Source organism: Glutamicibacter sp. NPDC087583 (assembly GCF_044743685.1).
Taxonomy (GTDB): domain Bacteria; phylum Actinomycetota; class Actinomycetes; order Actinomycetales; family Micrococcaceae; genus Glutamicibacter.
In genome coordinates, this window is the sequence record NZ_JBIUWY010000001.1 from 1,020,988 (window position 1) to 1,077,640 (window position 56,653).

57 protein-coding genes (2 of these 57 running past the window's edge) are annotated in these 56,653 nt (G+C 59.3%); 25 read left to right on the forward strand and 32 right to left on the reverse strand.

The annotated features are described in order from the left end of the window. The 5 genes from era to ACIOU9_RS04865 all read left to right on the forward strand — a co-directional run. On the forward strand, positions 1–672 hold the 3' portion of the coding sequence (gene era / locus ACIOU9_RS04845; protein WP_105658337.1) for a GTPase Era. Its footprint begins 291 nt before the window's first position; only the last 672 of its 963 coding nucleotides appear in the window; its start codon lies beyond the left edge, outside the window; its stop codon occupies positions 670–672. Between the two features lie 477 nt (positions 673–1,149). Beyond that, positions 1,150–2,889, forward strand: coding sequence for a 2-isopropylmalate synthase (gene leuA, locus ACIOU9_RS04850; RefSeq protein ID WP_105661283.1), 1,740 nt, complete (start codon positions 1,150–1,152; stop codon positions 2,887–2,889). Between the two features lie 233 nt (positions 2,890–3,122). Further along, positions 3,123–3,611: a serine O-acetyltransferase gene (locus tag ACIOU9_RS04855; RefSeq protein WP_402696322.1), complete on the forward strand. Its 489-nt coding sequence runs from the start codon at positions 3,123–3,125 to the stop codon at positions 3,609–3,611. Between the two features lie 49 nt (positions 3,612–3,660). After that, complete coding sequence (gene recO, locus ACIOU9_RS04860) at positions 3,661–4,410, forward strand: DNA repair protein RecO (protein ID WP_105661281.1); 750 nt, start codon at positions 3,661–3,663, stop codon at positions 4,408–4,410. After that, on the forward strand, positions 4,407–5,213 hold the full coding sequence (locus tag ACIOU9_RS04865) for an isoprenyl transferase (protein WP_105661280.1): 807 nt from the start codon (positions 4,407–4,409) through the stop codon (positions 5,211–5,213). Before recO ends, ACIOU9_RS04865 begins: the two co-directional genes overlap by 4 nt. On the opposite strand, the gene ACIOU9_RS04870 is transcribed toward ACIOU9_RS04865, so the two are convergent. Next, positions 5,210–6,274 carry an alpha/beta hydrolase gene (locus ACIOU9_RS04870; RefSeq protein WP_105661279.1) on the reverse strand — a complete coding sequence of 355 codons (1,065 nt, stop codon included), beginning with the start codon at positions 6,272–6,274 and terminating at the stop codon, positions 5,210–5,212. The genes ACIOU9_RS04865 and ACIOU9_RS04870 overlap by 4 nt on opposite strands. Before the next feature lie 42 nt (positions 6,275–6,316). On the opposite strand from ACIOU9_RS04870, the gene ACIOU9_RS04875 reads away from it, so the two are divergent. Beyond that, positions 6,317–7,381, forward strand: coding sequence for a quinone-dependent dihydroorotate dehydrogenase (locus ACIOU9_RS04875; protein WP_105661278.1), 1,065 nt, complete (start codon positions 6,317–6,319; stop codon positions 7,379–7,381). A gap of 403 nt (positions 7,382–7,784) precedes the next feature. On the opposite strand, the gene ACIOU9_RS04880 is transcribed toward ACIOU9_RS04875, so the two are convergent. Then, positions 7,785–8,378, reverse strand: coding sequence for a DUF3043 domain-containing protein (locus ACIOU9_RS04880; RefSeq protein WP_105658342.1), 594 nt, complete (start codon positions 8,376–8,378; stop codon positions 7,785–7,787). Between the two features lie 69 nt (positions 8,379–8,447). On the opposite strand from ACIOU9_RS04880, the gene ACIOU9_RS04885 reads away from it, so the two are divergent. From ACIOU9_RS04885 to ACIOU9_RS04910, 6 genes are all read left to right on the forward strand, one after another. Beyond that, positions 8,448–9,857: a dipeptidase gene (locus ACIOU9_RS04885; RefSeq protein WP_105661277.1), complete on the forward strand. Its 1,410-nt coding sequence runs from the start codon at positions 8,448–8,450 to the stop codon at positions 9,855–9,857. 134 nt (positions 9,858–9,991) lie between these two features. Further along, a complete protein-coding gene (locus ACIOU9_RS04890) occupies positions 9,992–10,366 on the forward strand; it encodes an iron-sulfur cluster assembly accessory protein (protein WP_105658344.1) in 375 nt (124 codons plus the stop codon). 172 nt (positions 10,367–10,538) lie between these two features. Continuing rightward, the gene (coxB, locus tag ACIOU9_RS04895; protein ID WP_286134304.1) at positions 10,539–11,462 is read left to right on the forward strand and encodes a cytochrome c oxidase subunit II; all 924 of its coding nucleotides are present in this window, start codon (positions 10,539–10,541) and stop codon (positions 11,460–11,462) included. A 2-nt stretch (positions 11,463–11,464) separates the two neighbouring features. Further along, the gene (gene ctaD, locus ACIOU9_RS04900; protein WP_105658346.1) at positions 11,465–13,183 is read left to right on the forward strand and encodes a cytochrome c oxidase subunit I; all 1,719 of its coding nucleotides are present in this window, start codon (positions 11,465–11,467) and stop codon (positions 13,181–13,183) included. A gap of 2 nt (positions 13,184–13,185) precedes the next feature. Further along, positions 13,186–13,587 (forward strand): cytochrome c oxidase subunit 4, encoded by a 402-nt coding sequence (locus ACIOU9_RS04905; RefSeq protein WP_105658347.1) that lies wholly within the window; start codon positions 13,186–13,188, stop codon positions 13,585–13,587. A gap of 113 nt (positions 13,588–13,700) precedes the next feature. Further along, the gene (locus tag ACIOU9_RS04910) at positions 13,701–14,483 is read left to right on the forward strand and encodes a GntR family transcriptional regulator (RefSeq protein WP_105658348.1); all 783 of its coding nucleotides are present in this window, start codon (positions 13,701–13,703) and stop codon (positions 14,481–14,483) included. 1,058 nt (positions 14,484–15,541) lie between these two features. Here the strand turns inward: ACIOU9_RS04910 and ACIOU9_RS04915 are convergent. The 4 genes from ACIOU9_RS04915 to ACIOU9_RS04930 all read right to left on the reverse strand — a co-directional run bounded on the left by ACIOU9_RS04915 (position 15,542) and on the right by ACIOU9_RS04930 (position 19,845). Continuing rightward, the gene (locus ACIOU9_RS04915; RefSeq protein WP_105658350.1) at positions 15,542–17,212 is read right to left on the reverse strand and encodes a ubiquinol-cytochrome c reductase cytochrome b subunit; all 1,671 of its coding nucleotides are present in this window, start codon (positions 17,210–17,212) and stop codon (positions 15,542–15,544) included. Between the two features lie 2 nt (positions 17,213–17,214). Then, on the reverse strand, positions 17,215–18,264 hold the full coding sequence (locus tag ACIOU9_RS04920) for a ubiquinol-cytochrome c reductase iron-sulfur subunit (RefSeq protein WP_105658351.1): 1,050 nt from the start codon (positions 18,262–18,264) through the stop codon (positions 17,215–17,217). Between the two features lie 71 nt (positions 18,265–18,335). Next, positions 18,336–19,130, reverse strand: coding sequence for a cytochrome c (locus ACIOU9_RS04925; protein ID WP_105658352.1), 795 nt, complete (start codon positions 19,128–19,130; stop codon positions 18,336–18,338). 76 nt (positions 19,131–19,206) lie between these two features. Then, positions 19,207–19,845 carry a heme-copper oxidase subunit III gene (locus ACIOU9_RS04930; protein WP_105658353.1) on the reverse strand — a complete coding sequence of 213 codons (639 nt, stop codon included), beginning with the start codon at positions 19,843–19,845 and terminating at the stop codon, positions 19,207–19,209. A 286-nt stretch (positions 19,846–20,131) separates the two neighbouring features. Here ACIOU9_RS04930 and trpD point away from each other — a divergent pair, with 286 nt between their 5' ends. Further along, a complete protein-coding gene (gene trpD, locus ACIOU9_RS04935; RefSeq protein WP_105661275.1) occupies positions 20,132–21,199 on the forward strand; it encodes an anthranilate phosphoribosyltransferase in 1,068 nt (355 codons plus the stop codon). An 85-nt stretch (positions 21,200–21,284) separates the two neighbouring features. On the opposite strand, the gene ACIOU9_RS04940 is transcribed toward trpD, so the two are convergent. Next, on the reverse strand, positions 21,285–21,566 hold the full coding sequence (locus tag ACIOU9_RS04940) for an Lrp/AsnC family transcriptional regulator (protein ID WP_105658354.1): 282 nt from the start codon (positions 21,564–21,566) through the stop codon (positions 21,285–21,287). Positions 21,567–21,730: 164 nt separating this feature from the next. Between ACIOU9_RS04940 and ACIOU9_RS04945 the strand changes: the two genes are divergently transcribed. Both ACIOU9_RS04945 and ACIOU9_RS04950 read left to right on the forward strand, forming a co-directional pair. Then, positions 21,731–22,327 (forward strand): sigma factor-like helix-turn-helix DNA-binding protein, encoded by a 597-nt coding sequence (locus ACIOU9_RS04945; protein ID WP_105661274.1) that lies wholly within the window; start codon positions 21,731–21,733, stop codon positions 22,325–22,327. Further along, positions 22,328–22,870 (forward strand): hypothetical protein, encoded by a 543-nt coding sequence (locus tag ACIOU9_RS04950; protein ID WP_402696173.1) that lies wholly within the window; start codon positions 22,328–22,330, stop codon positions 22,868–22,870. It abuts the gene before it with no gap. On the opposite strand, the gene ACIOU9_RS04955 is transcribed toward ACIOU9_RS04950, so the two are convergent. Continuing rightward, positions 22,859–23,233 carry a DUF3054 domain-containing protein gene (locus ACIOU9_RS04955; RefSeq protein WP_105658356.1) on the reverse strand — a complete coding sequence of 125 codons (375 nt, stop codon included), beginning with the start codon at positions 23,231–23,233 and terminating at the stop codon, positions 22,859–22,861. The two genes, ACIOU9_RS04950 and ACIOU9_RS04955, sit on opposite strands and share 12 nt — an antisense overlap. A 148-nt stretch (positions 23,234–23,381) precedes the next feature. Between ACIOU9_RS04955 and ACIOU9_RS04960 the strand changes: the two genes are divergently transcribed. Then, on the forward strand, positions 23,382–24,350 hold the full coding sequence (locus tag ACIOU9_RS04960; protein WP_105661273.1) for an arsenic resistance protein: 969 nt from the start codon (positions 23,382–23,384) through the stop codon (positions 24,348–24,350). 149 nt (positions 24,351–24,499) lie between these two features. Here the strand turns inward: ACIOU9_RS04960 and ACIOU9_RS04965 are convergent, their stop codons facing one another. Further along, a complete protein-coding gene (locus ACIOU9_RS04965; RefSeq protein ID WP_105661272.1) occupies positions 24,500–24,961 on the reverse strand; it encodes a DUF3817 domain-containing protein in 462 nt (153 codons plus the stop codon). A 226-nt stretch (positions 24,962–25,187) separates the two neighbouring features. Here ACIOU9_RS04965 and ACIOU9_RS04970 point away from each other — a divergent pair, with 226 nt between their 5' ends. Then, positions 25,188–25,775 carry an HAD family hydrolase gene (locus ACIOU9_RS04970; RefSeq protein ID WP_105661271.1) on the forward strand — a complete coding sequence of 196 codons (588 nt, stop codon included), beginning with the start codon at positions 25,188–25,190 and terminating at the stop codon, positions 25,773–25,775. Positions 25,776–25,830: 55 nt separating this feature from the next. On the opposite strand, the gene ACIOU9_RS04975 is transcribed toward ACIOU9_RS04970, so the two are convergent. Then, a complete protein-coding gene (locus tag ACIOU9_RS04975; protein ID WP_105661270.1) occupies positions 25,831–26,298 on the reverse strand; it encodes an SRPBCC domain-containing protein in 468 nt (155 codons plus the stop codon). Between the two features lie 172 nt (positions 26,299–26,470). After that, on the reverse strand, positions 26,471–26,833 hold the full coding sequence (locus ACIOU9_RS04980; RefSeq protein WP_105659237.1) for a helix-turn-helix transcriptional regulator: 363 nt from the start codon (positions 26,831–26,833) through the stop codon (positions 26,471–26,473). Between the two features lie 318 nt (positions 26,834–27,151). Here ACIOU9_RS04980 and zapE point away from each other — a divergent pair, with 318 nt between their 5' ends. The 6 genes from zapE to ACIOU9_RS05010 all read left to right on the forward strand — a co-directional run bounded on the left by zapE (position 27,152) and on the right by ACIOU9_RS05010 (position 31,800). Further along, complete coding sequence (gene zapE, locus ACIOU9_RS04985; protein ID WP_181148991.1) at positions 27,152–28,204, forward strand: AFG1/ZapE family ATPase; 1,053 nt, start codon at positions 27,152–27,154, stop codon at positions 28,202–28,204. After that, on the forward strand, positions 28,201–28,842 hold the full coding sequence (gene def, locus ACIOU9_RS04990; protein WP_105657851.1) for a peptide deformylase: 642 nt from the start codon (positions 28,201–28,203) through the stop codon (positions 28,840–28,842). The genes zapE and def overlap by 4 nt, the downstream gene beginning before the upstream one ends. Beyond that, positions 28,842–29,693, forward strand: a complete 852-nt coding sequence (locus ACIOU9_RS04995) for a putative RNA methyltransferase (protein WP_105657850.1) — start codon at positions 28,842–28,844, stop codon at positions 29,691–29,693. The genes def and ACIOU9_RS04995 overlap by 1 nt, the downstream gene beginning before the upstream one ends. Before the next feature lie 104 nt (positions 29,694–29,797). After that, the gene (locus ACIOU9_RS05000; RefSeq protein WP_105657869.1) at positions 29,798–30,274 is read left to right on the forward strand and encodes an NfeD family protein; all 477 of its coding nucleotides are present in this window, start codon (positions 29,798–29,800) and stop codon (positions 30,272–30,274) included. A gap of 55 nt (positions 30,275–30,329) precedes the next feature. Further along, positions 30,330–31,268 carry an SPFH domain-containing protein gene (locus tag ACIOU9_RS05005; protein WP_105657849.1) on the forward strand — a complete coding sequence of 313 codons (939 nt, stop codon included), beginning with the start codon at positions 30,330–30,332 and terminating at the stop codon, positions 31,266–31,268. Between the two features lie 184 nt (positions 31,269–31,452). Then, positions 31,453–31,800, forward strand: coding sequence for an RNA polymerase-binding protein RbpA (locus ACIOU9_RS05010; RefSeq protein ID WP_105657848.1), 348 nt, complete (start codon positions 31,453–31,455; stop codon positions 31,798–31,800). A 358-nt stretch (positions 31,801–32,158) separates the two neighbouring features. Here the strand turns inward: ACIOU9_RS05010 and ACIOU9_RS05015 are convergent, their stop codons facing one another. The 16 genes from ACIOU9_RS05015 to ACIOU9_RS05090 all read right to left on the reverse strand — a co-directional run bounded on the left by ACIOU9_RS05015 (position 32,159) and on the right by ACIOU9_RS05090 (position 50,939). Beyond that, positions 32,159–32,887, reverse strand: a complete 729-nt coding sequence (locus ACIOU9_RS05015) for a polyprenol monophosphomannose synthase (protein WP_105657847.1) — start codon at positions 32,885–32,887, stop codon at positions 32,159–32,161. A gap of 411 nt (positions 32,888–33,298) precedes the next feature. Then, a complete protein-coding gene (locus tag ACIOU9_RS05020) occupies positions 33,299–34,903 on the reverse strand; it encodes an amidohydrolase (protein WP_105657846.1) in 1,605 nt (534 codons plus the stop codon). A gap of 56 nt (positions 34,904–34,959) precedes the next feature. After that, positions 34,960–37,743: a DEAD/DEAH box helicase gene (locus ACIOU9_RS05025; protein WP_402696177.1), complete on the reverse strand. Its 2,784-nt coding sequence runs from the start codon at positions 37,741–37,743 to the stop codon at positions 34,960–34,962. Positions 37,744–37,771: 28 nt separating this feature from the next. After that, positions 37,772–38,638: a twin-arginine translocase subunit TatC gene (gene tatC / locus ACIOU9_RS05030; RefSeq protein ID WP_105657844.1), complete on the reverse strand. Its 867-nt coding sequence runs from the start codon at positions 38,636–38,638 to the stop codon at positions 37,772–37,774. A 9-nt stretch (positions 38,639–38,647) separates the two neighbouring features. Beyond that, the gene (gene tatA / locus ACIOU9_RS05035) at positions 38,648–38,863 is read right to left on the reverse strand and encodes a Sec-independent protein translocase subunit TatA (protein WP_105657843.1); all 216 of its coding nucleotides are present in this window, start codon (positions 38,861–38,863) and stop codon (positions 38,648–38,650) included. Positions 38,864–38,895: 32 nt separating this feature from the next. After that, positions 38,896–39,156, reverse strand: coding sequence for a hypothetical protein (locus ACIOU9_RS05040; protein WP_133833372.1), 261 nt, complete (start codon positions 39,154–39,156; stop codon positions 38,896–38,898). Between the two features lie 102 nt (positions 39,157–39,258). Next, positions 39,259–41,262, reverse strand: a complete 2,004-nt coding sequence (locus tag ACIOU9_RS05045; protein ID WP_402696178.1) for a helix-turn-helix transcriptional regulator — start codon at positions 41,260–41,262, stop codon at positions 39,259–39,261. Between the two features lie 93 nt (positions 41,263–41,355). Next, a complete protein-coding gene (locus ACIOU9_RS05050) occupies positions 41,356–41,751 on the reverse strand; it encodes an FKBP-type peptidyl-prolyl cis-trans isomerase (RefSeq protein ID WP_013348985.1) in 396 nt (131 codons plus the stop codon). A gap of 16 nt (positions 41,752–41,767) precedes the next feature. Further along, positions 41,768–42,703, reverse strand: a complete 936-nt coding sequence (locus tag ACIOU9_RS05055) for an FKBP-type peptidyl-prolyl cis-trans isomerase (RefSeq protein WP_402696180.1) — start codon at positions 42,701–42,703, stop codon at positions 41,768–41,770. A gap of 119 nt (positions 42,704–42,822) precedes the next feature. Beyond that, positions 42,823–44,196 (reverse strand): Pup--protein ligase, encoded by a 1,374-nt coding sequence (gene pafA / locus ACIOU9_RS05060; protein WP_105657839.1) that lies wholly within the window; start codon positions 44,194–44,196, stop codon positions 42,823–42,825. Between the two features lie 78 nt (positions 44,197–44,274). Then, a complete protein-coding gene (locus ACIOU9_RS05065) occupies positions 44,275–44,460 on the reverse strand; it encodes a ubiquitin-like protein Pup (protein ID WP_105657838.1) in 186 nt (61 codons plus the stop codon). Between the two features lie 66 nt (positions 44,461–44,526). Beyond that, positions 44,527–46,143, reverse strand: coding sequence for a depupylase/deamidase Dop (gene dop / locus ACIOU9_RS05070; protein WP_105657837.1), 1,617 nt, complete (start codon positions 46,141–46,143; stop codon positions 44,527–44,529). After that, a complete protein-coding gene (arc, locus tag ACIOU9_RS05075; RefSeq protein WP_166650701.1) occupies positions 46,140–47,777 on the reverse strand; it encodes a proteasome ATPase in 1,638 nt (545 codons plus the stop codon). Before arc ends, dop begins: the two co-directional genes overlap by 4 nt. A 220-nt stretch (positions 47,778–47,997) precedes the next feature. Continuing rightward, positions 47,998–49,059, reverse strand: coding sequence for a tRNA (adenine-N1)-methyltransferase (locus tag ACIOU9_RS05080; RefSeq protein ID WP_105657835.1), 1,062 nt, complete (start codon positions 49,057–49,059; stop codon positions 47,998–48,000). 42 nt (positions 49,060–49,101) lie between these two features. Then, complete coding sequence (locus ACIOU9_RS05085; protein ID WP_105657834.1) at positions 49,102–50,229, reverse strand: site-2 protease family protein; 1,128 nt, start codon at positions 50,227–50,229, stop codon at positions 49,102–49,104. Further along, positions 50,226–50,939, reverse strand: a complete 714-nt coding sequence (locus tag ACIOU9_RS05090) for an HAD family phosphatase (protein ID WP_105657833.1) — start codon at positions 50,937–50,939, stop codon at positions 50,226–50,228. The genes ACIOU9_RS05085 and ACIOU9_RS05090 overlap by 4 nt, the downstream gene beginning before the upstream one ends. Before the next feature lie 83 nt (positions 50,940–51,022). On the opposite strand from ACIOU9_RS05090, the gene ACIOU9_RS05095 reads away from it, so the two are divergent. After that, positions 51,023–51,931, forward strand: coding sequence for a PAC2 family protein (locus ACIOU9_RS05095; protein ID WP_105657832.1), 909 nt, complete (start codon positions 51,023–51,025; stop codon positions 51,929–51,931). Positions 51,932–51,964: 33 nt separating this feature from the next. Here the strand turns inward: ACIOU9_RS05095 and mshC are convergent, their stop codons facing one another. The 3 genes from mshC to ACIOU9_RS05110 form a co-directional block, all read right to left on the reverse strand. Next, a complete protein-coding gene (gene mshC, locus ACIOU9_RS05100; protein ID WP_105657831.1) occupies positions 51,965–53,227 on the reverse strand; it encodes a cysteine--1-D-myo-inosityl 2-amino-2-deoxy-alpha-D-glucopyranoside ligase in 1,263 nt (420 codons plus the stop codon). Positions 53,228–53,354: 127 nt separating this feature from the next. Next, on the reverse strand, positions 53,355–54,179 hold the full coding sequence (locus tag ACIOU9_RS05105) for an undecaprenyl-diphosphate phosphatase (protein WP_105657830.1): 825 nt from the start codon (positions 54,177–54,179) through the stop codon (positions 53,355–53,357). 78 nt (positions 54,180–54,257) lie between these two features. Continuing rightward, positions 54,258–54,467: a hypothetical protein gene (locus ACIOU9_RS05110; protein ID WP_105657829.1), complete on the reverse strand. Its 210-nt coding sequence runs from the start codon at positions 54,465–54,467 to the stop codon at positions 54,258–54,260. Between the two features lie 44 nt (positions 54,468–54,511). Here ACIOU9_RS05110 and ACIOU9_RS05115 point away from each other — a divergent pair, with 44 nt between their 5' ends. Then, positions 54,512–54,745, forward strand: coding sequence for a DUF5703 family protein (locus ACIOU9_RS05115; RefSeq protein ID WP_105657828.1), 234 nt, complete (start codon positions 54,512–54,514; stop codon positions 54,743–54,745). Between the two features lie 65 nt (positions 54,746–54,810). On the opposite strand, the gene ACIOU9_RS05120 is transcribed toward ACIOU9_RS05115, so the two are convergent. Together ACIOU9_RS05120 and ACIOU9_RS05125 are read right to left on the reverse strand one after the other, a co-directional pair. Next, positions 54,811–55,950 (reverse strand): acyl-CoA dehydrogenase family protein, encoded by a 1,140-nt coding sequence (locus ACIOU9_RS05120; RefSeq protein WP_105657868.1) that lies wholly within the window; start codon positions 55,948–55,950, stop codon positions 54,811–54,813. 47 nt (positions 55,951–55,997) lie between these two features. After that, on the reverse strand, positions 55,998–56,653 hold the end of the coding sequence (locus ACIOU9_RS05125) for a M20/M25/M40 family metallo-hydrolase (protein ID WP_402696184.1). The gene runs 661 nt beyond the window's last position; 656 of the gene's 1,317 nt are visible here — the last part of the coding sequence; its start codon lies off the right edge, out of view; it ends in the stop codon at positions 55,998–56,000.

The window sequence follows — 56,653 nt, forward strand, 5'->3', positions numbered from 1 at the left end:
GAGGTGGACGCGATCGGCTTCTGCATCCCGGCCAATGAGAAGATCGGCCCGGGCGACCGCTACATCGCCACGCAGCTGGCTCAGCTGCAGCGCAAGCCGATCATCGCCCTGGTCACCAAGGCTGACCTGGTGGACCGCGAACAGCTCGCGCAGCAGCTGGTTGCGGTGGCCGAGATGGGCACCCAGAACTTCGGCGAGAACGGCTTCGCCGCAATCGTTCCGGTCTCGGCTGTCAAGGAATTCCAGGTCGAAGAGGTGGCCAACGTGCTGGCAGAGCACCTGCCAGTGGGCCCGCCGCTGTACCCGGACGGCGAGCTGACCGACGAGCCGGAAGCCAAGATGGTTTCCGAGCTGATTCGCGAAGCCGCCCTTGAAGGCGTGCGCGACGAACTGCCGCACTCGCTGGCCGTCGTCGTCGAAGAGATGGTTCCCCGCGAAGGACGCAGCGAAAGCAATCCGCTGATCGACATCCACGTCTCGCTCTTCGTTGAGCGCTCCAGCCAGAAGGCCATCATCATTGGCCGTGGCGGTTCGCGCCTGCGCGAGGTCGGCACCAACGCCCGCCAGGGCATCGAGAAGCTGCTGGGCACCAAGGTCTACCTGGACCTGCATGTGAAGGTTGCCAAGGATTGGCAGCGCGACCCGAAGCAGCTTGGACGCCTCGGCTTCTAGGCTGCGCACCTCAGCGCTGGAAAATGCGCTGTTCGTCCCTCAAGACCAGACCGGTTTTGGGGGACGAGCTGGTTAACCGGCTGCTTGGCCCGCACTCTGGATCTCCCGGGCCAGCCTTTCCGCGGGAGAAGCACCGGTACGCAGCCCATGGATTCCAGCGCCGATGCTGATCGCCTCCATCCATGGACCTCCCTGGTGCTTAGCTCCATGAGCCCCATTGTTCGCCTGCTTGGGCATCCTGTCCGCCGCCTTGCGCAAGGCGGACGTCCACTATGTGACACGCAAGTGACATAAGTTTCACTTGCCTCCAAAGCGCGGTGCTATGCTCATTTCGTGCATTTCGAGCTTCTACTACTACTTAGCCGCTGCGAGGATCCAAAGGACCGCTAGTGGTCTACAGGCCGACCCCTCGTCGCGGAGTAGCTCTTGTCTGGCCCCACAAACTAAGCACTAATTTTGTCTAGGGGACCCACAGAAATGCAGAACATGCAGAAATCTTCGAACATGCCAATCCACAAGTATGTTCCATTCCAGGATCAGATCGAGGTCAATCTGCCCGATCGCACCTGGCCCGACAAGTACATCACCAAGGCCCCGCGCTGGTGCGCGGTCGACCTGCGAGATGGCAACCAGGCGCTGATCGATCCGATGAGCCCGGAGCGCAAGCACAAGATGTTCGACCTGCTGGTCGAAATGGGCTTCAAGGAAATCGAGGTCGGCTTCCCGTCGGCTTCGCAGACCGACTTCGACTTTGTCCGCCAGCTGATCGAGCGCGGCATTCCCGATGACGTGACCATCCAGGTGCTCACTCAGTCCCGCGAGCACCTGATCGAGCGCACCTACGAAGCGCTGGAAGGCGCCAAGCAGGCCATTGTCCACCTGTACAACTCCACCTCGATCCTGCAGCGCGAAGTCGTCTTCCGCCAGGACGAAGACGGCATCGTGGACATCGCCGTCCAGGGCGCCCGGTTGTGCAAGAAGTACGAAGAGCAGCTGACCGGCACCAAGATCACCTACGAGTACTCGCCAGAGTCCTACACCGGGACCGAGCTGGCCTTCGCCAAGCGCATTTCCGAGGCCGTAGCCGAGGTGCTGGAAGCGACCCCGGAAAACAAGATGATCCTGAACCTGCCGGCCACGGTGGAAATGGCTACCCCGAACGTGTACGCCGACTCCATCGAGTGGATGCACCGCAACCTGGCCAACCGCGACTCGATCATCCTCTCGCTGCACCCGCACAACGACCGCGGCACCGGAGTGGCCGCGGCAGAACTGGGCTACCTGGCCGGCGCCGACCGCATCGAAGGCTGCCTGTTCGGCAACGGCGAACGCACCGGCAACGTCGACCTGGTGACCTTGGGCATGAACATGTTCGGCCAGGGCATCGACCCGCAGATCGATTTCTCGGACATGGACCACATCCGCCGCACCGTCGAGTACTGCAACCAGCTGCCAGTGGCTGAACGCAGCCCGTACGGCGGAGATCTGGTCTTCACCGCCTTCTCCGGTTCGCACCAGGACGCGATCAAGAAGGGCCTGGAAGCGATGGAAGCCAAGGCTTCGGCTGAAGGCAAGGACATCAACGACCTGGTCTGGGCTGTTCCGTACCTGCCGATCGACCCGAAGGACATCGGCCGTTCCTACGAGGCCGTGATCCGCGTGAACTCGCAGTCCGGCAAGGGCGGGGTTGCTTACCTGCTGAAGAACGACTACAACTTGGACCTGCCGCGCCGCGCGCAGATCGAGTTCTCCGGCGTCATCCAGCGCAAGACCGATACCGAGGGCGGCGAGATCTCCTCGCAGCGCATCTGGGACGTTTTCCAGGATGAGTACCTGCCGGTCAGCGAAGATTCGGGCATGAGTCCCTGGGGCTACTACCAGATTGCTTCGGCGACCGCGGCTTCGGCGGAGGACGGAAGCTTCCGCCTGGATACCAAGCTGATCATCGACGGCGTGGCCCATGAGCGCAGCGCCCAGGGCAACGGTCCGGTCTCCGCGCTGGTCAAGCTGCTCAACGATGATGGCGTGGATCTGCGCGTGCTGGACTACTCCGAGCACGCCATGAGCGAAGGCGGCAACGCCCGCGCAGCCGCATTCGTCGAATGCGCCGTGGGCGATCGCATCCTGTGGGGCATTGGCCTGGACACCAATACCAACATTGCAGCACTGAAGGCCGTAGTTTCGGCCGTCAACCGCGCGATCCGCGACAGCAAGTAGGTCTGCGGCACCACCTTGTTGCCAGCTCAACGCCACGGCCAGCCTCACCACGCTGGCCGTGGCGTTTTGCCTTCCATATACTGCCAGGGCGGCTGGCAAGCAAGCGCCGACGAGGAAAGGGAAGAGCTTTGCCCCGTTTCATGGATGAAATCCGCGCGGTCATTGCGGGCGATCCGGCAGCACAAGGACTATTGGCCACGGCAACTACTTCAACGGGCTTGCACGCGATCTGGATGCATCGGGTTACTCACCAGCTGTGGCAGCGCAAGACAACCAGGGGTCTGTCGAAAATCATCAGGCTCATTGCCCGATCATTGACGCAAATCGACATCCATCCCTCTGCTGTTTTTGGCAGTCCCGTTCTCATCGATCACGGCACTGGTGTCGTTATCGGGCCTAATACGGTAATTGGATCCAGAACTTTGATTTACCAGGGGGCCACTATCGCGGCAGCCGGGTCTGCCGGTCCAGCTACAACCGTCATCGGCAGCGACTGCATGATTGGATCCGGTGCCACGGTATTGCGTGGCGTGCAAGTAGGTAGCCGGTGCAATATAGGAGCGAATGCCGTGGTCGCTACTGACCTGCCTGATAACTGCGTCGCTGTCGGTGTTCCCGCTCAATTCAAGTCGAGAGACACCTTGAACCCCTTTTCCTCGGGCCCGGTAGATGCCGGGTTGCTCCTGCAGCTACCGCGCCCAGGGACGAATCGACACCCATAGGAATCGTTGGATTCAGAACTTTGGGAGTTGAAGTGGGAGAATATTGTCCGTGTCCAGATCAGGTTTCGCTTCCAAGAGCTACCACACCCGTGGTTTGGTCTTGCGTACCCACAAGCTGGGAGAAGCCGATCGCATCATCACCCTGCTGACACCCAATGGGATTGTCCGTGCGGTGGCTAAGGGCGTACGCCGGACGTCGTCGCGGATGGGCGCCACGCTGGAACCGTTCATGGAAGTCGACGCGCTTCTGGTGATGGGCCGCAATCTCGATATCGTCTCGCAGGCACAGCTTCGAAATCCATACGGCCAATTGCTGGTCATGGATTACCCGAGCTACACGGTGGCCAACGCCATGTCGGAGATCGCTGAAAAACTGCTGGAAACAGAAAGCGATTCAGCCCTCCAGCAGTATCAGCTCTTCCACGGTGCGATCGCCCTGTTATCCAAGCAGCGAGTCGATTCCGGAGCCGTGCTGGACTCCTACATCTTGCGGGCCCTCTCGGTTGCTGGTTGGGCGCCGTCCTTTACCGACTGCGTGCGCTGCGGCAAGCCTGGCCCGCATCAAGCGCTCCACGTCCAGCTTGGCGGGGTCGTCTGCCCAGAATGCCGCCCCTCTGGATCGTTATCGCCGCATCCCGTCACCATTGAATATCTGCAGGCGCTGCTGGAAGGGGACTGGTCCACCGTGGCAGAAGCAGGACCTCGAGCGCGCAAGCAAGCAGCAGATATCGTGGCCAACTACTTGCAGTGGCACCTTGAGCGTGCCGTGAATTCCCTACGTCTTGTGGAGAGAAATTGAAGAAGCTTCCTAAGATCACCGGCCGCCGAGGCCCAGTTGCTCCTTATGCGCATCCGGATCATCCGCAGATGCCCGCCATTCCGCAGGAACTCATCCCTGAACACGTAGCTATCGTCATGGATGGCAATGGACGTTGGGCGAACCAGCGGGGATTGCCTCGTACCGAGGGGCACCGTGCAGGCGAAGCAGCTTTGCTTGATGTGGTGGCCGGAGCCGTGGAGCTGGGCGTCAAGTACGTCTCTGTCTACGCGTTCTCAACCGAGAACTGGAAGCGCAGCCCTGAGGAAGTGCGCTTCCTGATGGGCTTCTCACGTGATGTTCTGCGCCGCCAACGCGATACGTTGAACTCATGGGGCGTCCGCATACGCTGGTCGGGTCGAGAACCCAAGCTCTGGAAATCGGTTATCAATGAACTCAAGGAAGCCGAAGAAATCACCAAAGACAACTTGGGTTGCCAGCTGACCATGTGCGTGAACTACGGCGGGCGCGCAGAACTAGGCGACGCTGTCAGCGCGATTGCCCAGGATGTTGCAGCCGGCAGGCTTCGCGCTAGCTCGGTTGGTGAAAAGACTATCGCCAAATACCTGCATGCTCCGGAACTGCCTGATGTGGATCTTTTCCTCCGAACCAGTGGCGAGCAACGCACAAGCAACTTCCTGCTGTGGCAGTCGGCATACGCAGAGATGGTCTTCCTCGACCAGCTTTGGCCGGATGTCGACCGGCGAACGCTGTTTACCGCCGTAGAAGAATATGCCAAACGCGATCGCCGTTACGGCGGAGCTATCGACAAGCCACAGGCCTAGGACGTTTTCAGCGCTGTTCCCACCAATCGCAACCAGAGGCTTAGGTCTCGATATGCTGCGGATCTGGCGGGCTCAGCGGAGGTGAACACATCGTGCATTGCGCCCGGAATTTCGGACAAAGTAACGAAACTGCCTAGTTTCAACGCCCGCAGGCGCGTTTGCTGAACGTCGAGTACCGAATCACAGTGCTGCATGTCAGGGGAGTAGCTCGTGCCGATATGGGTGCGATCCGAGGTGAGGACGAAGATCGGCTGTTGAAGTTTCAGCCCCTTCGCAACTAGGGCATGGCCATCGAATATCGTTTTCAGCCATCCCGCGGTGTTCGGAAAAGCGATCCGTGGTCGCCATAGCCGATGAACGTCCCACTGGCCATGGCTATCAGTACTCAGCGATTGCCAGTAATGATCGAATTCTGGTCCGTTGAGCTTCCTGCGCGGATTCGTGCGAGTGATCGCTTCCATTAGGCCGTGAAAAGGAATGCGCAGGAAGGCCGTTCCCTGAAACTCAAGCCATGGAGCATTCAGGACAAGAGCTTTAATGCCCGGCGCTTGGCGCGCAAGCCACAAGCTGAGGATCAAGCCGCCCGTCGAGTGCCCTTGGGCAACCACCGGTAATTGAGGATGCTCATTACGCAGCAGTTCCAAGCTCGCATTGAGCTCCTCATCGAAGTCCGCCAAGTCATCGACATAACCAGGCAAAGCATGTTCGGCTCTCAGACTGCGTCCATGCCTGCGTAGATCAAGTGCGTAGAAGTGGTATCCATGGTGATGCCAGAAAGCTGCCAGTTCGCGGTTGTAAAAATAATCGCTCCAGCCATGCACGCTCAGAACAATTCCCTGGGCTCGTCGTCCGAGCCGATTCCTGAATCCAGCCGGGCAATAGCGGACCAAGGTCGCGACGGCCGGTCCTTCCGCATCGACGCCGAAATCCAAGGTTTGGTGCTCAAAATCAGGCCCGAGGGGATCTTCGACCCATTGCCCCGGCCTAGTTGAAGACATAAAGTCTGGCCAACTGCTGCTTTCTGGAACAACGAAGTGCTTCATATCTTGAATACTACCCATCTCAAGTTGTCTGTTTCGGGTTCTTCACGGGAAAATGGTTCCATGCGCATATACCCACTGGTCTTCAAGCACGTGTTCACCAAGATGGATCCTGAACAGGCTCACCATTTTGCATTCAACGCGATCAAGATTGCGCAACGCGCAGGGCTCACTAAGGCAGCTCGCAAGTTCTTCGCTCCGGCACCCAAGCTGAAGCGCACCGTTATGGGCATCGACTTCCCATCCCCATTCGGATTGGCTGCTGGCTTCGACAAGGGCGCCACCGGAATCCTGGCGTTGAGCGATATCGGTTTCGGCCATGTTGAAATCGGAACCGTCACCGGACAGGCCCAGTCCGGCAACCCGCAACCGCGGCTCTTCCGCTTGGTTGAGGACCGCGCGGTAATCAACCGGATGGGCTTCAACAACGAAGGCGCCGAAACTGTCGCTGCCCGTGTCGCCAGTTCTCGCCAAGAGCTCAAGACTGGTTACGCTGGAACCCGCCCGGTCATCGGCGTGAATATCGGCAAGACCAAGGTTGTAGAGCTGGAAGACGCGGTAGGGGATTACCTGGCGTCCACCCGCCAGCTGGCGATCCACGCAGATTACCTGGTCGTCAATGTTTCGAGCCCCAACACCCCGGGTCTGCGCCTGCTCCAGAGCGTTGACTCTCTTCGTCCGCTGCTTTCGGAAGTCGGCCAGTTGGCTGACAAGGTTGCCGGCCGCCATATTCCCTTGCTGGTCAAGATTGCTCCCGATCTTAGCGATGAGGATGTCGCTGACGTTGCACGCTTGGCCATGGAACTTGAACTCGACGGCATTATTGCCACCAATACGACCATCGGTCGCGAGAACTTGACCAGCGATGCGTCCAAGGTTGAAGAGATTGGCGCCGGCGGGCTATCTGGCGCTCCGCTCAAGCAGCGATCGCTTGAAGTTCTTCGCCAGTTGCGTGCACTTGTTCCGGCCGAGATGGCTCTGATCGCCGTCGGCGGCGTGGAAAATGCCGCGGATGTGAAGGAACGCCTGGACGCAGGCGCGGACCTGGTACAGGGTTACACCGCATTCCTCTACGAGGGTCCGTTCTGGGCACGTTCGATCAATAAGGACCTGGAGCACATGCTCTAGTTCTTTGGAGTGGAATTTCCCAAATGCTCCGGAATGGCTCCGATTCTCGAAGAATCGGAGCCATTCCGCGTTAACCGGGCCCATCTTCTGCGTACGTCCTGCCTGCAACAGCTTTGAACGCAACTTGGATCAGGAGACTAGGCAAGGGCAGCCGCGCTAGGGGAGAAGGTGGCAATAACGGTTGCCGACCGGGATGAATCCTTGTATCGGAGCCAACAAGGCCGCATGCTGCGAGCACGGACAGGATTGGCAGAAATGCGTCGCGGCAACGATATTCCTATCGCAGAATTTGCATCACCTTGTAGTTGGCTCCACAAATTTTGAACATTGTTATTCAACCAAGCAATTAACTAGAAAGGGGCAAGCTCAGCGAGCTTGCCCCTTTGCGGTCTAGCGGTATCGACTAGTCGATATTTGCGCCGCGCTTGACCTGTGGCTTTGGCAGGCGCAATTTGCGGAACTGCATTCCACGCATTGCCGCGTACATGCGTACGCCCTTTTCCATGTGGCCGAACTTGGCGACCAGGCGCTTCTTCAAGAGGATGGTCGTCACAATTGCTTCGATGATGATCAGTGCGATAACAACCCAGAGGGCTGCCTGCACAAACATCTGGATCTGCAGGTTGCGCTGGAACACCAGCGAGACAACCAAGAAGGCCAGGATGATGAACATCATGAACTCGCCGAACATCCAGCGAGAGTCAATGAAGTTACGGGTGTAGCGCTTCTGCTCACCCTTGTCGCGTGGCATCAGGTAGCGTTCATCGCCAGTTTCGTTGGCTAAGCGCAAACGATTCTGCGCTTCAACACGCTGTTGACGCTGGGCTTCCTTAGCGGCCTTGCGATCGGTAGGAACCAACGGGCGCTGACGGTTCGCCTGCTGCGCATTGCGCTTGGGCGTTGGACCAGTCTTGCGGCCGTCGGTTGTTTCCGGGGCCTGCTGGGCAGACTCCACATTTACGGGGGATTGAGGTTCATCCTTCTTACGTCCAAACACCCCTCTATTCTAGCCGGAAATAGTTAGCGGCGTGACATTCGATACGCGAGGAATTGCTAGGCTGAAGGCATGACCGAAAATACTACCTTCGACGCTGTTGCAAGCGGCGTCGATATTGCCGCGCTAAAAAGCCACATCGACACGAACTTCGAGAAGATCCTCGAAGAGCTCACTTCCCTGGTCGCGATCCCGAGCATCGCATGGGAATCCTTCGACCCGCAGAACCTGGAAAAATCGGCTGCGGCAGTGGCCGAATTGGCCAAGTCGGCCGGGATGGAGACCGTGGAAATCCTGCGCGAGCCTGCGCAGAACGGCGCTATGGGCGCGCCTGCCGTGGTAGCCCAGCGCAAGGCGGCACCCGGAAAGCCAACCGTGCTCCTGTACGCACACCACGACGTCCAGCCTCCTGGCAACGAGGCGGACTGGAACACCCCGGTATTCGAAGCCACGAAAGTAGGGGACCGGCTGTTCGGCCGCGGTGCCGCTGACGACAAGGCCGGCATCATGGTCCACATCGCGGCGATGCGCGCCGTGCTGGACCTCATTGGCGATTTCGGCGTCGGCGTAACCTACTTCTTCGAGGGGGAGGAAGAAGCAGGATCCCCATCATTCCGCAACTTCCTCGAAGCCCATCAGGACAAGTTGGCAGCAGATGTGATCGTAGTTGCCGACTCGTCCAACTGGTCGGTTGGAACCCCAGCACTGACCAGCTCGCTGCGCGGCATGTGCGCAGCGGAGATCACCGTTCGCTCGTTGAACCATGCAGTTCACTCGGGCATGTTTGGCGGACCAGTTCTCGATGGCCCGATTCTCGCCGCCAAGTTGATCTCCAGCTTCCACAACGAAGACGGTTCTGTTGCCGTTGCCGGCCTGGTTGCCAACGACATCGCTGAAGTCGACTTCGACGAAGCCGAATTCCGCAGGGACTCCGGCGTTCTGGAATCCTTCCAGCTTGCCGGCACCGGCAAGATCACCGACCGCTTGTGGAATAAACCAGCACTGAGCGTGATTGGAATGGATATCCCGAGTGTCGACCACTCGTCGAATACCTTGCTGCCGGCAACGCGTTTCAAGGTATCGATGCGCCTGGCCCCAGGGCAGAATCCTGCAGATGCGCTCAAGGCCCTTGAGGCACACGTCAAAAGCGTTGACCTTCGCGGTGCCGAGGTTGAATTTGTCGTCACCGAAGCAGGCAACGCCTACAAGGCGAACCTGGACGCTTCGGCAAATGACACTGCGCGCTGGGCGCTTGAACAAGCTTGGGGCGTTGTACCAGTGAATATGGGCCTGGGTGGATCAATTCCATTCATCGCAGATTTGCTGGAAGTTTTCCCGAAGGCGCAGATCCTGGTGACCGGTGTCGAGGATCCCGATTCGCGTGCGCACTCGGCCAACGAGTCGCTGCATCTAGGCGACTTCCAGCACGCAATTGAGGCTGAAGCCCTCATGCTGGCGAGGATCAACGCCAAGGGACTATGAACCGTGTCATACGGAGAGACGCAGGGGAAGAATTCTTCAGCGTAGCGACGTAGGATAGAAGCAAGAACAGAGGTGCCGGTTCCAGTAACAAATCTGGAGCTTGGTGCCGCATCGAGCAGTATGGGAGGAAAATCATGACTGCATCTGTTGACCAGACCAAGGGCGATCCAACTGAGGTGCCAACCCATGAGGTAGAGATTTCCGACGTGGCGGCGGACAAGGTTCGCTCGCTTCTGGAACAGGAAGGCCGGGATGATCTTCGTCTCCGCATCGCCGTGCAGCCAGGTGGCTGCTCGGGCCTTATCTACCAGCTTTACTTCGATGAGCGCATGCTCGACGGCGACGCGGTACGCAACTTCGATGGCGTTGAGGTCATCGTTGACAAGATGAGCGTCCCGTACCTCGCTGGCGCGTCCATTGATTTCGAGGACACCATCTCGAAGCAGGGCTTCACCATCGACAACCCGGCCGCATCGGGTTCCTGCGCCTGTGGAGATTCCTTCCACTAGGCCGTAGGGAACAAACGCCGCTGTTCAAACGTTGAAGAAATTTCTCGTTAGCACAGCGGCGTTTTTCGGCATTCTGACCCCAAAGAGGGTAAGCTCTACATTAAGTAGTAAAACTATGTTTCCCTTCGTGAGCCACCTCACCGTGCAACTCGTTTAAACCACGAGGTGACTTATGAAGACCACATTCTGCACCAACAAAGAGGAAGGGCCGTCTGTGAGTTCGCAAGACCGAACCGGCAGTCGCGGGTCCGCTAAAGCCAAAGTACTGGCTTTAGTCGGCACTGGCGCATTGCTGTTGACGGGATGTACAGCGGAGGCAAAACGCGGTTGGCTCCCAAACGTGGAGCGCGACACCACCAACCACACCGGGGCAATCCAGGATTTCTGGGTTAACTCGTGGATCGCTGTTATTGTCGTCGGCGTATTGACCTGGGGATTGATGCTCTGGTGCGTCATCGCCTACCGCCGCCGCAAGAACGATACGGGTTACCCGCGTCAGCTGAGCTACAACCTGCCATTGGAGATCTTCTACACGGCCATTCCTTTGGTCCTTGTTCTAGTCTTCTTTAGCTTCAACAACACCCTGGAAAAGCAGATCAACGCCCCTGTTGATTCTGAGGTCGTAGTCGACGTCCGAGCCAAGCAATGGTCGTGGGACTTCAACTACAGCTACCAGGGCACCGAGAAGTATTACGCCGGCGAACAGGCTCACCTGAACACCGATGGCTCGGAAGGCGTTCGCGAAGAACTGCCAACCTTGTACCTGCCAGCGGGCAAGTCGGTAACCCTTGAGCTGAATAGCCGCGATGTCATCCACTCCTTCTGGGTACCAGCCTTCTTGCAGAAGCTGGACATGATCCCAGGCAAGACCAACTACATCTACCTGACTCCACAGGTTGAAGGCAGCTACGACGGAAAGTGCGCCGAGCTTTGCGGCGAGTACCACTCCGAGATGCTCTTCAACGTCGAGGTTGTCAATGAGTCCGAGTTCAAGGCTCAGCTGGCAAAGATGGAAGATGGACACATTGGTGAAGAGTACGACCGTAAGCCAGATGTTGTTAACGGCGTCGTAGTAGAGCACGGGGAAGGAGAGTAATCATGACAACGTTTGAATATGCAACTGACGACGTGAAGTCGATTGCTCCAGCCGTAGTGCCGAAGTCCAAGGGTCGTCTGTTCGTCGACTACATTACTTCGACCGACCACAAGAAGATCGGGTACATGTACCTGATCAGCTCGTTCATCCTGTTCTGTGTCGGTGGCGTTATGGCGCTGCTGATTCGTGCAGAGCTGTTCGAACCAGGCATGCAGATCCTGCAGACCAAGGAACAGTACAACCAGCTGTTCACCATGCACGGCACTGTCATGCTCTTGATGTTCGCAACCCCGCTGTTCGCAGGTTTCGCCAACGTCATGATGCCCCTGCAGATCGGTTCCCCGGATGTGGCCTTCCCACGTCTGAATGCATTGGCTTTCTGGTTCTTCTCGCTGGGCTCGCTGATCGCTCTGGCCGGCTACCTCACCCCCCAGGGTGCAGCTAGCTTCGGTTGGTTCGCTTACGCTCCGCTGTCGAACACCACCTTCTCGCCAGGAATCGGCGGAGACCTCTGGGTCTTCGGCCTTGCACTGTCGGGCTTCGGTACCATCCTTGGCGCCGTCAACTTCATCACCACGATCATCTGCCTGCGTGCACCTGGCATGACCATGTGGCGCATGTCGATCTTCTCGTGGAACACCTTGATCACCTCGTTGCTGGTCCTGATGGCTTTCCCGCCACTGGCAGCTGCGCTGTTCGCACTGGGTGCAGACCGCCGCTTCGGTGCCCACATCTTCGACCCAGAGAATGGCGGTGCCGTACTATGGCAGCACCTGTTCTGGTTCTTCGGGCACCCTGAGGTCTACATCATTGCTTTGCCGTTCTTCGGCATCGTCTCCGAGATCTTCCCAGTGTTCTCCCGCAAGCCGATCTTCGGCTACAAGGGCCTGGTCTTCGCGACCATCTCGATTGCTGCACTGTCGGTTTCCGTGTGGGCACACCACATGTACGTCACTGGCTCGGTAATGCTGCCGTTCTTCGGCTTCATGACCATGCTGATCGCAGTTCCAACCGGTGTGAAGTTCTTCAACTGGATCGGAACCCTGTGGCGCGGCTCGATCACCTTCGAAACCCCAATGCTCTGGAGCATGGGCTTCATGATCACCTTCCTGTTCGGCGGTCTGACCGGTATTATCCTGTCGGCTCCGTCGCTGGACTTCCACGTATCGGATACCTACTTCGTTGTGGCTCACTTCCACTACGTAGTCTTCGGTACCGTTGTGTTCGCGATGTTCGCTGGCTTCTACTTCTGGTGGCCGAAGTGGACCGGCAAGATGCTCAACGAGCGTCTTGGCAAGATTCACTTCTGGTTGCTGTTCATCGGCTTCCACGGCACCTTCCTGATCCAGCACTGGCTGGGCGTTATGGGCATGCCACGTCGCTACGCCGACTACATGCCTGAAGATGGCTTCACCACCATGAACCAGGTTTCGACCGTCTTCGCATTCATTCTGGGTGCGTCGATGATTCCATTCTTCTGGAACGTGTGGGTAACCCACCGAAACGCCAAGAAGGTCGAAGTAGATGATCCATGGGGCTTCGGCGCATCGCTGGAATGGGCAACTTCTTGCCCTCCACCACGCCACAACTTCCACTCGATCCCTCGCATCCGTTCCGAGCGTCCGGCACTGGATCTGCACCACCCGGAACTGAGTGGACGGGTAACCCCCGAAACTCCGGTTGCGAAGATCTTCGGCTCGGCTGACCAGAAGGACGTGTAACGATGAAAGTTGAATCCTGGATTTTCCTGGGTGGCGTCTTCTTCTTCACCCCAGTAGCGATTGTCTACGGTTACATGACCAACTGGAGCGAATGGGTCGGATTCCTGGCATTGCTGATGCTGGTCGCATTGTCCGCGATGGTAGGTGGCTACTTGCTATTCACCGCTAAGCGCGTTGGCAACAGGCCCGAGGACCGCGTGGATGGCGAAATCCACGAGAACGCCGGCGATATCGGAATGTTCTCCCCATGGAGCTGGTGGCCACTGGTCCTGGCTTCGGCTGCAGCGATTGGCTTCCTTGGCCTCGCTGTGGGCTGGTGGGTCTTCTTCATCGGCGCCGGTTTGGCCGTCGTTGGCGTGACCGGCTGGGTTTACGAATACAGCCGTGGCGATCACGCTCACTAGGCAGTAACCCTAACGGGACGACAAGCAATTTTGCTTGTCGTCCCGTTAGTCTTTTAATAGGGGTTCCTCGATGGCGATAGGCCGTCAGGATATTTGGATCAAGGAGAAGCAGCATGCGCCACGCACCGCAGCCACATGTCCAGGCGCACCTTGATCCGGCCAGCCGGCAAAGCAAATACCGGCAAATCCGAGAGATTCTCAAGACCCATGCGCGCGAGGCCTGCAAACCCGGCTACAAGCTTCCGCCCGAACGCGTGCTGGCAGAGCACTTCGGCGTGGCCCGCAAGACCATCCGCCAAGCCATCGATGCCTTGGTGGATGAACAAGTGCTCAAACGCGTAGTGGGAATCGGCACGTTCGTCGTGCCCGAAAAATTGGACCTTCGTGTCCGCCTGCATTCCTACTCCGAAGATATGATGCGCCGCGGCATGGTTCCCGATGCCCATGTACTCGAATTCGCGGAGATCAAAGCCAGCGCCACCTTGGCTTCGCAGCTGATGGTGGAGGAGGGTACTGCCGTAGTCCAGTTCAAGCGCCTGCTGCTGGCCGATGGCACCCCCATGAGCCTGGACGAGAACTATATGCCTGCCGATCTCGTGCCTGGCTTTGTGGATGGCGAGCCGCCGTCAAAGCTCTATCAGGCATTGCACGAGCGCTATGGCATCTTGCTCGAATGGGGTGAGGACCAGGTGGAAAGCACTGCGGCGAGCAAGCGGCAAGCCGTGCTCCTGGGCGTAGAACCAGGCTTCCCGCTCCTGCAGATCACCCGGTATGCCTACATCGGCGATCGGCTAGCCGACTACTCGGTTTCGCTCTACCGCTCAGACCGCTACAAGCTCTTCGTGCCGTTGCAGCGAGTGGGCACACGCACGCCTCGCTACACCGATACTTTCTAGGCCTGGCCTGGCCAGGCGGCCGGCTGCTTCGATTTCGACGGGCAAGTACCAGGCAAACCCGTCAACCATGCCCAAGGATGCCATATCTGCCGTTCAAAATGGTTCCGGGCATCAACTACTGAATAAGCACTCCCGCAGCCTGGTCCGCCGGTTTGGAGCTATAGCAGGAGCAAGCAGGTTTCCCGCACACGGAAGAAGATCGCGGCGCAAGCTCAAAGCCGCTTCAAGGCAGCAGGACATGGAATGTCGACGGAAGTTGAAAAGTGGACACTCCAGCCGCCCTGTCCAGTGGGAAACCAGCCACACTGGTGCGATAGGCCGTAGCGAAGATCCAATATATCCCTAGATCACACAGTCTTGTTTGCAGCGTGATTCTGCCATCCGGTCGATGCGTCCAGAGTTATTCCGTCATCCAATTCAAACGATTCTGAAGCAGGACTGGAGGTCATGGTGCCTGCCGGGCATTCTTTCTGGCAGGGGAGCAGCCTTTGGAAGAGCGCTCTGGATATCGGCTCGGCCATGCCGAGCGCCAAAACGGGAGTCTGAACTGCTGCATTCGAAGTCTTGGCGAACGTGATTGCGGAACTGAGCTCGTCCCCAGTCTGGAGGGCCTTCGCTGGAAAGACGAATGCACTGAGCAGCTCTCCGCTCCGGTTCGGCCCGGGACGACACCGGGCAGCTGCGCCAGTCGCAACTGGCATTGGCGTGCAGCATTCGATTCCAGCCGATCCAGAATGGCTGCACTGCAGGCCGGCAGTAGCACTCAGCCCCGAACGGCATTTCTGACTGAAGTGCCAAACAGGATGGCCAATTCTTCTCCGCACTGGGGAGCGCAGCTCGATACGCGGCTAGGGGAGCAGGAACGGACTTTCCACCCTGAGCACCCGGCAGTGCCAGATGGCGTTCTAAGCTACTGGAATTTCGATGGGCGTCCACCATGCGTCTTCGGAGCGCTCACCGGCGCTAGGCTCACTGGGACCCCTGGGAAAGCCGGGTTAACGAAAGGAGGGACACACCGCAAGGTGTGTCCCTCCTTTTGTGACTAACTCAGGTCGCTATTACTTGGCGATCGAGTCCTGCGTGTCACCCTCAACCTCATGGTGGCCGTGGGCTGCATGAGCAGCTTCCAGCTCCGATGGGGTTACCGGGGCGACGCGATCTTCGAAGAAGAACTTCGAGATTGCTGCACGACGCTTCTCCGAACCGGAGACGTGTCCTGCTGCGTCAGGCTGAGCCGGGATGTACTGGCGATCAACGTAGTTGGTCAGCAGGTAACGCTTGTAGACGTCAACTTCCTCGTGCTTCTCCGAGAAGCCGCCCTCAGGCGACATCTGGATGATGCCAGCTTCGCGGCCGTGCAGGACGATCTCGCGATCCTTGCGCTGCAGCGACAGGCAGATACGGCGAGTCAACCAGAAGGCGAAGATTGGGCCCAGGAAGAACAGCGTACGCAGCCAGTAGGTGACATCGTTCAGCGACACGTGGAAGTGGGTCGCGATCAAGTCCGAGGAAGCAGCAGCCCACATGACGCAGTAGAAGACTACGCCGGCAGCGCCCACTGCGGTTCGGAATGGAGCGTTGCGTGGACGGTCGAGCAGGTGGTGCTCGCGGTTGTCCTTGGTGATCCAGCGTTCGATCCACGGCCATGCGAACATCACTGCGAACAGTGCGCCTGCAGGAACCAGTGCTGGCAGCAGTACCGACATCACCAGGGTGTTATCGCCCCATGGGAATGGAATGATCCATTCGAAGCTGAAGTTGCCCAGGTAACCTGGCATCAAGCGCAGCGCGCCATCGACGAAACCGATGTACCAGTCCGGCTGGGTACCAGCCGAAACAGGAGATGGGTCATATGGACCGTAGTTCCATACCGGGTTGATCTGGAACAGGCCAGCAATGAATGCCACGATGCCGAAGACGATGAAGAAGAATCCACCGGCCTTGGCTGCGTATACCGGACCAACAGGGAAGCCAACAACGTTGTCGTTGGTGCGGCCTGGGCCAGGGTACTGGGTGTGCTTGTGGGTCACGACCATGAACAGGTGCACAACGATCAGCAAGATGATGACCGCAGGAACAATCATGATGTGCAACGAGTACAGTCGCGGAATCACGGTATCGCCAGGGAACTCGCCGCCGAAGAAGAACATCGACAGGTAGGTGCCGACGATCGGCAGTGCCTTCATGACGCCATCGATAATGCGCAGGCCGTTACCGGACAGCAGATCATCTGGCAGGGAGTAGCCGGTGAAGCCGGCAGCAAGACCCATGATCAGCAGCACGCCGCCGACAACCCAGTTCAGTTCACGTGGGCGACGGAATGCGCCGGTGAAGAATACGCGCAGCATGTGCACGGACAGGGAAGCGACGAACAGCAGTGCCGACCAGTGGTGTACCTGTCGCATGAACAGGCCGCCGCGCACGTCGAAGGAGATATCCATGGTCGAGGCCATAGCCGTCGACATGCCGATACCCTTCATCGGTACGTACGAGCCGTCGTAGACGACGTGAGCCATGGACGGATCGAAGAAGAAGGTCAGGAAGGTGCCCGAGAGCAGCAGCAGTACGAAGGTGTACATTGCCACTTCGCCGAACATGAACGACCAGTGGTCCGGGAAGATCTTGCGACCGAATTCCTTGACCATGCCCGAAGCGCCGACGCGGGAATCCACGAAGTTGGCGATGCGACCGGTAGCGGTCGATGCCTGGTATTCGTTAGTCGTCGTCATGATTAACCACGCTCCCAGTAGGACGGGCCAACTGGTTCGTGGAAGTCACTCTGAGCTACCAGGTAGCCCTCGGAGTCCACGGTAATTGGCAGCTGTGGCAGTGCGTGGCCAGCTGGGCCGAAGATGACCTTGCATTCCTGCGTCAGGTCGAAGGTCGACTGGTGGCAAGGGCACAGCAAGTGGTGGGTGTGCTGCTCGTACAGAGCAATCGGGCAACCCACGTGGGTGCAAATCTTGGAGTATGCGACGATGCCGTCGACGTTCCAGGTTTCGCGTCCCTCGGAGATCTGCATTTCTGCTGGATCCATGCGCATCAGCAGAACGACGGCCTTGGCCTTTTCGTTCAGCGGGTGCTCGGTCTCGTTGAGGCCTTCTGGGATCACGTGGAATGCGGAACCGATCTGCACATCCGAAGCCTTGATCGGGGTACCAGATGGGTCGCGGGTCAGACGGATGCCCTTGTCCCACATGGTGTGGCGCAGGGAATCGATCATCTCGTTCGCGGTGTTACCGGTGCGATCCAGGTCGCGGAACATGAAGATTGCTGGGATTGGCGCCAAGGCGATGGCACCGATCAGGGTATTGCGGATCAGCGGACGACGCTTGATGCCGGACTCTTCGAGCACGGTATCGATGATTTCGACGGCATCCTGGCGATCTTCTTCCGAGCGGATCTCGTGGCGCATTTCCATGAGCTCGTGATCCGGCATCAGGGTCTTGGCCCAGTGAACAATACCCACACCGATACCGAGCATCGCGAAAGCGGTGCCCAGTCCCAGTGCAGCGTTCTGCACACGCAGTTCAGCGAAGGTCATCTCGCCCAGGTGGCCCAGGACGAAGTAGGCCACGAAGAAGAAGAGCGTGCCGATGATGGAGATGGTAAATAGGAGCGCTACTTGACGCTCATGTCGCTTGGCTGCGCGCGGATCGCGGTCTGCGAGACGCGGACGATGGGGTGGTAAGCCCGGATCTGGGAATCGATCCTGAGCTACATCGTCAGCCTTAGCAACGGTGCCCGAGTTTTCGGGACTGCCGTGACTATGGTCGCCCATGTTTCTCTCTCATCCTTCTGTTAGGAATTTATGTACGTAGTGATGGTTACGGCCGAGGCCGCGTGTTTGCCTTAGGAAGGACGCGAGGTCAACCAAATGGTGAAGGCAATGATGATACCCAGACCTGCGGTCCAGGTGAACAGGCCTTCAGCAACTGGACCCAGGGAGCCCAGGGCTGCACCGCCAGCGGAACCATTTGCTTCAATGGTCTTCAGGAAGGTGATAACGTCACGCTTCTCTTCTGGGGTGATGTTCGAGTCGTTGAACACTGGCATGTTCTGTGGGCCGGTAGCCATCGCTTCGTAGATGTGCTTCTCGGATACACCGGTCAGGGTTGGTGCGAACTTGCCGCGGGTCAACGCGCCACCGGCAGCAGCCGCGTTGTGGCACATTGCGCAGTTCACACGGAAGACGGTGCCACCGTGGGCGGCGTCGCCCTGGGTGGTATCCAAGTATTCCTCATCAGGGATCGCTGGGCCTGCACCCAGGCTTGCAACATACGCTGCCAGCTGGGAGATCTGCTCGTCGTCGAACTGTACTGGCTTGACCTGGGCCTGCGGGCCCTGCATCTGCATCGGCATACGGCCGGTGCCGACCTGGAAGTCAACAGAAGCCGCGCCAACGCCGATCAGCGATGGACCGGAGTCAGAGCCTTCGGCATTCATGCCGTGGCAAGTAGCGCAGTTGGCGACGAAAAGCTTCTGACCTTCTTCTACATCGGCCTGCGATGCAGAAGTGGTCTCAGCTGCCTTCGCTTCGCTGATGTTACCGGCTGCAGTGTAAAGACTGCCGGTAATCAGCAATCCGAACAGAAGCAGGGCCACAGCGGCGAGCGGGTGGCGGCGCTTTTTCGAAAGAGCCTTCACTTGCTGGTTCCTCACTTAGTTTCTTTGGTGTGGTGTTGCCGTACTTCTTGTTGAGGCAACTAATGAATTTAAGTTGCTACTTCAAGAAGTAGATGATCGCGAACAGGGCGATCCAAACAACGTCAACGAAGTGCCAGTAGTAGGACACGACGATGGAGCCGGTTGCTTCGAAGTGACCAAACTTCTTAGCCAGCATCGCACGACCAATGATCAGCAAGAATGCAATCAGACCACCAGCGACGTGAATGCCGTGGAAGCCGGTCGTAATGTAGAAGGCCGAAGCGTAGGAGTTCGAGTCGAATGCCACGCCCTCGCTAACGAGGACAGCGTATTCGTAGGCCTGAACCGAAACGAAGATCGCGCCAAGGATGAAGGTAAGAATGAACCATTCAATCATTCCCCATTCCTTGAAGTTGAAAAGCCCACCGGAACGGCGAGGCTTGAATTCTTCGGCACGGAACACGCCTAGCTGGCACGAGAACGAGCTGGACACCAGGATGATGGTGTTAACCAGCGCGAACGGCACGTTGAGCTTGGCAGTTTCAGTCGCCCATAGTTCGGGCGCGGCAGCCCGGAGGCTGAAGTACATGGCGAAGAGGGCGGCGAAGAACATGAGCTCGCTGGAGAGCCACACCATCGTTCCCACCGACACCATGTTTGGGCGGTTCGGCGCATGTGGCGCCGTCGTATTTGGGGCATGAGTCGCAGTTGTCACACTGACATTATGTCTCTAAATGCCCCTCAGATACCAATGCAAAAGCGGGTTGGCAGAGGTTTGTTGCGCCACATCTTGGCAACATCCGCGGAAACATGCGGAAGTACAGAGAAAACTCTTTCTACAATTCGTAGAGCTTCGTCCGGCGAGTCTCACGAAACAATCATTTATGCAACGAAAGTGTTTCGTATTTAACCCCAGAAACTAGGCATTTTTAGCGACCTGAGCCACATCATCTAACGACATGAATTGGGTAGCGCCCCGGTGTCTGGATAGGCTTTCCCATGTGTCAACGAGCCTTGTAAACGAAAAGTTCCCGACGTGGCCAGATCTATTGGCCACCCTGATCAACGGTGGCGATCTCAGCCGCGAACAGGCCGCTTGGGCAATGAATGAGATCATGTCCGGCGAGGCGAGCGACGTTCAGATTGCCGGGTTCCTGGTTGCACTGCGATCCAAGGGTGAGACCGTGGCCGAATTGACCGGCTTGGTGGACTCCATGGTCGCCAATGCGCGCCCTTTGACCATCGATGCACAAACTTTGGACATTGTTGGGACCGGTGGCGATCGCCAGAACACGGTCAACATCTCAACGATGGCCACACTGGTGTGCGCTGGCGCCGGCGTGAGCATAGTTAAACACGGCAACCGCGCATCCTCTTCGTCCTCGGGTTCCGCCGACGTGCTTGAAGCATTGGGCGTCCGCCTGGAGGTACCAATCGAGCGCCTTGTAGAGGTGTACGACAAGGTTGGGATTGCGTTCTGCTTCGCCAACGTCTTCCATCCCTCGATGCGCCACGTTGCCGGAGCACGCCGTCAATTGCGCATACCAACCGCTTTCAACTTCATGGGCCCCTTGACCAATCCCGCATTGCCCAGCGCATCCGCCATCGGCTGCTCCGACATGGTCATGGCACCAATCATGGCGGGCGTTCTTGCAAGCCGTGGCGTGCGTGGCCTGGTCTTCCGCGGGGATGACGGACTGGATGAACTAACCACCACTGCAGCTAACCGCGTCTGGGAAGTGCGCAACGGCACGGTCACCGAGTTCACGTTCGATGCCCAGGACGTGGGATTTGCCCGTGCGACGCTTAATGATCTGCGCGGTGGAGATGCACTACATAACGCAGGGGTTGTACGAGATGTCATCTCCGGGACTCCCGGACCCGTTCGAGATGCGGTCCTCCTGAACGCGGCTGCCGGAATGGTGGCTTACAGCGATACTGCTGAAGGCAGTTTCGAAGATCGCATGCGGGCGGCGATTGGGAAAGCGGCGCATTCCATCGATTCCGGTGCGGCGGAGGCGACCTTGGAAGCCTGGTCCTCAACGACCCAGGCGATCGTAGGCGCGTAGCACCGTCAGATGCCAACAAAGCCGGTCTTTGGTTCGCGATTTTACAATCGCTGAACCGAAGGCCGGCTTTGTTCTTGAAAAGTCCTTAGTCGCCTAGGCCAAGGGAAAAGGCTGCTTCAAGATCATGTTCCGAATATGCGCGGAATGCAATGTGGGTCTGGGTGCCGCGGATGCCTGGAATCTTGGAAAGCTTATTGGCAATGACTTCGGCGAGGTCCTCGTGCTTGTTGACTCGTGCAATTGCAATCAAGTCCCAGTCGCCTGCTACGGAATAGACTTCGCTGATGCCCGAGATTGCGGAGATCTGCTTAGCGCATTCAGGGATACTGTCCGTTGCAGTCTGGATCATGACGAATGCGGTGACCATCACTGTGCCTTTCGGTTCTAACTTGTCGCCTGCCAGGAGGCGACTGATCTGGAATTAACTCTAGTCGAAAAGCAGCGAATGAGAGGCATGGGCGCATCGCCCCGCTTCGCATAGTACAATGATTTTAATTTGTAGATTCGGATACAAAGTTTTACAATTGTTCCATGATTGTGTTGACCATTGACCAGCGGCGTTCACGTTCCACCGAAGACAAGGTGGAGGCTCTAGTCAAGCAAGCTAATGCTACCGTTCCAGTGGTTCGCCCCTTCCAGCGAACCGCCGGCGATGAAGTCCAAGCTGTCTTGGATAACGCCAACGAAGCAATTCGCTTGGCAGTGATGATGGCAGCTTCAGGGGACTGGAGTGTCGGCATTGGCTTCGGGCAAGTTGAAACGCCACTGCCCGAAGAAACCCGTGCCGGACGGGGGCCTGCCTTTGAATATGCTCGTGTCGCAGTTGAGCGGGCAAAGAACACCAATGCGCATCTAGCTGTTCATGGACCGTCGCATGAAGCCACCCGCCTGGAAGCCGAGCTCCAGCTGACTGCCTGCATAGTTTCAAAGCGACGGGCCACGGCATGGGAAGCTGGCACTCTGGCCGATGAAGGCCTGACCCAGCAGCAGATTGCCCAAGAATTAGGAATCACCCAGCAGGCTGTCTCTTCTCGTCTGTCGGCCGCGCTATGGTTTGAGGCGAACCGAATGATGGATGAAGCTGCCAAATCGCTGAACCGACAGCTGAAGATGCTAAAGGAGCAGTAAATGCTTTGGATCGCTTGGGGGAGTCTGAGCCTGGCGGCGTTTGTCTCTTGCATAGCTGCCTACCTTGGCTATGCCATGGGCAAACGAGCTCGTGTCCGCGACTGGCTAGTTGTGGGCTCTGCCCTGTTCGCCATTCTCTCGGCCCTGCTGGCAGTTGCTTCTCAAACTTCGTTAGAGCAGAACGGGCTTTCGCCGGTGTACGCGATCGTCCTGAGTTCCATCTTTGCCATTAGTTTCGGCGGTCCGTTTACGGAACTTGTTTTCCGGCTTGCTGCGAAGAATGATCTCGAGCTCCAAAAGGAGGAGTCCGACCCTTCACCGCTTCGAGGCGGGCTGTGGATCGGACTCCTGGAGCGCACGGCCATCGTTGGAAGCCTCTGGGCCGGTTGGCCAGAAGGCATTGCCGTCGTCTTGGCGGTCAAGGGTCTTGGCCGGTTCTCTGAACTGAAAAACCATCGCGCCGCCGAACAGTTTATTCTGGGGACTTTCGCCAGCGGTCTCGTCGCTGCCGGTTCCTACGGGTGCGGCCTGCTATTTACCTAGCCGCTTAGCCACCATCGAGGTAACCAGCCGACGCCCCATCAAGAATGCGCCCAGAACCAGTGTCGCGACGATGATGAAGGGGAGTGCCGCAGTGGAATCCATGCCAACGCGAAGCGCAAGGCCCGCTGCTACGGTCACCACCCAGACCAGTACGCCAACAGGGAAGAGCTTGTTGATCGTGGTCCAAGGCTTGGACAGCAAGGTCACGACGACGTAGGCAACCAAGAACGGCAGGGCGGTCATCAGGATGCCGCCAATGCTCAAGGCATGCTCGTGTTCACGTCGACCGAGCAGGGCGAATAGAACAATGAGAACAACGTCGACAGCCATCCACAGCGGCCACTTACGAATAGAATCCTTCATGTACTCATCATAGGTTTACCCCGGTGTCCGTGAGTAATTCGGCGTTGGCTGGATCGTTGTCGGTTCAGACACAGAAGGTCGCCGTCGAGGCTCGCCCGAATGAGCTCACGGCCATGGTGGCCGCAGCTATTGTTCTAGCATTAGTCCTATGAAGATCTGGCCTGGCAATGCATGGATGCAAACGCACCAGATCGCCCTCTATTTATCCGCGATCACTGCCGGTTGCGTTCTCGGCCTGGCCTTGCCTGCCGCAAGCAAGGGTCTCGAGAACTCGGTTAACCCGTTCCTTGGATTGCTGCTCTACGCTACTTTCCTGGGCATGCCGCTGACCCGTTTTCCGGAGGCCTTCCGGGACACTCGCTTCATGGGTGCACTGTGCGCGGTCAACTTTGCCGTGGTGCCGCTCGTGGCCTTCGGGCTATCGCGAATAGTGGCGGGGGACCAGGCACTGCTCTTCGGCGTGCTGCTGGTCTTGCTAGCGCCCTGCATCGACTACGTTATCGTCTTTACCGGCTTAGCCGGGGGAGACAGCCAACGGTTGCTGGCGGCCACACCGCTCTTGTTGATCTTGCAGATGCTGCTCGTGCCGGCATACCTCTATATATTTGCTGGACCCTCGGCGATCGACGTGATCGTGCCAGCTCCTTTCCTGGGGGCACTGCTGGGACTGATCGTGCTCCCACTGCTGGCAGCAGCACTCACCCAGGCACTCGCCAAACGATTTACCTGGGCAGAGCCCATCGGGGATTGGGCCGACTATCTAATGGTTCCGTTGATGATGGGAACGCTATTTAGCGTGGTGGGCTCGCAGATCTTCACGGTGAGCGCAAGCCTGGGTCAATTAGGGCTGGCCATTATGGTTTTCGCCCTGTTTATCTGCATCATGAATGTCCTTGGATACTCCGCGGGGAAACTCTTCAAGCTGCCCACCGCCTCGCGGCGGGCAGTTACTTTCAGCGGCGTCACACGCAATTCTCTGGTGGTGCTTCCCCTGGCCCTGGCTTTGCCCGCGGAGCTGGAATTAGCTTCTGCCGTGGTCGTTAGCCAGACCTTGGTAGAGCTAATTGGAATGTTGGTGATGGTTCACTACGCACCGAAGCAACGCACCACCAAGTAGTTCGAGCCTTACCCTGCTATGTCCGGATTAAACAGAATTTGCCTGGCCAAGAACACATGGAAGTGACCGGGCCAGGCAAATTGGATTGAGGAGTCAGTGCATTCAGTGATGCCCAGGCGAAAGCAGCCTGCTCCTCATAGAATCCATGATTAGTGCTCGCCACCTGGAGGGCCAATGAAAAGCATGGCCGAGAAGATACCGGCAATAACGACGAATAGCAGGACCGTGGTCAGCGCCGGGCGGGCAACAAGCCAACGCATCGTCGCGTCGGTCCACTTGCGATCATCTGGATGATCGGTTGCTTCGGTACGCCAGGTACCTTCCAGCTTTCCCTTGCGTTCCAGCCACTTGTCGTAAGGAATGGTCAGATATGGGACGACGGCGGTCGCGGCAGCTCCAATGATCAGCGACTTCCTCCAGCGCTGATTCATGCCAATGAGCACAGCCATCGTTGCATAAGTCAGGAAGACAAAGCCGTGGATGAAGCCGGCAATGGATACAGGCCAATCACCAACCTTGACGACGTACTTCAAAATCAATGCGATGATCAGCATCGTCCATGTGACAGCTTCAGCGCGGGCAACTAGACGGTACAGGGCGCTTGGAGACATAGGGTGTTTTCTGTCCTTGAAGGTAGATAGGGGAGTAGTCCGGGAACTCGGTCAAGTACTAGCCTATCTGGCTCCCGGGATACCGCCGACATCCTGCCCTGGAACATGGAGTTCCCGGTTGACGCAGCACCTGCTAGATTTCTAGGCAGGCCCTCGCTGCAGGAAAGGCACCGCATGCACTTGGCCCCAGATGCCCCAATGCGCCTGCATCTGGCAGGATTGCCCCATGATCCACGCAGTAGTTTTCGATTTGGACGGAGTGATCCGCAACTTTCCCGAGGCCGCCACTGCTGACGTTGAAATGGAATATGGGTTGCCATCGGGCACTTTGAACGCGGCGGCTTTCGACCCTGCTCGCCTGGAAGGACTCACTACAGGTAAAATATCTCGTTTGACATGGATCAAGGAGATTGGGAAGAGCATTGGATCCACGGAAGCCGCCAACGCATGGGGTCGCATAGAGCCCGTTGTAGATCGCGATGTGCTGCAGCTACTCGACGATCTACAACGTGCAGGTATCACCACCGCCATTCTCACGAACGGCAGCGACACCATTGACATCGAACTTAAGCGGCAAGGAATCGCCACCCACGTCGCCCGAGTATTCAATTCAGCAAAAATCGGTTATCCGAAGCCAGACCGACGAGCATTTCTGCACGTAATCAATGCTCTGCACCTGTGTGCAAACCAGATCCTCTTTACCGACGATTCCGCCGGGAAACTTGTCGGGGCGACCGATCTCGGGATCCACGCACATCACTTTGCTTCCGCTGCGGATTTGAGGTCGGCATTGACCCGGCGCGGTGTACTCTAGCCGGATCGATCATCGTTTGGAATAACATCGAGGGGAGTGGCAAGAGGAAAGCGCCCTAGTTCTCGAATACCTCCTGATAAACGTCCCAGAATTGATCCATCGAGCGCGGAGCCCCAAGCAGGACGGCCTCCAGATACATGAGATGCGTTTCCCATCCCGCCAAGTAATTCGAGACGCCAACGCTGAGTTTGGAGTGGCTCAGCGCAAGTTCAGCTCCGAAGAGGCTCGACTGCAGAGTCAAACTAACCTCCGACACAGATTCTTCCGGAAACTTCCAGGACATCACGAGGGCGGATGCTGGCTCGACCTGTTCAATCCGGCTTTCGCAGATGTAGTTTTCCGCATGCTCGATCTGCACAGTAGAACCCACGCCAAGGCTTCCAGCGACGTGAGTTCCCAGCCAGAGTGGCAATGCCTGACGATCAATCATTGCGTGCCAAAGCCTGTCGGTCGATACGCCGAAGGACCACCTGAGATCCACAGATCCCGCCGAAGCGTCCGCGAACTTTCGAATGATGGGCATGAAAGGAGCCTGCTTCGATAGACGGGGCAGCCAGCACAAATGGCTGCAGTGAGACCCTGCGTGGGGAGTCGTGGATTTCCATTACTTTACATAATGTAGATTATCGGCTTATTCGCAATGTCGCTGGAAGTAGCCTTATTCGTCCATTTACGCCTCGGATTTCGAAGGCCGCTTACTGCTCAGCTTGTTGACGCTGATCCTGCAAATCCAGCCGGTGCCTCGCGAAGTCCAGGGTCTGCCGAATGAACTCGCGCGATCGCTCGTCATGCATCGAGTAGATGACATGGCGGCCGGACTTCCTCGTTTGCAATACACCGGCTGCTCGCAGCTTGGATAGCAATTGGCCGGCAACCGTTGGACTAACGCCGATCAACTGAGCCAAATCGGACAGGGAAAGATCGTCCATGGACAGCGCCCAGAGCATCTGGAGCCTTGCCGGATCCGACAAGGTTTTGAGTACCGTTGCCGACATGTCCAAAAGATCGCTGGAGACGATCTCGTCTTCAGCCGTTGGGACAATGAATTCGCTGGTCATCTCACGCGCTCCCTCTCCGCATTTCGCCCGCCCTGGTTCGATTCAACTGCTTCAACCCAGCTCTGTGGGTGTGTCCATTATGGCCACGGATCAAGATAAAGCGATAGGTATGCTCAAAATTCACAAGACTAAACAGGCTCGTAGCCATCTTTGGGAACACTCCCCTATTTAAATCATCCGTTTCGAAATAAATCGAAGGCTTCTTGACTAGGCACTTTAACGTCGCCTCGGCACCGCAAGGCATCCCTGCAAGCTGGAATGGTGGCGATTGCATCACAGAAGATTGGCCGCGTCTGCGCTCAGTGGCAAAATTTAGATATGGCTAATCCGTTGCTACGCATTCCCCACGGGAATAAGTACGCTCTTCAGATCCGCGAAGCTCTCAAGCTGCAAGGTATCGAAGTTGACCCGGTTCAGAGTGATCTGATCGACCTTCTAGGACGTACTTTGCGTACGACGATGACGGCAAAGCACCCTGGCGTCTACATTTATGGCCCTCCTGGTCGAGGCAAAACCCTCATCATCAATACCTTGGTCTCGGTGCTGCCTGAAACCACGACAGCGCGCTTCCATTTCCACGAGTTCTTCCAGCGCGTAAATTCCCCGGTCAACCGTGTCCCGGGCCAGCCGCTGGGCGCGATTTTCTCGCAAGGGCTTGAGCGCGAGCTCGCTGGACTGCAGTTGCTGGTCTTCGATGAGTTCCATTGCACCGAACCTGGCGACGCGATGTTCATGGCCAAGCTCATTCGGCATTGCACGGAACACGAGATCCAGCTGGTCACTACGTCGAACTACGGGCCGGAGAAGCTGCTTGACGATGACACTTTCCATCACCTGGTTCAGCCAATTATTGACCGGATCCAACGGGACTTCACTGTATTCTCACTGGATCATTCGGTGGACTACCGACAGCTCGCCGCCGATCCCGAGCAGGTCTTGGACGGGTATCGGAGAGGCACGCTTAATCTCTTCGAAGCACCAGGAGAACTGCCGGTCCACGATACGATGATCCAGATCGGCTACGACGAAATCGGGCCAGTCCACGTGAATGCGGATGAGATCTGGATCAGCTTCGATCAGATCTGCCGAACTCGCCGCAACACTGCCGACTATCTGGATTTGGCAAGCCGGTATTCGCGCTGGCATGTAACCTGCATCCCAGCTAGTGCCACCATGCCAATGGATGAGGAACGCCGACTGGCGAATCTTATCGATATCTTCTACGACAAGAACGTGGAAGTCCATCTGTACGCCGCAGACAATCTGGGCAATCTTGGACACATGCTGCATGACACTGAAAAGGCCCGACTCACCTCGCGCCTGGCTCAACTTCAGCTCAACGAATACGAACGGACTAGCGCTTGCCGATGAACACCGAGTACACCGCACAGGACATCGAGAATATAGTTCGAGAAGTCCTGGAGACTGCAGATGAGAACCTCATACTGCCTATTGTCCAGCTGGGACATCCCGTTCTCCGCCAGCAGGCGGTGGCCTACGAGCAGCAGCTTCCGCAGGAACTGCTCGAAGAACTCCTTGAAGCAATGCGCCAGACCATGTACGACGCCCCTGGCGTAGGACTCGCCGCTCCTCAGGTGGGTATCCCCCTGCAGATTGCCGTGCTCGAAGATCTCTATCCCATTCCGGAGGAAGCTGCCTCGCACAGAGAGCGTGAGCCGCTGGAGTACTTCGAGATCTTCAACCCCGTATATACGGCATCAACAGAGCGCGCGGCAGTCTTCTACGAAGGTTGCCTGTCTTTCGAAGGATTCCAAGGCGTAGTGAGCCGGGCCGCCGATATCACCGCCACTTATAAAGATCGGGACGGCCAGGAAATAACTCGAAGCTTCTCCGGTTGGCAGGCCCGCATTGTCCAGCACGAAACTGATCATCTGTCGGGCACTGTCTATATCGACAAAGCACTTACCCGCTCCTTGATTAACGAATCCGAACTGTGGCGCCATGAAAGCATGGACGTTGCAACGGCACAAGAGGTTCTGAAATTCTAATGTTCTCCGGCACCACGAACGTTACTTGCCCGGTCTGCGAGCAACCCCTTGGCTTCGAGGAATCTCGGGATAGAACCCTGAGTTGCGAAGCCGGGCATCGTTTTGATGCTGCCAAACAGGGTTACTTCAACTTCCTTACTGGCAGAGGAACGAACTTCCTCGAAGACACCTCGGCCATGGTCCAAGCCCGCGATGCTTTCCAGTCAAAGGGACATTATGAGCCTCTGGCGCGCGCGCTGTCCGAGCTGATCAATGATCATCACGACGGACATTCGCTTGACGTGCTGGATGCGGGCGCAGGTACCGGCTACTACCTGGGGAAGATTCTAGAGAACTCTCCTGCTGCTGAACTTGATGCTTTGGCTCTGGACATCTCCCGCTTTGCCATGCGTCGTGCCGCGAAGGTTCCAAGCACGCTCGCTGTGGTCTGGGATGTCTGGCGCAAATTGCCTACTGCCGACCGATCACGCGATGTGGTGATCAACTGCTTCGCACCGCATAACCCGGCAGAGTTCCAACGTGTACTGCGTACTGGTGGATTATGCATTGTCGTGACCGGCGAACCAGATCATCTCAACGAAGTCGTCGACCCGCTGGGCATGCTCACCGTAGGACAGGGCAAGCAAGCCGCCTTGGTGGAAAAATTTGCGGCTGAAGGCCTTAATCATCGCGGATCCAAGAATCTGACATATCGGATGAACCTGAATGCGGACGATCTCTATAACCTTGCATTCATGGGTCCGTCCGGGCACCACCTCTCCCCTGAAATTCTTCATCAGCAGACGCTGGCGTTGGGTTCCCAGCCTGTAACAGCTTCCTTTGGAGTACACGCATTCGTCACGCAGGGCTAGAAGATACCCCAAAATGACTACACCTTTTATCTGCCTTCTACGGCAGAATGTAGGAAAGACCAGTTACGACTGGTCAATGTCCTAACAGAATTTAGGTGAATGCCATGACAACAGCCGAATGGATCATCAGCAACGCTTGGGTGATCTGGCTGGCACTGTTCTTGCTGCTGGCGATCATCGAGATGCTTTCTCTTGATCTCTACTTCATCATGCTCGGCGTAGGTGCCCTTGGTGGTGTAGCGGTCGCACTGCTCAGTGGACCCATGTGGTTGCAGGTCCTTGTATTCTGCGTCATTTCATTGTTGATGATCTTCCTGGTTCGACCTATTGCCGTCAAACATTTACGGAAATCACCCGAGGGCTTCCGCACCAATATCGAGCGATTAATCGGTGCGGATGCACTTATTCTCGAGCCGACCTCGCGCATGTCGGGTTCGGCCAAGATCCGTGGAGAGATCTGGACCGCCCGTGCTGAATCCAGCGTTCCGACCATGAATCCCGGCACCTATGCCGTGGTTTCACGTATCGACGGGGCAACTGCATACCTCACCGCGAAGTCCCCTGACCCTGCTAACGGCTAGCTAGCCTGACGCCCCCAAATTCATCACTACTGCACAAGGAAAGAGAGTACGAACCATGAATTCAGATGGTTTTGGCTTGACTATTGTGCTTGTCGTTCTGGCAATCTTCGTGATTGTCGTCCTACTGCGCAGCGTGCGCATCGTGCCGCAGGCACGTGCTGGCATCGTTGAGCGCCTCGGCAAGTACAACCGAACCCTAAATCCCGGTCTGACAATCCTGATCCCCTTTGTGGATCGCTTGCTGCCGCTGCTGGACCTGCGTGAACAAGTTGTTTCCTTCCCGCCGCAGCCAGTTATTACCGAGGACAACTTGGTAGTTTCGATTGATACCGTGGTCTACTTCCAGATCACCGAGCCGCGTGCCGCGACGTATGAAATCGCTAACTACATCCAGGCCGTAGAACAGCTGACCACCACTACGCTTCGTAATGTCGTCGGTGGCCTGAATCTGGAAGAGGCCCTGACTAGCCGCGACCAGATCAACGGCCAGCTGCGTGGTGTCCTTGACGAGGCAACCGGCAAGTGGGGCATCCGTGTTTCCCGTGTCGAGCTGAAGGCTATCGATCCACCGCTGTCCATCCAGGACTCGATGGAGAAGCAGATGCGCGCCGAGCGTGACCGCCGTGCTGCCATCCTGACCGCTGAGGGCACCAAGCAGTCCTCCATCCTTACTGCCGAAGGCGCACGCCAGGCTTCCATCCTCGAAGCCGAGGGCGATGCACAGGCCGCAATCTTGCGCGCTGACGGCGAGTCCCAGGCCATCCAGAAGGTCTTCGATGCAATTCACGCCGGCAAGCCGGACCATGAGTTGCTCGCCTACCAGTACCTGCAGACTCTGCCGAAGCTTGCCGAAGGCACTTCGAATACCCTGTGGGTGATTCCAAGCGAACTGACCGAAGCACTCAAGGGCATCGGCGGAGCGCTGGGCGGCAACGGATCGGGCAGCAAGCCTGCCACTCCGGAATCGCCATCGGCCCCAGGTAGCAACCTGTAGCAACAGCTGGTTTAGAACCGATTAGCCGTCTGCGGCGAGGTGCATACAATGCACCTCGCCGCAGACGCGTATAATGGATGTTTTGGCACCAAGAATTATCTTCACCTCTAGTCGGAGGGAATTATTTCCGAGTGCCAAACGTTGGTACGTGTAGCGAATTCTTCAATCATCGCGGAGGGAAAACATGAGCGATCGCAGCCTACGAGGCATGCGCCTGGGTGCACAGAGCATGGAATCTGAGGCAGGTGTGGAGCCGGCTGCCCGTCAGCGTGTGGAATACCGTACCGAAGAGGGCGAGACCGTCTTCGTCGTCTTTGCTGCCGAAGCTGAAATTCCAGCAACCTGGCACACCAAGACCGGTAAGGAAGCCAAGCTCGTCCACGGCGAAGCCAAGGCCGAAGAACCGGGCAATGAAAAGCCTGTCCGTACCCACTGGGACATGCTTCTTGAGCGCCGTTCCGAAGAAGAACTGGAAAAGACTCTGGCAGACCGCCTCCAGCAGCTGCGCGCTGCTCGCGGGGAAACTGCCTAATCTCCCCCACGCACGGTTCCATGCTGCCTTAGCATGGCCGTAGGGGCTTGGTTGAGGGCTGGGTTTGATGACCGATGGTTATCAAACCCAGCCCTCACTCTTTTGCCTGTCTGCTATGGGGCTCAAAGACCACGCCCAGTATTTTCAACTGCGTCAAAGAGCCTGCATGAAATTGCGCGGCCAGCGCCGCCGGCCTAAGCAGCTTCGTAGAAGCTATCTTCATCCTGCACAGTCCGCCTTTGGGGCGGTGGGCTGGTTTGTATTTCACTGCCTGCCCGAGACCTGATGATGATTCCTGGTTAAGCGAACTGGCGTGCAACGATCCATCGTTGCACGCCAGTTCGCTTAACCACGGGTATTACTTCTTGGAAGTCAGCTTCTTCCACCGGGCGCCCAAGCCCCAGCGGGTGACATTCCACATTGCTTCGAACACAATGTTGCCGCTCATCTTCGACGCGCCCAGTTCGCGCTCTACGAAGGTCACGGGAACTTCAACGATCGTCTTGCGCAGCATGGCCACGCGGAAGGTCATGTCCACCTGGAAGCCGTAGCCGCGCGACTCAACGGCGTCAAAATCGATTGCTTCCAGGGTTTCGCGCTTGAAGGCGCGGTAGCCTGCGGTGATGTCGCGCAGAGGCAAGCCCAGCATGGTGCGCGAGTAGAAGCTGCCGCCGCGCGAGATGATCTTGCGCAGCATTGGCCAGTTCACGACTTCGCCGCCCTTGACCCAACGCGAACCGATTACGAGATCTGCGCCCGCGGCACTGGCTTCCAAAAGGCGTGGAAGCTGCTCTGGCATATGCGAGCCATCGGCATCCATCTCTACCAGTACGTCGTAGTCGCGAGCCAACGCCCATTCGAAACCTGCAATGTAGGCGGCTCCCAGGCCATCCTTGCCGGTACGGTGCAATACGTGGATATTCGAGTCCTCAGCAGCCATCTTGTCTGCAAGTTCTCCGGTGCCGTCAGGCGAGTTATCATCAACGATCAATACATCCGAGTCAGGAACTGCGGTACGCAAGCGTCCTACGGTCAGCGGGAGCGACTCCAGTTCGTTGTAAGTCGGAATGATTGTAATGACGCGCACGCGGCGGCACCTTTCTGGGTATACAACACAAAGCCTCTTGCCTGCTCGGCGTCGACTGCATGGCTTATGCAGGACACCGGGTCGAAAAGAGTTAATCCAAACTCAAAGTATAGTCATCATTTGCCAATCAGCGCGCTGGAGACACCGCATTAACGAACGATCCTCAGTGACTTCGGCCCTATTCTCCACGCCGAAAGGCACAGAGAATGTTATCTAAGGTCACTGAGGATCGTTGTTTAAATTGCGTAGTTTCCAACGCAATGCATGTGCATCTCGAAGAGGCGCTTAGACCAGCCTAGTGGGTACCCCACCTAGGCTGTCAACCATCAAATGACTTCACTCTTTACCTAGACACCACTAGTCAGGGCAAATTTTGCGAATTCATTCTGCTTATTGAGCATCTGTTTCGCTTTAAGCCGATTCGCTTGGCTCAAGGGTATTGAAAAGCGTGATTCCAGCGCGTACTGTACGCAGGCACTGCGGAATTTCCTCATCAACGACCGGAAGCATCGGAGTTCCAGCTCGTGCATCGGTACTCCAAGAACTGATTCGGACGTCCGGAGTTTGCACAGCAAGTTCAGAGGCAGTCCACACTGCAAAAGTCGCCGGCGCGCCGATCACGAGCTGCCCGGCGAACGGGTTCATCTCGCCCATGGCGCGGTAGGTGGATCGGGTTTGAGCCAAGAAGGCCGCACGAGCCGAAATGCGAGCCTCAGCATTCGTCATGTTCATGCCGGCGCGAACAACCTGCCAGCCATCAACCTCCGTTACCGGAGCATCAGAGCCAAGCACCATTGGCACACCAGCCGAAAGCATAGCGGAGAGGTTGTTCATCGATGCTGCGCGCACCCCCAGGCGCTGCGCGTACATGCCGTTCGAGCCGCCCCACGCCTGGTCGAAGACCGGCTGCATCGAAACCATGATGGCGTACTGCAGCAAACGGGCCCGCGAGTCTTCATCAACCATCTCGACATGCTCCAGACGGTGCCGGCACATCTGCAGCTTAGCTGCCCCAATCTGCTCAGCAGCCAGGTCAAAACCTGCCAACACCTCGTCCAGGGCGCCGTCTCCGATCACATGGAACGAGGCCTGGATCTCCCGGGAACTGCAAGCGACCAGGTGGGCCGCAATTTCGTCACGCTTCAGATACAGGGTGCCGCGTTCGCCCGGCTGATCGCTGTAGTCTTCGCGCAGGTACGCCGTGTGGCTGCCTAGCGAACCATCCACGCGAAGATCGCCACCCAAGCCCAGCACCTTTCCCGTTGGGAAGGATGCGACCAGCTCCTGGGCGATGTCTGCATCGCTAACCAGTTCGCCCCAGTAGGCATGGACTTGCGGCAGTTCAGGGTTGTCGATGGCCAGCAACTGCTCCAGCGCCTCTCGGCCCTCAATATGCGGGGCCGCCATCTCCACAACGCTGGCGAAACCACGCGAGGCGTAGTGCTCCAGTGCCAGGCGCTGGTATTCCTGTTCGGCCTTCTGCGTATTGGTGAGTGCTTCACGCACGGCGTCGTGATCCGCACCAGAAATGATGCCAGCGGCGAGGTGGCCCAGGTCCAGCAGATCCAGCAGTTCCCGATTGACCAGGGCACTGTGCACATCGCGACGCGCCAGGTAATAGCCGCGGCCTTCCGCGGCACTGGTCAGGTCGGTTTCCGCGGGCAGCTGCTGGTCAGCCCAGTTCGAGTTGTCCCACCCCTGAGCCAGGACCAGCTTGGTCGACTTCTGCGCCTGCTCGGCGACGAGCGAAAGCAGCGAAGAAGCCGAGGTTGCTGCACCCAAATCGGCTCCCGAAAGGGTGCGGCCCAAGGCGGCAAGGTGCGTGTGGGATTCGACGAACGCCGGGGTAATCAAACCACCATTGAGGTCGACCACTTCGTCGACGGCAGACGCGTGGCGCTCGGCTGCGTCCTCGCCGCCCAACCATGAAATGGTGTCGCCGTCCACCACCATTGCGGTAGCAAATGGATCGGCCGCTGAGTAGATGGACCCGTTTCGGTAGAGTGTTTTTGCCATCAGCGTCTCCCTTTTCTCGTGCACTGGCTAATAAGTTTTTCGGCTGGACCTGCTGGCTAGTCCAGCACGTTCGAGTAGGCCACTACACCGCGCTTGATCTGGTCTACTGCCTTGTAGGCATTGCGAACCAGCAATGGCGGAAGGTCGCTATTCTTTGCGAACTGGTCCAATGTGTCGATGACCTGCTTGGCCCAGCGCACGAAGTCACCCGGTGCCAGATCGGTACCGCGCAGCGCGCTGTTCAGGCTCGAACCGCGGGCCCACTTGTACATTGGCCAGATCAAACCGGATTCCGGTGGAGCGGTCGGGTCAAGGCCCAAGGCCTCTTCAGCGTCCGATAGCTCGCCCCAAATCCTGATGGTGCTATTCCAGATGTCATCGATCTTGCCCGTTGGCATTTTCGGATCGGCACGGTCCCCGTCGCGGCGTGCCTGGTAGACCAGGCTGGCGACAACCGCGCAGAGTTCTTCCGCATTGAGCTGCGTGAGCTTGCCGGTCTCCAGGATTTGGCTGGTGAGCAGATCTCGGTCGCCATAGATGCGGCGCAGGCGGCGGCCCGAGTCGGTCAGCGCGAAATCTTCGCCGCCCTCGGAAGGCACGAGGTATTCGAACTGCTCGAGCACTTTGCAGACCTTGTCGAACTGCGTGGCAATGGTATTGGTTCGCCCGCGGATGGCGCGACGAGCCTTGTCCGTGTCCTTCTTCAGCTTCCAGTACCTGTCGGCCCAGCGCATGTGCTGGTCCTTCTCCGAGCAGGCGTGGCAAGGATGGTCCTTGAGCTCCAGGCGCAGTGCGTTGATTTCACGCTCGAAGGAATCCGAGCCTTCGAAATCGAAGCTCTGGGCGTCCTGGCGTGGAGGACGCGACTCGTAGATCGCGTTGCGCAAGGATGAAGCAAGGTCCCGGCGCTCCTTCGGTGTGCGCCCGTTGAACCCCTTGGGAATCTTGATCCGCGAAATGATCTGCACTGGTCCGTTGAGGTCTTCCACCGAGAGCCGGCGAAGCTGCGCTTCTTCGGTCAGCACGGTGTGTCGCGGGTTGTACATGGCCTTATCAAGCTCGACAACCACGGCGCGGCCGAAGCGGCGGCCACCTGGCAGGTCCACCACGTCGCCGCGGATCACGGCCTGCAGGGACTGCTCAGCTGCCGAACGGCGCTCGTGGCGGCGGTCCTTCGCAGCGTTCTTCTCGACCTGGGCCAGGTTTCGTTGGAGTTTCAGGTACTCGATGAAATCTCCGAGATGGCATTCCATCGACTTGGCGTAGCCGGCCAGGGATTCTTCCTTGGAACGCACCTGGCGCGCCATGCCCACCACGGAACGGTCCGCCTGGTACTGGGCAAAGGAGGTTTCGAGGATTTGACGAGTCTGTTCACGGCCAAACTGCGCCAGCAAGTTGGTGGACATGTTGTAGGTCGGACGGAACGAGGAATTCAGCGGATAGGTTCGCTTCGAAGCGAGTCCTGCCAAGGATTCCGGTTCCAGGTCGGGGTTCCAGACAACAATTGAATGGCCTTCGACGTCAATGCCGCGGCGCCCGGCACGGCCGGTGAGCTGGGTGTACTCCCCCGAAGAGATCTGCACGTGGGATTCGCCGTTGAATTTGACCAGTTTTTCCAGCACGACCGAGCGTGCTGGCATGTTCACGCCCAGTGCCAGGGTCTCGGTTGCGAACACCACCTTGATCAGGTTGCGTGCAAAGAGGTCTTCAACGATTTCCTTGAAGATCGGGAGCAGGCCGGCGTGGTGGGAAGCGAAGCCGCGAACCAGACCATCGCGCCAGGACCAGAATTCCAGTACGTCCAGGTCTTCGCTGGGGATCCGGTAGGCGACTTCATCCAGCGCTTGCGCGATCTCGGCGGCTTCTTCATTGGTCGTCAGGCGCAGGTCAGCCATGGCGCACTGCTGCACGGCCATATCGCAGCCCTTGCGGGAGAAAATGAAGAAGATAGCTGGCAGCAGAGCAGCCCGGTCAAGCTTCCCGATAACCGCTGGACGGTTGATGCGGTGCCCCATGCCTGAACTGCGCTGGGGGCCGCGGCCGCCGCGACCCCGGCCGCGCTGCACTCGGCCGCCAGGGCTGTGGGAGCGTACGAGTTTTCGCAGTTCGGGGTTGACCGAGGCCTTTGAATCGTCTTCAGCCACCTTGTCGAAGGCTACGTCTTCGGCAAACAGGTCGACCACGTTAGGGCCGACCATGACGTGCTGGAAGAGCGGCACCGGGCGATGCTCGGAGACGATGACATCGGTCTGGCCCCGGACGGTATCCAGCCAGCCACCGAATTCCTCGGCGTTGGACACGGTTGCCGAGAGTGAAATGATCTGCACGTTGGACGGCAGATGGATGATGACTTCTTCCCATACGGCACCACGGAATTTATCGGCGAGGTAGTGGACCTCATCCATGATCACGTAGCCCAAGCCGTCGAGGGTTTGGGAATCCGCGTACAGCATATTGCGCAGCACTTCGGTGGTCATGACGACGATCTGCGCTTCGGAGTTGATGGAGGTGTCGCCGGTCAGCAACCCGACCTTCTGCGCTCCATAGCGATTGACCAGTTCCGAATACTTCTGGTTGCTCAGCGCCTTGATGGGCGTGGTGTAGAAAGCCTTGCGGTTCTCGCCTAGAGCCTGGTAGATGGCGTATTCGCCAACAACAGTTTTTCCGGCGCCGGTGGGCGCAGCGACCAGTACGCTGTGCCCTTCTGCGACCTTCTGGCAAGCTTCGGCCTGGAATGGATCCAGGTCGAAGGAGATGCTTGCCCGGAATCCAGGAAGTGCAGTGCCGTTTTCGACCTGCCGTGCCTTGGAATTCGCGTAGCGTTCCGCGGGTGAAGTCACTTGTGGTCGTTCACTTTCTTGCCCTGGTTCAGAGCTGGGATTTAGGTTCGTCAATCGAGCTAGGGGTTTCAATGCCAGAAGTTTCACCAGCTGCTAGGCGTTCATTCTCGGCTTCCCGTGCCGCCAGCTTCTTTGCGCGCTTCTTGTCGTTGAAGTGGCAGATCAAGGTGGCAACGGCGAAGGTGAGGAACAACGGTCCAGCCAACGCGAACATGGTGATTGCATCGCCGCCTGGTGCTGCCATAGCGGCAACCAGGGCGATGAGGAAGACGGTGATACGCCAGTTCTTCAAGATGAGCTTGGCTGGCAGGACGCCAACCATGTTCAGGCCAACCATCAGTACCGGTACCAGCATGGCCAAGCCGAATGCCAGGAGCAGGCGGAAGATAAACGGCAGGTACTCGGAAATGTTCAGCAGGTTATCCGAGTTCTCCGGCGACAGGCTAATGAAGAATTCCAGCGCAAACGGAAGAACGAAGTAGGCCATCGCCACGCCGCCAAGGAACAGCGGAACCGCGGCTGCTACGAAGCTGTAGCTCAATCGGCGCTCGTTCTTTTTCAGTCCCGGCACGATGAATGCCCACAGCTGGTAGAGCCACACCGGCGAGGAAACGATCAGGCCGACGAACAGCGCCACCTTGATCATGATGTCGAAGGGTGACATCACCGCGGTGAACACTACCGAGCCGCCGGCAGCTTTCACAGGCGCGATCAGCAAGGCAAGCAGCCAGTCGTATACGAAGAAACCGGCTACCGTGCCCAAGGTCAGCGCGATGAGCGACTTGAATAACCGGTTCCGTGCTTCAATCAGATGCTCTTTGAGAGCCATCCGACCTTCTGCGTCCTTGGCCCGCTTCTTCTTGCTGCGCGGGTTCTTGTCTTTATTTGTTGCCACTGAAGAGGTCTACGAGTTGTTCTTTTCGTTGGGGTTCGGATCATTGATGGTGCCATCAACGGTTTCAGATTTAGGATCATCATCCTTCATCTGGCGAACCTCGGACTTGAAAATGCGCAGCGACTGGCCCATCGAGCGAGCCAAGCCTGGAAGCTTTGGAGCGCCGAAAAGCAGCAGTGCAAGCACGATAATGATGACCAAATGCCATCCCTGTAAGCCACCCATGTGGATTCCCTTCTCTCTATCTAAAGTCTACGTCAGAACAAGCCAAGATCGCGCATGTTCTGAGCTTGGCCGCGCTGTGCGCGACGTGCGACGCGGCGAACTCGACGCGCCTCGATTCTTTCAGCTTTGCCCTTATCGCGAAGCTTTTTGATCTTCTCCGGATCCGCGTGCGTGGCATCGGTTCCGTGCGGGTAGCGACGAGGGTTCGCAGCGTACTCGACGACGGTGCCCTCCTGGCTTAAACCGGCGCTGATGTGATCCGCAGCGTCGCCCAGGCCCTCGACGACCGCCATTCCCCGTTTGAACAAACGGAAGCCGGCAAGTGCCGCAACAAGTATTGTCGCCAAAACGAGCACAGTCCACAAAAGTACCCAAAACCACCAAGGAAGCATCTATTAATCCTCATACATTGCGATAGCCTCGTCCAACCAGTTCACTACCTGTTCGCGCGTAGCGTCAGGAGAGACCACAGTCAGTTTACCGCTATGGCGAGCCACGAGCGGCGCAGCTACCTGGTGATCCGAGAACCGGACGTTGGCCAGATACCCCGTACCGACCTTCCCCGTGGACCAGGAAAGAGGATGGAAAGCTTCGATAACCGGTAAGATCTCGGCGTCTACATAGACCATGACCTCTAAGTCATCGTCGTTGGAGGCATACCGGATCTGGACATCTTGCTGGTCTTCATGCCGAGCCGCCAGCTCGAATTGTTCACCGGCAGTTTCCACACTTAACATCCGGTCCACCCGGAAAGTTAATAGGCTCTGGCGCTTTCGGCACCAAGCCCGCAGGTACTGCACCGCTCCGTCTTCAATGAGCCGGATCGGTTCCACATCGCGAACCTGGTGAGTTCGCGAACGGGCCGAGTAATAATCGATGCTCACGACGTCTTGGGAACGAATCGCCTGAATCAGCTGCTGCGGAATATCGTTCTCGCGCGCCTTGGACAGTGCGAAGCCCAGCGCCCCGCTCCAGCCGTCAAAACGGGCCACCGCGGAATTCACCTTGGCCAGTGCCGCGTCGAGCACCTGCTGGTGCTCGAACTCGGGAATGCTTGCCAGGGCGTTGAGCCCGCCGAGCACGGCTACTGCTTCCAGCGGCGCCAGCTTCTGCGGCTCGGCCAGCAGGGCTGCATTGGAGATCGTAACGGTATCGGATTCAACGTCGCCGTCATTGACGTTGATCAGTTCGTCATGCTGGCCGTACGGGACACCGCACATCATGATCATGGCCAGCTCTTCACGAACCTTGGCAACGCTCATGGAGTAGCGTTCTGCCAGCGCTTCGATTTCTACGGCACCATGGGCGTGCACATACTGGATCATGTCGATATTTCGCATGACCTGAGTTGTGGTGGTGCCACGGCCGGTGGCGCGATGCGGACGGAACTTCACCTCTGCGTAGGCATCCTGGTTGCCCTGGCTGGTCTGGGAGCTGCGCGCGTCGCGCAGAATCCGGCGCACCTGGGCCACCAGTTCGGAGGGTTCCAGGACTTTCACGGCCGGACCATAAGCTGCCAGCTGCTGGGCAAATGAATGCGGATCCGCATAGCCGATCTGCAGCTCATCCTGATCGCTGCGGCCATTTACTGCCTGGGCGCGCAGCGGGATTGCTTCATCGCCCAAGAGCCGCACCGTTGCCACCAGTCCCGGATTCTGCAGGTCGAAATCCTGCAAGACCTGGGTCATGTCGAAATCCTGGGGGCGGGCGTGGTACTGCCCGTCGGCGTTAGCGCCGCCATGCCGGTAATTCGTGAACTTGCCCTGAACCCGCGAGAGGCGGAAGACACGGGTATCTTTCCGCGTGTGGTCATAGCCGGTGAAGTACCAGTTGCCGTAGCGCTGCCCGATCCCCCACACATCAACAATTCGTTCGCTCTGTGCGCCGCCAGAGGACGTATAGGCGAACTTGAGCGTGTTGCGGTTGAAGACCGCCAGGGCGCATTCGCGGAAGTTCGGTTCATCCATGGAAAGGCGTGGTACCAATGAGCCGGCCAACGGAGCGACCGGCGAGGCCACGCCATCATGGCCGGTGACTCGGGCCGCGGCATTGAGCCCCAATGACTGGAGCTTGGTGTCTTTCCAAAGGCTCGCGGCCAATGCGACCAGGCCGGCTTCTGCGGGGCTGAATTCCACCGGCGGCAAGAACCACTCGGTCGTGTCGATGCTGTAGTACGTAACATCGTCGATTACTTCTTTGTCCAGCTGCAACCCGAAGTCATTGCGGATATCGTCCTTGAGGCGATCCAGCGCCTTCTCTCGGGTCTCCTTGGTACCGCCTGGCACCAAATAGGATCCAATGCGGTCGGCGTTGAACTTCCGTGATTTAGTTGCCAGCGCATAGATGAGGCTGGTCAGGCGTTCTGCCTTGCTGGGTCCCGGGGATTGCTTTGTGCTCACGTGCCTAGACTAACCAACTTTCGCCGATAAGGATGACTTCTGGGACAGCAATGGCCCCGATTATTTAATCGAGGCCATTGCCAGCACTTGGAATTACTTGGTGCCCATCAGATCCACAACGAAAATCAGTGCTTCGTTAGGCGCAATGGCGCCTGGGGCGCCACGCTCGCCGTAGGCCAGGTGCGATGGGATATCCAGTCGGCGACGGCCGCCGACCTTCATGCCCAGCAGGCCCTGGTCCCAGCCCTGGATAACCATTCCGACACCCACTGGGAAGTCGAGGGTCTGCCCGCGGCCCCAGGAAGAGTCGAACTCTTCGCCGGTGGACCAGGCAACGCCTACATAGTGCGCTTCAACGGTGGTGCCTGGGGTGACCTCGGCGCCGGTTCCCTCGACCAGGTCGGTGATGACCAGTTCTTCAGGAGCGTCGGTGCCCGGGAAATCGATCTCCGGCTTGGTGCGGTCGTAGTTGCGTTCTCCGAACGACATAGTCACGGCCTTTCTGTTACTTGCTTTCGCTTACCTTGTCTAATTCTACGTAGAAGACCAGTGGTCCTGCAGGACGCCCCTGGGCTTCAGCTGTTTCGCCGTAGGCCAAGTCCGTTGGGACAGTCAGCAAGACCTTGCTGCCTTCCTTCAGACCCTGGAAGCCCTGCAGCCAGCCCTGGATGACTCCGCCGGCCATATCGGCTTCGAAGCCTTCTTCGTTGCCGAAGTTGCCGTCGAACTTCTTGCCATCTTCCCAGCGCACGCCGTGGTAGTGGGCAGTGACCTTGGACGTTTGGCCAACCGCTGGGCCGTCGCCTTCTTCAAGGACGTCCGCTGCCAGGCCTGCCGGGGCTTCGGTGTCCTTGGGGATGGTGATCTGCGGATCGCCCTTGCCGGTCTTCACGGTGGGGAGCTTGCCGTCGTCCTTGAGCTGCTGGACTTCTTCCTTGCCCATCGTCTGGCTAGGGCTCTTGGAGTCCGCAATCTTGATCACGATCAGCCGTTCGGCACGCGAGCCTTCGGCCGGTTCGGCGATGGACCCGTCCGGCTGCTGAACGCCTTCGATGGCTGCGTAAGCGATCCAGTCGCCAATCTGGGACTTCAGCAGGGTTTCGTAGAGCTCGGGCATCTGCTCCTTGAGCGTCTCGTCAACCTTCATGGGAGCCGGATCAGCAGTGAAGTTCTCATTGGTCAGCAGGCCGTCGATGGTCTTGTACAGGCCCGACTGGATCTGGATGGTGTCGCCTTCCTTGATGTCGGAACCCTCGCCCTCCACCACGGTGACTGCTTCTGACTTTTCGGTCAGGAGCGGCGCATCGAATTTGACCTCAGGTGCGGACTTGCTATCTTCTGCTGGCTTGACGTCGATGCCGCTCAGGGATGACGAACCCGAACCGCAGGACGCCAGGGCAAGGATGGACGCGGTGGCGCATACTGCCAAAACTTTTCGCACGAATCTTCTTTCCGGTTGGACTAGCTGGTCATGCATTGCGGGCTTGCACAGGGCAAGGCCCGTAATGATCTGCGTCCAGCTTAGAGGTTTTTGCTGTGTAAATACTTGTTTCCAGCTAGCTAAAGCTGCTGGCCCATCAGCTCAATGAGCTCGTCAATCTGTGAATTGGTGGTTGCGAACGGGTCCTTGCACAGCACAATTCCGCCCGGGCCATCCTCATACTTCATGTGGACCCAATCGGCGCTATAGCGTCGCCCATTGGCGCGGGCGGCGCGAATGAATTTGCTTCGCAGTGCCGCGCGTGTCGTGGCTGGCGGGTTGTTCACAGCCTGATTGATTTCAGCGTCGGAGACGACTGCGCTGGCCAGGCCGCGGCGCTTGAGCAGGTGGAACAGGCCGCGCTGCGGGTCGATGTCATGGTAAGTCAGGTTCAGCTGCGCGATCCGTGGCGCCGAGAGCTCCAGGGAGTTCTTCTGGGCATAGCCCGTGAGCAGCTTGTGCTTGATCGCCCAGTCGATGTCCCGGTCGATCAGCGAGAAGTCCTGGCTTTCCACTGCGTTCAGCGTGCGTTCCCACAATTCCAGGACGGTATCCACCTGGTCGTGGTGCGCGCCGTGGCGGGCGATGAATTCCTTGACGGATTCGAAGAGGATCCACTGGATCTGCAGTGCGGTCGGTTCGTCGCCGCCCATGAGCCGCACCACGGTCTGGCCAGTGAAATCGTGGGAGATCTGGCGGATGGAGCGAATCGGGTTTTCCAGTCGCAGATCGTGGTAGATTTCGCCGGATTCGATCAGGCGCAGCACCAGGTCGGTGGCGCCGATCTTCAGCAGCTGGGTGGTTTCGCTCATCGACGAGTCGCCCACTATGACATGCAGCCGGCGGTGGTACTCGGCATCGGCGTGCGGCTCATCGCGGGTATTGATGATCGGACGCGAGCGCGTTGTGGCCGAGGAGACCCCCTCCCACATGTGATCGGCGCGCTGGGAGAAGACGTACTTGGTCTGCTCTTCATCGGTGATCAGATGCCCGGCACCGCACAATAGCTGGCGGGTGACGAGGAAAGGGATGAGCATGTCAGCGAGGCGCTTGAACTCGATTTTGCGTGGAATCAGGTAGTTCTCGTGGCAGCCATAGGAGTTCCCGGCGGAGTCCACATTGTTCTTGAACATGTAGATCCGGCCTTCGTGGCCTTCCTCGGCCAGCTGGTCCTCTGCCTGGTCAACGAGGTCCAGCATGAACGCCTCCCCTGCGCGGTCGTGGGCGATCAGCTGCTTGAGCTGGTCGCATTCCGCGGTGGCGTACTCCGGGTGCGAGCCCACATCCAGGTAGAGGCGCGAGCCGTTCTCCAGGAACACATTCGAACTGCGCCCCCAGCTGACTACCGGCTTGAACAGGTGCCGTGCGGCATCCTCCGGGGTGAGCCGGCGCCCATCCGACGGGACATAATTCAGCCCGAATTCGGTTTCCAGACCAAAGATTCTGCGATCCACGCGAAGCTACTTCCCCTCAACTGCGGTTCCGCCACATTGGCCAGAACACGACTTCCAAAGCTGTGTGCCCGTTGGGGCTTACTGGCCGCCCTTTTGCACGAATCCGCGGACGAACTCTTCAGCGTTGGATTCCAGCACCGAGTCGATCTCGTCCAGCAGGTCATCCACGCCGGCGGACTGGCCGGTGGTGTTCACCTGGACCTGTTCCGTTTCGGCCTGCTGGTTCTGGGTGCTGCGGCGGGCCGAGAAGCTTTCCTGAGTCATCGTTTTCTCCTAAGTCGTCGTGAATCCCGGAATTACGCGCCGAGACTCATACCTATTCTGCGCCGATTAGCGACGCCTGGCCAATTCGTCGATAAATTCCGCAATCTCCAGCTGCGTGTCGAACAGCTCGCCAACCTGCGCACGGGTTCCGCCCAGCGGTTCGGGCATGTGGAAGCGGCTGATCTTGCGCGCCCCGGGGACGGCGAAGGACAACGCATCCCAGTTCGCTGCGACCACGTAGGGCGCATAGCGCTGCAGGGTCATGCCGCGCAGGTAGGCCCGGGTATCTTCCGGCGGGCTGGCCACGGCTTGGTTGATCTCCTGCTGGCTGAAGATCCTCTGGATGGCCCCGCGTTCGGCCATGCGGTAGTACAAGCCCTTGTCGGTCCGCAAATCAGCCCATTGCAGGTCCAGCATCGCCACGCGTGGATCGGACAGCTCAAGCTGGTGGCGCTGGGCGAAGCCGTTGACCAGCTGGTATTTGGCGATCCAGTCAATCTGGTCTGCCGCGTCCATCGGGTCGCGCTCGAGCAACTCCAGGATCTGCGCCCAACGGCTGAGGATCTCGGTGGTGTCCGGATCATCAATGCCGCGTGCCGCACAGTAGTTTTCTGCCGCATGCAGGTAATGGCGCTGGATTTCAATGGCGGTGAGCTGGACCCCGCCGCGCAACCGCACCTTGGCCTTCAGGGTGGGGTCGTGGCTGATTTGCTGCAAGGCCAGGACCGGCTCGACCAGTTCCAGCTGCGGGGCCATCCCCGCTTCGATCAGCGAGAGTACCAAGTTGGTGGTGCCCACGCGCAGCAGGGTGGAGATCTGCCCGAGGTTCGCATCCCCGATGATCACGTGCAGGCGGCGGTACTTGTCCCAGTTCGCGTGCGGTTCATCGCGGGTGTTGATGATCGGGCGGTTGATCGTGGTTTCCAGGCCCACTTCCGCCTCGAAGAAGTCGGCACGCTGGGAGACCTGGAAGGCGGCGCGCTCGTTGAGCATGCCCTGGCCCACCCGGCCGGCACCGCAGAAGATCTGCCTGCTGGCAAAGAACGGGGTGAGCCCGCGGACAATCGAAGAGAACTCGATGCCGCGCGGCATCAGGTAGTTCTCATGCGAGCCGTAGGAGACCGACTTGTTATCGGTGTTGTTCTTGTACAGCAGCAGTTCCCCGCTGCCCATGCGCTGGGCGGCGGCCGCGGCGCGGCGCATCACTTCATCGCCGGCTTGGTCCCAGAGCACCGCATCACGCGGGGTCATCGATTCGGGGCTGGAGTATTCCGGGTGGGCGTGGTCGACGTACAGGCGTGCGCCGTTGCCCAGGACCATGTTCATCACGACATCCGTGGATTCCTTCTCCTGGTAGAGCGTTGAACCCAGATGCGCGTCGTTGCCATCCAGCGCAATGGATTCGGCGGTCCAGATGCCCTCGTCGTCCAGCCCCGGCTCCAGGTCGGTCAGCTGGCTCGGATGCGCTTGGGCCCGGTCCATGGCGAATCCGCGCGCATCTTGCAGCGGGGATTCGTCGCTGTAGTCCCAGCGTGCTGCCTTGGCCGCCGAATCCTGCTCGGCGACCAATTGCGCGTAGGCGTCAACGATCTGCGCCGAAAGCACCGTGGCGTTGGCCTTGGGCATGTTCGGGCGGATAATTCCGTATTCGGTTTCCAGGCCGACCAGCCGACGTGCGCTCATTTGCCGGCCTGCTGCTGGACCAGGGAACGGATGTTGCTGATCCGCTCGCCCTTGCGGCCGGAAATTCGGGCCCAATCATCGGGGTTGGTGGTGTTGGGCATGTCTTCGTGCTCGGCGAACTCTTCGCGCACCGCACGCAGCAGGTACTCCATTTTCAGTCCGCGTTCGTTCTGCGTAATCAGCGCCTTGATGGCATGCTTCTTGGCGCGGTCCACGATGTTGTGGATGACCGCGCCCGAGGCGAAGTCCTTGAAGTAGAGCACTTCGGTGGCACCGGTAACATAGGTGACTTCGAGGAATTCGTTGATCCGCTCGGTGGAGTACATTGCCTGGACGGCTCCGCGGATCATGCGCGCTATGGTGGCGCCGGCATCCCCGGCATCGGCATCGAGCTCATCGGCGTGCAGCGGCAGTTCGGTCGTCAGGTACTTGCTGAAGATTTCTGTGGCGCCCTCGGCATCGGGACGGCGGATCTTGATCTTGACATCCAGGCGTCCCGGACGCAGGATCGCCGGGTCGATCATGTCCTCGCGGTTGGACGCGCCGATGACAATCACGTTATCCAGGCGCTCGACGCCGTCAATTTCGGCCAGCAGCTGCGGCACGATGGTGGTTTCCACATCCGAGGAGACACCGGTGCCGCGGGTACGGAACAGCGCTTCCATCTCGTCGAAGAACACCACCACCGGATCTCCATGCAGCGCCTTCTCCCGGGCGCGGGCGAAGATCAGGCGGATGTGCCGCTCGGTTTCGCCCACGTACTTGTCCAGCAGCTCCGGACCCTTGATGTTCAGGAAGTAGCTGCGGTTGCTGGCCCCTTCCTTGCGCTCGACGACGCGCTGGGCCAGGGAGTGCGCCACCGCCTTGGCGATCAGGGTCTTGCCGCAGCCCGGAGGACCGTAGAGCAGGATCCCCTTTGGCGCGCTCAACCCGTGTTCGCGGTACAGCTCAGGGTGGGTGAAGGGCAGCTCCACCGAGTCCTTGATGGCTTCGATCTGCGAGTTCAGCCCGCCAATGTCCGAGTAGGCAATGTCCGGGACTTCCTCGAGCACCAGGGACTGCATGTCGGTGAGCTGGACGCGGGATACCGCCATGCCCGAACGCGAATCGATGGCCAGCTGGTCGCCCACGCGCAGGTGCATCTCGCGCAGCGGGCCAGCGAGTTCAACGACGCGCTGGTCATCGGCACGGGCCATGACTACGGCGTGGTGATTTTCCAGCAGTTCCTTGACCGTGACCAGTTCACCGGTCTCCTCGAATCCCAGGGCCGCGACGATCACCAGTGCTTCATTGAGCAGCACCTGCTGGCCGATGACCAGCTTGTCGAAATCCATCAGCGGGCTGACGGCCACGCGCATCTTGCGCCCGGAGTAGATGACATCTGCGGACTGGGCGCCGGTGGATTCGATGCCGAGCCCGGGTTCGGGGTGCTTGCGCGGGTGCTTGGCCACGATGGTGCCGTGGCTGAAGGGAGTGTCCCCGTCCTTTTCCAGCGCCGACTTCAGGTTGATGATCTGCTCGCGGGTGGTTTCCAGCAGGGCCACCAGGCGCTTGTTATTGCCGCTGATCCCGGCGAGTTGCTTGTCGAGGTTGCGATTCTTGTCGCGCAGCACGTTGACCTGGCGTTCGGTCATCTGCAGCCGCTCGGCCAATTGTTCTGCCTCGCGATTATCGTTCACGTTCCAACCTCCAACATCCAACGTCACCGGGGCGGTTCGTGCGCCCTGATGAGGTTTTTTCCGGTGCTTGGCGCACCGTCTTGCTTCCATCCTAGGAACTGAAGGCCCCGAGTGCAGAACACTCGGGGCCCAATGTCACATAATGAGACGCAATGTCTCAATATATGGTTGCAGCTCAGGCTTCGCCGCCAGCGCCTTCGGCGCCTTCTTCAGCGGCACGCACGCGCACGGACTGGTTGGCATCGCGGGCGGCCCGGCGCAGCTTCTTATCAGACAAGCCGCGCTCGCCCAGTGCTTCAGCGGTCCACTCGCCCTCGGCGTGATCGCGCGTCCATGCGCTCAGGTCCTCATCGGAGTACGAGTGCTCCTTGATGCGCTTGGCCTTCGGGATGCCATCGGCGGAATCGGCCAGACGGCGGCAGGTGATCAGGAATGCGGTGTGCGCCACCATCCGGTGATCCGGGCGGACAGCCAGGCCGTCGACGTGCCAGCCGCGCACCAGGGTTTCGAAGCACTCTGGCTCGGTGAACTGGCCCGAAGCACGGATTGCCTCGACCACGCGGGACATCTGGGTCACCGAGGACACGTAGTTGGTCCACACGCCGCCCGGCGCCAGCACGGTAGCTACCGCATCCAGGCATTCCCAGGGGCTGAGCATGTCCAGGACCACGCGGTCGATGCTGCCCGGTGCTTCCAGCTCGACGACCCTGTCCTGGAAGTCGCCGATGGAGATCTGCCACGAGGGGTGCTCGCCACCGAAGACGGTGGAGATGTTGCCGCGGGCGATATCGGCGAATTCCTCGCGTCGCTCGAAGGAGTGCAGGAAGCCCTCATCGCCGACCGCGCGCAGCAGCGAGATGGACAGCGCGCCGGAACCGACGCCGGCTTCGACGACGCGTGCGCCCGGGAAGATGTCGCCGAACTGCACGATCTGCGCGGCATCCTTCGGGTAGACCACGGTGGCGCCGCGCGGCATGGAGAGCACGAAATCCTTGGCCAGCGGGCGCAGGGCCTGGTAGCGGAAGCCGTCGATATTCTCGATGACCGAGCCTTCGGGCAGGCCGATGATGGCCTCGTGCGGCAGCACGCCCTTGTGCGTGTGGAACTCTCCACCGTGCTGCAGGGTGATGGTGTTGATCCGGCGTTTCTCGTCGGTCAGCTGCACGCGGTCGCCGACACGGAAGGGGCCGCGACGGGCTGCCGCGCCGTGCGGCGCCTGGCTCTTAGCTTCGCTCACTGATGTGATCCTTTTCTTGGTGCTTTTCAGTCTGTATAGAGTTTACTTGCGGCGTCCGGTGACGGCGTTGACGATCTGCCGCTGGTGCAGCAGGCCCACCACCTGCCCGGTGGCGCTGATCACCGCGTATTCGGCGCTGTCCACGCTGGCCAGGTAGTCGATCAGTGCGCGGCCATCGGAATCCTCGGCCACGATCGCGCCCTGGCCCAGGGCACGGGACACGGCCAAGGCCGGAACCTGGGCCGCCTGGTTCGGGCCCACCCGGGACAGTGCCTGCGCATCGATGACCCCGACCGGCATCCCTTTCGGGTCGACTAGGATGATCTCTCCCCCGCGAGCGTTCTGGCGGGAGAGCACGTCGGCTACGGTTGCGTGCGAAACCATGGCCGAAGCCGGGCGCATCAAGTCGGTGGCGATCACGGTGGGCAGGTTCAGCATCATCTTGGAGTGCGCAATCAGCTGCGTGGTGGCTTGCCACATGAACATCGCCACCATGATGCCGACCACCACCGTGATGATCTGGGGCTGCTCGCCGCGTACCAGAGGATAGATCACGAAGTAGAAGACCAGGCCCACGGCGATTGCCCGGCCCACCCAGCTCGAGGCGATGGTGCCCTTGAACTGGGATCCGGTGGCCTTCCAGACGATCGATTCGACCAGCCGCCCGCCATCGAGCGGAAGCCCGGGCAGCGCGTTGAAGGCGCCGAGCAGCAGGTTGGCATAGACGAAGAAGTCCAGTAGCAGGTTCGGGTACACGCCCATGGCCGCGTTCTCGATCACCAGCCAGCCGATTCCGGCCAGCAGGAAATTCGACAGCGGTCCGGAGAGTGCCACCCAGAGCGAGGCGCCGGGCTTGGCCTTGAAGGAACCGAACTGGGTGTGCCCGCCCATCAGCGTCAACACGATGTGCGCATCGGGCCACTTGAAGGCGCGCGCGGTCATCGCGTGCGCGACCTCATGGATCAGCACGGCCACGGCAATAGCCACCGCGCAGGCCAGGCCCATCAGGTAGGCGTTCAGCGGCGGGATGATTCCGCCGCGCGAAAGCTGGATGCCAACGCTGAAGGTGATGACCGCGGTGATGATGAACCACGAGCTGGAGAGGTAGACCGGGACGCCGCCGATACGCCCCAGCTTGATTCCAGGGGACTTTTCCTGAGTGTCGCTCACGCGCTAACCTGCACCAACCATCGAGTCATTTCATGTACGTCCACGGATGCCAAGCTGTCGATCCGGCGCCAATTGCCTTCGCCCGGGTCGGTGGCGTTGGGGACCAGCACCGCATGCAGCCCGGCCGCGGACGCCGAGGCGATGCCCGGCACGGAATCCTCGAAACCAATGCACCTGGCTGCTTCCAGTTCTTTCCCGGTGCACTGGCCAAGCAGCTGCAGTCCAGCCAGATAAGGTTCCGGGTGCGGCTTGCCGTTGGCGACCTCTTCACCGGTAACGCTGGCCTGGAAGGTGCCTTCGGGGATGCTGAGCATCAGTTCATCGACGATGCTGCGCTCGGACATGGTCACCAGGGCCTGCGGGATGCCTGCCTGCTTGCACGCCGCGAGCAATTCGCGGGCTCCTGGCCGCCAAGGGATCTCGCGGCGGATGCCGGCAACCACCCGGGCAGAGAGCCAGTCGATGATCTCGCGGATCTCCAGCTTGACCCCGGCCTGCTGCAGGGCCCGGGCGCCATCTGGCAAGGCGTTGCCGACCAGGGCCAGGCCTTGTTCATGGCTCCATGAGCCGCCATGGGAAGCCACCAGCTCAGCTTCGGCAGCCAGCCAATAGGGTTCGGTGTCGATCAGCGTACCGTCCATATCCCACAGGACAGCTTGCGGGGTTGCGGGCTCGGTTCCGGCGGCAAAGTCAAAACTGGTGCTTGGCATGAGTCCATTCTAGATGGAAGAGTGGGGCTAAGCCGCTTCGGCGAGCCACGCCGAGAGCATCGAGTGCTGCCAAGGAGTCTTCAATGAACGAGGAATACCACGCCCCGACGCTGAATAGCTATATTGCCAAGACCCAGCATGAGATTCGCCCCACCATCGTCTTGGCTGCCTTCGAGGGGTGGAACGACGCCGGTTCGGCGGCCACGGACGCCGTCCGCCTGCTGCTCGAGTCCAACGCCCATGAGCATGTGGCCACCGTGGGCGAGGACGATTTCTACGACTACCAGTTCACCCGGCCCAAGACCCGGCGCACCGGGAGCGGGCGCGTAGTGGACTGGCCGTGCACCGAGATCTTCAAGATCCATTTGCCCCAGGCGGCCGCCGACCTGCTGGTGGTGCTGGGTGTCGAGCCGACGTTCAAATGGCAGACCTTCTGCTCGCGGATCATCAAGGTGGCCCAATCCCACAATGCCCATGCCGTGCTCGCCCTGGGCGCCTTGCTGGCTGATGTGCCGCATACCCGGCCGGTGCCGACCTCGCTGGCCAGCGACGATCCGCGGTTCCAGGAGCACTTGAGGATCAGCGCCTCCACCTACGAGGGGCCCACCGGAATCCCCTCGGTGCTCGGCGTGGAGTTCGAACGGTACGGGATCCCGAGCCTGTCGCTTTGGGCTCAGCTCTCCCACTATGTTGCGCAGTCCCCCAGCCCGCGGGTGCAACTGGCCATCATCGAGCTGCTGGAGGAAGTCATCCCGGTCTCCGTGCCGGACCAGAAACTGCGCGAGGATGCGCTGGCCTGGAAGCACGGGGTCGATGAGCTCGCGGCAGCGGATCCGGATGTGGCCAAGTACGTTGAACAGCTGGAGCAGGCAACGGACACCAGCGAGCTTCCCGAGGCCAGCGGCGAGTCCATTGCCCGGGAATTCGAGCGCTATCTGCGCCGCCGGGGAAAGTACCGCAAAGACAGCCCGGGGTCCGACTTCGATATCTGAAGCCGGACCCCGGGATGCTTGGCGCGGTGCTGCCTAGAGCTTGAGCCCCAGCAGCGCGTCGATGCCGTGGCGCAACGCTTCGGCGCCGTCGCCATTCGACCCGGCCGGCTGCGCCGCCCACCGGTCGAGTGCCTCCAGCGCGGAGGGCGCATCGATGTCATCGGCCATGTGCTTGCGGATGCTTTCCACTACCTTGGCTGCGTCCTCGTTGCTGGTGGTGGCCAAGGCCTGGCGCCAGGCAGCCACCCGCTGCTGGGCTGCGGCCAGCAATTGCTCGGTCCAGAACCAGTCGCTGCGGTAGTGCTGGGAGAGCAGTACGGCGCGGATCGCTACCGGCTCGACGCCGGCTTCGCGCAGTTTGGAAACCAGCACCAGGTTGCCCAGGGACTTGCTCATCTTTTCGCCGTCCAGGCCCACCATGCCGGTGTGCACGTAGGTCTGCGCGAGTTCCGCGTTATCGCCAGCAGCTGCGTGGGCCGCAGAGAATTCGTGGTGCGGGAAGATCAGGTCCGAGCCGCCACCCTGGACAGTGAAGGGGGCCGGCAGGGTCTTGCGGGCAATCACCGAGCATTCGATGTGCCAGCCCGGGCGGCCGGCACCGAGCTTGCCGCCATCCCATGACGGCTCGCCCTCGCGGGCGGCACGCCATAGCAGCGGGTCCAGCGCATCGCGCTTGCCGGCACGATCCGGATCCCCGCCGCGTTCGGCGAAGAAGCCGAGCATGGTCTCGCGGTCGTAGTTCGAAACGGCGCCCAGTTTCCAGGCATCGTTCTGGGCGGCCAGGGTGTCGAAGTACACGTCGCCTTCCACCCCATCGGCACCAGCCGGCACACGGTAGGCCAGATCCGCATCGAGCAGCTGCTCGACGACCGGGACCAGCCAGTGGATGGATTCCACCGCGCCGATGTAGTTCTGCGGCGGAATGACGTTCAGGGCTTCCATGTCGTCGCGGAAGAGCTGGATCTGCGACTCGGCCAGTTCGCGCCAATCGACGTTGGTTGCTGCGGCGCGCTCGAGCAGCGGGTCGTCCACGTCGGTGATGTTCTGGGTGTAGGCCACGGTGCGACCGGCATCGCGCCAGGTGCGCTGCACCAGGTCGAAGGTGACATATGTGGCGGCGTGGCCCATATGGGTGGCGTCATAGGGGGTGATACCGCAAACGTACATGCTGGCCGGCGCAATAGCTTCATCCGCTGGCGCAGTGGCCTGTCGGGCTCCGGTGGCGGTATTGAAAAGTTCCAGTGTTGGTGCTGAACCAGCCACCTGAGGTACCTCAGGGTTATTCCACGCGTGCACTTATGGACATCCTTTCGCAGATGCGACGTATTTCTTCCTTTAACTCCAAGTGAAGCAAGGCGAGGTTTATTCCCGTTAACTGCAAGATGCCCGTGAAGCAGTCCACGGACATCTTGGAAAACCTGGATCAGGCGGCCATCCAGCCCAATCCCAGAGCGACGAACAGCGCCAGGCCCAGCAGGATGCGGTACCAGACGAAGAAGCGGTAGGAGTGGGTGGAAACGAACTTCAGGAACCAGCCCACAATCAGGAAGCCGACGACGAAGGCCACGACGGTAGCGACACCGGTCTGCGCCAGGGTGTAGACACCTGGTTCGTCGAAGGACTTGACCAGCTTGTACAGGCCCGAGGCGAACACCGCCGGGATCGCCAGCAGGAACGAGTAGCGGGCTGCGGCTTCACGGGTGTACCCCATGAGCAAACCCGCGGTGATGGTGCCGCCCGAACGCGAGACGCCCGGAATCAAGGCCATGGCCTGGGCGAAACCGTAGAAGATGCCGTGCTTGACGGTCAGCTTGTCCAAGGTGCGCTGCTGCTTGCCGTAGTGGTCGGCGATGGCCAGGATCAGGCCGAAGACCACCAGTGTGGTCGCAACAATCCACAGCGAACGGAAGTTCGTATCGATGTAGTCTTCCAGCAGCAGGCCCAGGATCGCGATCGGTAGGGAGCCGATAATGATCAGCCAGCCCATCTTGGCGTCCGGATCCGAATGCGGGATCTTGCCGGCCAGTGCCTTGCACCAGGCGCCGATGATCCGCACGATGTCACGCCAGAAGAAGACGATCACTGCGGTTTCGGTACCCAGCTGGGTAATGGCGGTAAATGCCGCTCCGGGGTCTTGGGCGTTGGGCAGGAGTTCGCCAACGATACGCAAGTGGGCTGAGGACGAGATCGGGAGGAACTCGGTCAGGCCCTGGATCAATCCTAGGAAAGCTGCTTCAAACCAATTCACCCCTCGACATTACTTCACCGATTGCGACTATCCGGACTCAGAAACACGGAATAGGAAAAATTCACTCCGTGGTCGTACTCACGCATCATCCGAGGGTATGGTGAAGGGCAATAACTCGGAATACTGATCGTAGAGGGCGTCTTCATAGTCTTCGAAGGCATCGGCCAGCGCGCCAAAAGCCGCGTCGACGGATGCCTCGCCAGCACCGCGGCTCTGCGACACAATTGCCAGGTGCTGCTCCAGGCGTGCAATAAATGCTTGCAGTGCAAAACTCGGTTCAGTACTCATAGCATGAGGCTACAACGCACGGCGTTCTTTAGATAGGGGGCAGGATGCTCGAAGAAAGAATTAAGCCACCGCTGCATCATCCCGATGACCAGCGCTTTGAATACCTGGTCATAACTTCTTTCCCGGGCGAACCAAAGCATGTCGCCCGCGCCGCCCTGCGGGAGCACGCCGATAACGGCAAATGGGAGCTTATGCGCACCTGCCGCTATGAAGGCGGCGCCCAAAAGTACTGGCTGCGCCGCCGGGTGATGCGCATTCGCAGCACCCTGGCTCCCTGAACCGGCAACAGGGCACATGGCACCATGCCCGCCATTGGCCCTCACGGCAATCGCGGGTCCTTGCCTCAGCTGTCGAGCGGGCCTACCAGCCACGAGGCCACCGTATTGGCTGCCGAGGCGGCATTGGACGGGTGGTACCAGCTGGCCTGCACGTCGCGGTAGAGCCGTTCGAACTCCGATCCCCGGAAATATCCGCCACCGCCCAGCAGCTGTCCGGCAACCTGGATGTTCTCCCGTGCAGTGCCCCCGGCCAAGGTGCGCAGCGTCACCAGCTTGGGGAACCACGCGCTCTGGTGATCCGCCTTGGCCTCCAGGTCACCGGCCACCGAGCGTTGCAGGGCATCCAGGGCCAGCAGGCGCATCGCCGCTTCGGCCAAGAGCCCGCGGGCACGCACATCCTGCGCATACCGGGTCCCGTCCTGGTGCACCCGCTGGCCCAGGGCCTCCTGGGCCAGGGTCACCGCACGATCTGCGATGCCCACGTAGACGCTTGCGGTCAGGGTCAGGAAGGATGCGAAGATGCCGAAGACCAGCGGGTCCTGGTTAGGACCGGCCGGCAGCCGGCTATGCACCCATTCGCGCGGGGCCACCGCATTTTCCAGCTTCGTGGTGTGCGACTGGCTGGCCCGCATGCCCAGGGTGTTCCAGTCGTTCATGGAATGCACGCCCTCGCCCCTGGCGACGAAGCCGTGAACCAGTTCCCCGGATTCCTCATCCTTGCCGAACACCCCCAATCGGGTGAACGCCGGCGCCAGCGAGGTGAAGATCTTCACGCCATTGAACTCCACCGAGCCATCGGCAGCAGTTCTCGCCCTGGTCTTCGAGTCGAAGAGCACCGCGTCGTTGCCGGGCTCCGAAATCCCGAACGCCATCACTTCGCCCTCGGCAATCCAATCGGCCACCATATCCAGGCGCCGGTCCCCGCGGGCCTGCAGCAAATACGCGACGCCCGCCCATACCTGGTGCATGTTGATCGCCAGGGCCGTGCCGGGTGCCGCGGTGGCCAGGCGGCGCTGGGCCAGGGCCAGGGTCTCGAAGTTCCACCCCAGTCCCCCGCGCTCTGCCGGCACCAGCGCCTTGAGGTAGCCCAGTTCCACCAGTTCGTTGAAGTCTTCGATGGCGAACGAGTTCGACTCGTCATAGCCGGCGGCCCGGTCCCGGAAACGCTCAAGCAGCTCGTCGCTCAGTATGGATTCGATGGTCAAGGATTCTGCTCCTGGATTCTGTTGTGCTGGCTGGGCCAACGCTGGTTCTAGTATTCCTGCAAGAGGTTTTGCAGCACCCGCACGCCGAACTTGATGGAGTCCACCGGCACGCGTTCGTCGACGCCATGGAACATTCCGGTGAAATCCAGCTCGGCAGGAAGTTGCAGCGGCGCGAATCCGTAGCCGGTGATCCCCAGTTTGGCCAGCCATTTGTTATCGGTTCCGCCAGAAAGCATATAGGGCAGAACCACGGCATCCGGGTCTTCAGCCAGCAACGACGCGATCATGGAATCCACCAGCGCACCGGCGAAGGGCACCTCCAGGGATTCCTGCTCATGCACCATGGACAGCTCAACGTGTTCCCCGGCCAGTTCACGCAGGGTCTCCAAGGTGGCTTCGTGCTGCTCGGGCAGGGTGCGGCAGTCGATCAGCGCTTGGGCCTGCCCGGGAATGACGTTGTGCTTGTAGCCTGCCTCCAGGGCGGAGGGATTCGCGGTGTTCTGCAAGGCAGCCCCGACGAAGCGCGAGACATTGCCCATGGCCGAGAGCAGCGGGGCCGGATCGGCTTCATCGAAGTCCAGTCCGGACAGCTCGGCCACCTGCTCAAGCAATGCGCGAGTGGTTTTGGTGTAGGACAGCGGCCATTGATGCTCACCGATGCGATGGACGGCTCCTGCCAGATGGGTGACCGCATTATCGGTGT

What these genes read in the sequence shown, in the direction of transcription:
- dop (WP_105657837.1), bottom strand. Translation starts at nt 46,143, where the DNA reads ATGAGCGCACGTCGGCTGGTCGGCCTGGAAACCGAATACGGAATTATC.
- ACIOU9_RS04945 (WP_105661274.1), top strand. Translation starts at nt 21,731, where the DNA reads ATGATTGTGTTGACCATTGACCAGCGGCGTTCACGTTCCACCGAAGAC.
- ACIOU9_RS05000 (WP_105657869.1), top strand. Translation starts at nt 29,798, where the DNA reads ATGACAACAGCCGAATGGATCATCAGCAACGCTTGGGTGATCTGGCTG.
- ACIOU9_RS04870 (WP_105661279.1), bottom strand. Translation starts at nt 6,274, where the DNA reads ATGGGTAGTATTCAAGATATGAAGCACTTCGTTGTTCCAGAAAGCAGC.
- ACIOU9_RS05010 (WP_105657848.1), top strand. Translation starts at nt 31,453, where the DNA reads ATGAGCGATCGCAGCCTACGAGGCATGCGCCTGGGTGCACAGAGCATG.
- ACIOU9_RS05110 (WP_105657829.1), bottom strand. Translation starts at nt 54,467, where the DNA reads ATGAGTACTGAACCGAGTTTTGCACTGCAAGCATTTATTGCACGCCTG.
- ACIOU9_RS04885 (WP_105661277.1), top strand. Translation starts at nt 8,448, where the DNA reads ATGACCGAAAATACTACCTTCGACGCTGTTGCAAGCGGCGTCGATATT.
- ctaD (WP_105658346.1), top strand. Translation starts at nt 11,465, where the DNA reads ATGACAACGTTTGAATATGCAACTGACGACGTGAAGTCGATTGCTCCA.
- def (WP_105657851.1), top strand. Translation starts at nt 28,201, where the DNA reads ATGAACACCGAGTACACCGCACAGGACATCGAGAATATAGTTCGAGAA.
- ACIOU9_RS05050 (WP_013348985.1), bottom strand. Translation starts at nt 41,751, where the DNA reads ATGTCGTTCGGAGAACGCAACTACGACCGCACCAAGCCGGAGATCGAT.
- ACIOU9_RS04855 (WP_402696322.1), top strand. Translation starts at nt 3,123, where the DNA reads ATGCATCGGGTTACTCACCAGCTGTGGCAGCGCAAGACAACCAGGGGT.
- ACIOU9_RS04940 (WP_105658354.1), bottom strand. Translation starts at nt 21,566, where the DNA reads ATGGTCACCGCATTCGTCATGATCCAGACTGCAACGGACAGTATCCCT.
- ACIOU9_RS04920 (WP_105658351.1), bottom strand. Translation starts at nt 18,264, where the DNA reads ATGGGCGACCATAGTCACGGCAGTCCCGAAAACTCGGGCACCGTTGCT.
- ACIOU9_RS04980 (WP_105659237.1), bottom strand. Translation starts at nt 26,833, where the DNA reads ATGACCAGCGAATTCATTGTCCCAACGGCTGAAGACGAGATCGTCTCC.
- tatA (WP_105657843.1), bottom strand. Translation starts at nt 38,863, where the DNA reads ATGGGTGGCTTACAGGGATGGCATTTGGTCATCATTATCGTGCTTGCA.
- ACIOU9_RS04960 (WP_105661273.1), top strand. Translation starts at nt 23,382, where the DNA reads ATGAAGATCTGGCCTGGCAATGCATGGATGCAAACGCACCAGATCGCC.
- ACIOU9_RS04965 (WP_105661272.1), bottom strand. Translation starts at nt 24,961, where the DNA reads ATGTCTCCAAGCGCCCTGTACCGTCTAGTTGCCCGCGCTGAAGCTGTC.
- ACIOU9_RS04905 (WP_105658347.1), top strand. Translation starts at nt 13,186, where the DNA reads ATGAAAGTTGAATCCTGGATTTTCCTGGGTGGCGTCTTCTTCTTCACC.
- ACIOU9_RS04890 (WP_105658344.1), top strand. Translation starts at nt 9,992, where the DNA reads ATGACTGCATCTGTTGACCAGACCAAGGGCGATCCAACTGAGGTGCCA.
- ACIOU9_RS04875 (WP_105661278.1), top strand. Translation starts at nt 6,317, where the DNA reads ATGCGCATATACCCACTGGTCTTCAAGCACGTGTTCACCAAGATGGAT.
- coxB (WP_286134304.1), top strand. Translation starts at nt 10,539, where the DNA reads ATGAAGACCACATTCTGCACCAACAAAGAGGAAGGGCCGTCTGTGAGT.
- ACIOU9_RS04910 (WP_105658348.1), top strand. Translation starts at nt 13,701, where the DNA reads ATGCGCCACGCACCGCAGCCACATGTCCAGGCGCACCTTGATCCGGCC.
- ACIOU9_RS04970 (WP_105661271.1), top strand. Translation starts at nt 25,188, where the DNA reads ATGATCCACGCAGTAGTTTTCGATTTGGACGGAGTGATCCGCAACTTT.
- ACIOU9_RS05020 (WP_105657846.1), bottom strand. Translation starts at nt 34,903, where the DNA reads ATGGCAAAAACACTCTACCGAAACGGGTCCATCTACTCAGCGGCCGAT.
- ACIOU9_RS05095 (WP_105657832.1), top strand. Translation starts at nt 51,023, where the DNA reads ATGAACGAGGAATACCACGCCCCGACGCTGAATAGCTATATTGCCAAG.
- ACIOU9_RS05005 (WP_105657849.1), top strand. Translation starts at nt 30,330, where the DNA reads ATGAATTCAGATGGTTTTGGCTTGACTATTGTGCTTGTCGTTCTGGCA.
- ACIOU9_RS04975 (WP_105661270.1), bottom strand. Translation starts at nt 26,298, where the DNA reads ATGCCCATCATTCGAAAGTTCGCGGACGCTTCGGCGGGATCTGTGGAT.
- arc (WP_166650701.1), bottom strand. Translation starts at nt 47,777, where the DNA reads ATGACCGAACGCCAGGTCAACGTGCTGCGCGACAAGAATCGCAACCTC.
- zapE (WP_181148991.1), top strand. Translation starts at nt 27,152, where the DNA reads ATGGCTAATCCGTTGCTACGCATTCCCCACGGGAATAAGTACGCTCTT.
- ACIOU9_RS05115 (WP_105657828.1), top strand. Translation starts at nt 54,512, where the DNA reads ATGCTCGAAGAAAGAATTAAGCCACCGCTGCATCATCCCGATGACCAG.
- ACIOU9_RS05065 (WP_105657838.1), bottom strand. Translation starts at nt 44,460, where the DNA reads ATGACTCAGGAAAGCTTCTCGGCCCGCCGCAGCACCCAGAACCAGCAG.
- ACIOU9_RS04995 (WP_105657850.1), top strand. Translation starts at nt 28,842, where the DNA reads ATGTTCTCCGGCACCACGAACGTTACTTGCCCGGTCTGCGAGCAACCC.
- ACIOU9_RS04950 (WP_402696173.1), top strand. Translation starts at nt 22,328, where the DNA reads ATGCTTTGGATCGCTTGGGGGAGTCTGAGCCTGGCGGCGTTTGTCTCT.
- ACIOU9_RS04915 (WP_105658350.1), bottom strand. Translation starts at nt 17,212, where the DNA reads ATGACGACGACTAACGAATACCAGGCATCGACCGCTACCGGTCGCATC.
- ACIOU9_RS05090 (WP_105657833.1), bottom strand. Translation starts at nt 50,939, where the DNA reads ATGCCAAGCACCAGTTTTGACTTTGCCGCCGGAACCGAGCCCGCAACC.
- ACIOU9_RS04955 (WP_105658356.1), bottom strand. Translation starts at nt 23,233, where the DNA reads ATGAAGGATTCTATTCGTAAGTGGCCGCTGTGGATGGCTGTCGACGTT.
- ACIOU9_RS05040 (WP_133833372.1), bottom strand. Translation starts at nt 39,156, where the DNA reads ATGGCGGTCGTCGAGGGCCTGGGCGACGCTGCGGATCACATCAGCGCC.
- leuA (WP_105661283.1), top strand. Translation starts at nt 1,150, where the DNA reads ATGCAGAACATGCAGAAATCTTCGAACATGCCAATCCACAAGTATGTT.